Below are 41,612 nucleotides of genomic sequence, written 5' to 3'. Positions count from 1 at the left end.
GTACCCGCCCCTCTGCCCGTACCTCATATCCCCGGCATACACCAGAGACAGCAGGCAGTCACGACTCTACGACTCTACGAATTCATTCTGTGTACCTGCGCTCGGCGCAGGCGTACTTCGCCTCCGGCGTCTCGGGCGCGCACCAGTACAAGGACGACCCGGCCCGAGCCGAAGTGCAGCAGCGCGTCTCGGCGAGCGCCGTCCATCTGGCCGAGCACATGGGGGAGGTGCCGGTGCTGGTGATCCCGTGCATCCAGGCGTCCCGGCTCCCCGAAGGCAACCAGGCCGGGCTGTGGGGATCGCTGCTGCCCGCGGCGTGGAGCTACATGCTCGCCGCGCGGGCGCGCGGGCTGGGTACGGCGTGGACCACCCTGCACCTGGCCTACGAGAGCGAGGTGGCCGAGCTGCTCGGCATCCCCGGCGATGTCCGCCAAGGCGTGCTCATCCCCACGGCCTACTACACCGGCGACACCTTCAAGCCCGCCTCGCGCCTGCCGCTCGACGACGTCCTCCACCTCGACCGCTGGGGCGGCCCGGGAGCCGTGTGACGGAATCGGGGGGCTTATCGGTGACCTTAATTTATGCCTTGACATAAGTGAGAAACATAAGTTGTCTCGGTATACACCCCCCGATGTCACAGAGGAGCCCCCCGTGACAGCACCACACAGGCGCACGGTCCAGGCCGCCCTGGCCGTGTGCCTCGCCGCCGGAAGCCTCATGGCCGCCCCGCGAGCCTTCGCCGCCAACGAGCCGGTCAACATCTACCTGACCACCACCTCCGCCGGTGGCCAGACGGTGACCCGGGGCCTGCAGCAGCAGACCCCGACCGCGTTCGCGGCGAGCAGCGGCGCCGCCACCCACACGATCACCGTGAACGAGGGCACCCGCTACCAGACCTTCGAAGGCGGCGGCGCGTCCATCACCGACACCACCGCGTACCTGCTGCGTGGCGGCCCGGTCAGCGCCGCCACCCGGGACGAGGTCATGCGCAGGCTGTTCAGCCCGGCCGACGGCATCGGCCTGTCGTTCGTCCGCAACCCCATCGGCGCCTCGGACCTGTCCCGGCCGGGCAACGTGTCGCTCGACGACACCTGCTGCGACCTGAACGACTTCGGCGCCAACGGCTACGACACCAACGTGCGCCTGCTGACCCAGCAGGCCAGGCAGCTCAACCCGCAGTTGCGCATCATGGCCGTGCCGTGGAGCTCGCCCGGCTGGATGAAGGACAACGGCCGGATGGACCAGATGGGCTGGCTCAAATCGGAGTACTACCCCATGTACGCGCAGTACCTGGTGAAGTACGTCCAGTCCTACGCCGCGATCGGCGTGCCGATCGACTACATCTCCGTGCAGAACGAGCCGAACTGCTGCCAGGCCGGCAACCCGACCGCGATGAACTACCCGGGCATGAGCTGGAACCCCTCCGGGCTGGTCGAGTTCACCAAGAACCACGTCTACCCGGCGTTCCGCGCGGCCGGTATCACCAGCAAGGTGCTCATCCACGACTGGAACTACGGCGACTACGCCGGCAGCGGCGCCCCCATCCTCGGCGACGCCGGGGTGCGGAACGACCCGCTGTTCGGCGGCATCGCGTGGCACGGCTACTTCGGTGACCCGGCGGTGGGCACCCAGGTGCACAACCAGTATCCGGCGGTACGGCAGTTCAGTACCGAGCACTCGGGCGGCACCTGGATCACCGACCAGCACAACGAGGACATGGCCGACATCGTGACCTACGCCAGGAACTGGAGCGGCAGCCTGGTCAAGTGGAGTCTGGGCGTCAACCAGACCATGGGCCCGCACAACGGCGGCTGCGACACCTGCACCGGCCTGATCACCGTGCAGGAAGGCGGCTCGCGCGCCGGCCAGGTCGACTACACGATCGAGTACTACACCACCGGGCACCTGACCAAGTTCGTCCGGCCCGGGGCGCAGCGCGTCGACTCCACCGCCAACGCCACCGTGCAGAACGTCGCCTACCGCAATCCGGACGGTTCCAAGGCCCTGCTCGTCCACAACGGCGGCACGTCCGCCCAGTCGGTCAAGGTGGTGTGGGGCGGCCAGTCGTTCACCTACACCATGCCGGCCCGTACGACGGCCACCTTCACCTGGAGCGGCACCCCGACCGGCACCCCGACGGAGCCGACCGGCACGATCAGCGGGCTGGGCGGCCGGTGCCTGGACGTGACCGGCAACAGCAGCGCCGACGGCACGCCCGTGCAGATGTGGACCTGCTTCGGCGGGGCGAACCAGCAGTGGACCCGCGCCTCCGACGGCACGCTCCGCTCGCTCGGCAAGTGCCTCGACGTCAGCGGCGGCTCCACGGCCAACGGCGCCCGCGCGCAGCTCTACTCCTGCAACGGGTCGGCCGCCCAGCAGTGGAGCTACACCAGCGGCCGCGACCTGGTGAACCCGGTGTCCGGCAAGTGCCTCGACGTGGTCGACAACGCCGCCACCGACGGCGCCCGGCTGCAGATCTGGACCTGCACCGGCGGGGCCAACCAGAAGTGGACGGTCCCGGCCTGACAGCCACGGTTGGCGTCGTCCTCAGGCAGGGCGTGTACAACAGTGCGTATGTCAGAGGGTAATGCGGATCAGGCGAACCGGGAGGACTTGGCCGCCGTTGTCGCGGCCGTCCTCACCGGTTCGCGCCTGCTCGTCTCCATCGCCGTCCGCTCGCTCGGCGCGGTCGAGGACAAGGTCACGTTGCCGCAGTTCCGCATGCTCGTGGTGCTTGCCGGGCACGGGGAGACCAAGCTCGTCACCATGGCCGAGCTGCTCAACGTCAACCCCTCCACGGCCATGCGGATGGCCGACCGGCTCCTGGCCGCCGGGTTGATCGTGCGCGAGGTCAATCCGCGCGACCGCAGGGAGATCCTGATGCGCCTGACGGCCGAGGGCCAGCACATCGTGGATCAGGTCACCGCCCGCCGCGGCGAGGAGATCGCCGCGATCGTCTCGCGGATGCCGATCGAGCAGTGCCGGGCGCTGGTCACGGCGATGACGGCCTTCACCGAGGCGGGGGGTGAGCTGCCGGAGGTCGCCCTGCACCCGCTCGGCTGGCCCGGCATCTGAGAGTCGATCTTTGCCTAGAGCAAATTTTGCATCCTGCCATGAACGTTCCCGCGCGGCGCTGCGTACCTCCTTCTGAACAGTCCGAGGACCCATGAAGGGGGTGACGGCGTGCGACATCGCCGTCCCGTTCTCGCCATCGGTGGCGTCGCCGTGCTCCTGGCTCTCGGCGCGTGCGCCGGCCTCCCCGGCGCACAGCTCCCCAGCGCTCAGCTGCCCGTCGCGACGGTCGTGCCGGGCGTCAGCAGCGCGCCGCCCGCCGCCGCGGCGACGGCGGTCGACACCAGTACGTGGGCGACCAAGTGGGGCCCGTTGTCGGCGGCCGACCGGGAGCTGATCACCAAGGTCCGGCTCGCCACCCTGTGGGAGATGACCATGGCGCAGCAGGCCACCACGCGGGCGAGCACCGCACGGGTGCGGCAGATCAGCGTGGAGATCGCGGCCCAGCACCATGTCCTCGACGAGAAGGGCCTCGCTCTGGCGGCCAAGCTCAAGGTGGAGTTGCCGATCAAGCCGACCGCCCTGCAGCAGGAATGGATGGCCGACATCTCCAGCCGGTCCGGCAAGCAGTACGACTCGACGTTCGTGAAGTGGCTGCGGCTCGCGCACGGGCAGATCTTCGGCCTGATCGGCGCGGTGCGCGGCAGCACCCAGAACACCCTGGTACGGAGCTTCTCCGAGCAGGCCAACGCGGCGGTGCTCAACCATCAGCGACTGCTGGAGAGCACCGGCCTGGTCAACCCCGACGCCTTCCCGTCCCCGCCGGCCGCCTGACCGCCGGGGCCCGGTTAGGGCAGGCGGCCCACCTGGGCGAGCGCCTGCTTCAGCAGCACTCCCTGGCCGCCGGTCATCTCCTGCTGGACCAGGGGGGAGGCGGCCTCCTCCGGCGTGAACCAGACGAAGTCGAGGGCGTCCTGGCGGGGGCGGCAGTCACCGGCGACCGGGACGATGTAGGCGAGCGACACGGCGTGCTGGCGCGGGTCGTGATAGGCCGTGACCCCCGGCGTCGGGAAGTATTCAGCGATGGTGAACGGCTGCGGCGACGCGGGCACCTGAGGCAGCGCCGTGTGGCCGAGGTCCTTCTCCAGGTGCCGCAGGAGCGCGTCGCGGACTCGCTCGTGGTGCAGCACGCGCCCCGAGACCAGCGCCCGGCTGACCGCTCCGTCTGGGTCGATGCGGAGCAGCAGGCCGACGCGGGTCACCACGCCGGTCTCGTCGACTCGCACCGGCACGGCGTCGATATAGAGGATCGGCATCCGTCCCCGCATGGACTCCAGCTCCTCCGGAGCGAGCCAGCCGGGCACAGTTTCGGTCTTTTCGGTCATCTGACGATCGTACGTCCCAGCGTCCCTTGATCCATCCGGACCCTCCAAGCTTCGGTAAAGCCTATCGTCACCGGCGTCAGGTGTCCGGCAGCCCGGTAATGAACTCCGCATGAGCGATGTGTGGCGCCGGACCCCGATCGCCGCCGACGGCACGCTCGGCACCGCCGCCGAGCACCCCGGCCTGTGCGACCCGCTCTACCTCGCCCGGCGCCGCGCGTTCGCCGAGCTGGCCCGTGGTCACCAGGTGGGGGATCCGCCGCCGGTGGTGGAGTACGCCGAGAGCGAGCACGCCACCTGGCGCAGGGTCCACCGCGCGCTCGAGGACGCGCACCGGGCGCACGCGTGCCGGGCCGTGCTCGACGCGCGGGAGGAGGTCCGCGTCCCCGCCGACCGCATCCCCCAGCACGCGGAGGTCGGGGCCCGGCTGCGGCGGTTGACGGGGTTCGACCTCACGCTGGCCGGGGGAGTGGTGGAGAACAAGCGTTTTCTCGGCTCGATGGCCCGGGGGTACTTCCACGCCGTGCAGTTCGTCCGTCATCCGGCCGTGCCGCTGTACTCGCCGGAGCCGGACATCATCCACGACGTGTTCGGCCACGGCATCCACCTGGCCGCACCGGAGTTCGCCGCGATCTACCGGCTGATCGGCCAGGCCGCGATGCGGGTGGAGACCCGTGAAGCCCTGCAGATCATCAGTGATCTGTACTGGTTCACCCTGGAGTACGGGGTTCTGGAGGAGGGCGGGACCCCCAAGGCGTACGGCGCGGCACTCCTGTCGTCCTACGGCGAGCTCGGCCGGCTCGACCGCGGCCGGATCCGCGACCTGAACGCGCTCGACGCGCTGGCCACCCCCTACGAGATCTCCGGGTACCAGCCCGTGCTGTTCGCGGCCCGCTCGCTGACCCACGTCGCCGACACGCTCGCCGCCTTCCTCGCCACCTTCGACGACGACTCGGCCCTGCGACTGCGGCCGCATGGCTGAGAGGCGCCGGCCGTCTAAGGGCGGGGGCGCGCTGTGGCGTGGACCAGGGGCAGGAACACCTCATCCACGATCTCGACCAGCGTGCCGTCGGAAACGGGGTGGCGGGCGAACAGGATCTCGTGGCGCAGCAGGTTGGTCGCCACCGAGACGACGCGGGGGCTGAGCCGGGCGGAGGCGATCTCACCGCGCCGGGCGGCCCGTTCGAGCACGCCGGTCATCACCTCGCTCATGATGGCGAACGGGCCCGGATCGAGGTCGGGGGCGTCGGCCAGGAGGCCGTGGATGACGTCCTGGCCGATGTCACGCTGCCGCTCGACCATCCGGCGCAGCACGACGAGGACGTCGCCGCGCAGCTCGCCGGTGTCGGGGGGCTGGTCGGCGATGGATCCGGTGCTGTGGCGCATGGCGGCGACGACGAGCTCGGCCCGGTTGCGCCAGCGGCGGTAGAGGACCTGCTTGCCGGTGCGGGCCCGGGCGGCCACGCCTTCCATGGTCAGGCGGGCGTAGCCGACCTCGGCCAGCTCCGCCCAGGCGGCCTCGAGGATCGTCTCCTCCAGCGCCGCGCCGCGACGGCGCTGGTTGGTCTGCTGCGGCACGAGAACCTCCGTTAGAGACGTTGCGTCTCCTGTCATTCTGAGCTTATCGTACGGATTGGAGACGATGCGTCTCTAATGAACCGGGGAGACGGAACATGACCACGACCACCTCCGAACGGCTGGACCCCGCGGTGCTCAAGCTCGCCGGGATCCTCGTCCTCGGCGCGCTGGCGCCCCTGCTGGACAGCACCATCGTGAACGTCGCCCTCCACACCCTGGGCCGCGACCTGGACGCGCCGGTGTCGGCCGTCCAGTGGGTGAGCACCGGCTACCTGCTCGCGCTGGCGATGGCGATCCCGATCACCGGCTGGGCCGTGGACCGCTTCGGCGCCAGGCGGATGTGGCTGGCCGCGCAACTACTGTTCCTGGCCGGCTCCGTGCTGTGCGGCGTGGCCTGGAACCTCGGCTCGCTCATCGCCTTCCGTGTGCTGCAGGGCGTCGGCGGCGGGCTGATGCTGCCGATCCTGCAGACCCTGCTCATGCGGGCGGTGGACGGCCGGCAGCTCGGCCGGCTGATGGCCGTCGTCAGCCTGCCCGCCCTCGTCGGCCCGATCCTCGGCCCGGTCGCCGGCGGCCTGATCGCGGGCCACCTGAGCTGGCGCTGGATCTTCTACGTCAACGTCCCCATCAGCCTGCTCGCGGTGCTGCTGGCCTGGCGCGGCCTGCCCGCCGACTCCCCGCGCGACGGCCACCACCTCGACGTGACCGGCCTGCTCCTGCTCTCGCCCGCGCTGGCCGCCCTCATGTACGGACTGACGCGGGTGGGCACCGAAGGCGGGTTCGGCCACGTGGCGGTGCTCGGCCCGCTGGCGGCCGGGGCACTGCTGCTGACCGGCTTCGCCTGCCGCGCGACGCGCACCGCGGACCCGCTCATCGACCTGCGGCTGTTCCGCACGCGGGCGTTCGCCGTGTCCTCGGCGCTGCTGTTCCTGTCGGGGCTGGCGATGTTCGGGTCGATGCTGCTGCTCCCGCTGTACTACCAGCAGGACCGCGGCGCGAGCGTGGTGGCCGCGGGGCTGCTATTGGCGCCGCAGGGGCTGGGCAGCCTGCTCGCCAAGGGGCTGGGCGGCGTCACCGACCGCGTCGGCCCCCGGCCGGTCGTCCTCGCGGGCATCGCCATGACCGCGCTGGGCACCCTCCCCTTCGCCTTCGCCGGACGGCACCCCGGCGACCTGATCCTGGGCGCCGCGCTGGTCGTCCGGGGGGCCGGGCTGAGCGCGGCCAACATGGCCATCATGGTCGGCGCCTTCCGCGGCCTGGACCGGGCGCAGATCCCGCACGCCAGCAGCACCACCCGGATCATGCAGCAGCTCGGCGGCTCGTTCGGCACCGCCGTGCTCGCCGTCATCCTGCAACGTCAGCTCGCCGACCATCCGGGCGCCGCGTTCGGCCACACGTTCGCCTGGGCGCTGGCGTTCAGCGCTCTCGCCGTCGTACCGGCTCTCTGGTATCAGCGCACGTGACGGGCGTCACGGCAGTGCTTTGTCGAACAGCCACGAGCAGATCAGCGGTATGACCGACGGGTCGGCGTAGCGCCCCACATGGGCGACGAAGGCGTCAGTGGTGACGTTGCCGTGCCGGTGGGTGTCGGTCCAGGCGCGCAGGATCAGGAAGAACGCCTGGTCGCCGAGCTTCCGCCGGATCGCGTGCAGGGTCAGCGCCCCGCGCTTGTAGACGCGGTCGTCGAACAGCAGCGCCGTGCCCGGGTCCCCCAGCACGAAGTCCTGGGGGAGGATCTCCAGCCGGCGGCGCCAGCGGGTGGCCAGCTCGCCGGCCGTCGGGCCGCCCGACGCCTCCGACCACAGCCACTCGGCGTACGTGGCGAAGCCCTCGTGCAGCCAGATGTCCTGCCAGGAGGCCACAGTCAGGCTGTTGCCGAACCACTGGTGCGCCAGCTCGTGCGCGACCAGCCGCTCGTGCCCCCGCCGCCCGTCGACGTGGTTGCGCCCGAAGATCGCCATGCCCTGGGCCTCGATCGGGATGTCGAGATCGTCGTCGGCCACCACGACGGTGCCGGCGGCGAACGGATAGGGCCCGAACCGGTCGACGAACAGCGCCATCATCTGGTCCTGGCGCCCGAAGTCGTGCCGCACCCGCGTCCCGAGCCGGGGCGGGTGGGCCAGCCGCGTGCCGCCCACGTCCGTGAACTGGTAGCGCCCGATCTGCACGCTCGCCAGGTAGCTCGCCATCGGCTCCGGCTGCTCGTACACCCAGGTCGTGGTGCCAGCCGACCGGTATTTGTGGACGAGCAGGCCGTTCGCGATCACCTGGTACGGCGAGGCGGTGGTCACCGTGATCCGGTACGGCACTTTGTCGCCGGGCCGGTCGTTGCACGGGAACCAGGAGGGCGCGCCGATCGGCTGACTGGCCACGAGCGCGCCGTCGGTCAGCTCCTCCCAGCCCAGGCCGCCCCACACGCTCCGCACCGGTCTGGGACTGCCCGTGTAGCGGACCTCCACGGCGGCGGTGGCCCCGACGCGCAGCGTCCAGGGCAGACCGACGCGCAGCTTGCCGTCGCGGTGCGTGTAGCGGGCGGTGACGCCGTCGACGGTGACGCCCGAGACCCGGAACTGGCCGAAGTCCAGGTCCAGGCCGTCGAGCTGCTCGTGCGCCACCACCGACAGCAGGGCCGTGCCGTCCAGCCAGTTCGTGGACACGCGGTACTTCAGCGTCAGATCGTACTGCGAGACCCCGTACCTCACGTCGCCGTGCGAAGGGAAGTACGAGGTCATCGCCAGGCCGCGATGGGATTGCCGAACCAACGGGAACCGTCGGGAACGTCCTCACCACGCATGACCAGGGAGGCGGGACCGATCGTGGCGTCGGCGCCCACCCGTGCGGCGGGCAGGATCACGCCGTGCGGGCCGAGCGTCGCCCCGCCGGCCAGCGTGACGGTGTCCATGCTCATGACCCGGTCGTGGAACAGATGCGTCTGCAGCACGCAGCCCCGGTTGACGCTGGCGCCGTCGCCGACGCTCACCAGGTCCGCCTCGGGCAGCCAGTAGGTGTGACAGGTGACCCCATGCCCGATGCGTGCCCCGAGTGAGCGCAGCCACACGTTCAGGGGCGCGGTTCCCAGCCACGGTTCGGCGAACCAGGGCGCCGCCAGCACCTCCACGAAGTTGTCCGCGAGCTCGTTACGCCACACGAACGAGCTCCACAGCGGCCGGTTGCCGGCCGCGATCCGGCCGACCAGCGCCCACTTGGCGGCGGTCGCCACCGCCGCCGCGACCACCCCGGCGGCCAGCATCAGCACGCCGCTCAGCAGCGCGGCCACCGCGAAGCCGTACGACGCCGCGACCCACTCCATGGCCCCGGCGGTCAGGACGGCCAGCGCCACGGTGCCCATCGCGGGCACCAGGCGGCAGATCTCGACCAGCGCGCGGGCCGCCTTCAACCGCGCGGGCGGGTCGTAGGTGCGGCTCCGGTCGCCTTCCTCGGTGGTCCGGCGCAGCTCCACGGGCGGCATGCCCAGGTAGGACGAGCCGGACTTGGCCTTCTTCGGCGTCGCCGACAGCACGCCCACCAGGCCGTCCTTGGGCACCTTGCGGCCGGGCGCGGTCATCCCCGAGTTGCCGAGGAAGGCCCGCTTGCCGATCCGCGCCGAGGCGATGCGCATCCAGCCGCCGTCGAGCTCGTACGGGGCGACCATCGTGTCGTCGGCCAGGAACGCGCCGTCGCCGACCGAGGTCATGGTGGGCAGCGCGAGCACGGTCGACAGCTCCACGCCGCGGCCCACCCGCATGCCGAGCGCGCGCAGCCAGGCCGGCGTCAGCACGCTGGCGTACAGCGGGAACAGCCACACCCGGGCCGCGGACATCAGCCGGCCCGTCGCCCACGCCTGCCACGCCTGGCGGCTGTGCACCGGATAGTTGCCGGGACGCATGCGGATGCCGAGCAGCCGCACGATCACCAGCGTGACCAGCGCGAACACGGCCATCCCCACGACCGTCGCGAGCGGCACACCGATCAGCGCGCTCGTGAGCGCCTCGCCCAGCGTGCGCGCGTCTCCGGCGTACCAGCCCAGAACTGCCAGACCGGACAGGACGGCGACCACCGGCAGCAGGCTGAGCACGACGGCCGACAGGCCGTACATCACCACCCAGAACCGGGAGCGGGCGGCCCGCTCGATCGGCTGCGACCTGCGCGACTTGCCCTGCCGGGAGGCCGGTGCCCCGGCCCAGCGCTGCCCGGCCGGCACGGCGCCCTCGACCGCCGAGCCCGGCGCGACCTGGGCGTTCTTTCCGATCTTGGTGCCGGGGAGCAGCGTCGACCGGGAGCCGATCGTGGCGCCCGCGCCGATCCGGATCTCGCCGACGCGCAGCACGTCGCCGTCGTACCAGTAGCCGCTGAGGTCGACCTCCGGCTCGACCGAGGCGCCCGCGCCCAGCCTGAGCAGACCGGTCACCGGGGGAGCGGAGTGCAGGTCGGCGTCGGCGCCCACCTGGGCGCCGAGCAGCCGGGCGTACAGGCCCATCCACGGCGCGCTGGCCAGGTCGGGCACGCCGAGCCTGGCGGCCAGTTGTTCGGCGAACCACAGCCGCAGGTGCACGCCGCCGCCGCGCGGATGGCGGCCCGGCCGCACGCCGCGCAGCAGCAGCCGGGCCGACCCCGCGGCCAGGCCCATCCGTCCCGGCGGGGTCAGGAACACCAGCCAGCCCAGTGCCACCCACCACCACGAGACGGCGGGCGCCCACGGCGGCGCGATCAGGGCGCCGAGCGTCGCGAGCAGCACGATCCAGCGCATGGCGCCCGCCGTGAGCAGCGGCACCATCAGCGCGGCCTGCGCGAGCGAGGCCCGCACGGGCATCGGTTTCACCGCCCGGCGGGCCGACTTGGCCGGGCCGCGAGAGGCCAGCAGCTTGGCCAGTCCGGCCAGGGTCGGGTGCGCGTAGACGTCGCCCACGGCCACGTCCGGGTAGTCGGTGCGCAGGAGCGACACAAGCCGTGCCGCAGCCAGGCTCGTACCGCCGTCGGTGAAGAAGTCGGCCTGCGGCCCGTCCGGCGCGACGCCGACGACGTCGGTCCACCGCTCGGCCAGCCACGCCTCGACCGGGCTCAATTCACCGGTCGTCGCCTCCGACGCGCCCGGCTCGGCCAGCGGCCAGGGCAGCGCGTCGCGGTCGATCTTGCCCGAGGTACGCGTCGGGAGCGTGTCGATCAGCGTCAGCCGGGGGACCAGGGCGGCGGGCAGCGATTCCGCCAGCAGCTCGCGGGCCTGCCCGAGGTCGAACCCCTCGTCCGCCACCAGGTAGCCGACGAGCAGTTGGTGGCCGCCGCCGGCGGTCCGCACCGCGGCGGCCGCGCCCGTGACGCCCGGCAGCGCCTGCAGCGCGGCGTCCACCTCGCCGAGTTCGATCCGCCGGCCGCCCAGTTTCACCTGGTCGTCGGCCCGGCCGATGAAGTAGAGCCCCTCCGGCTCGGCGCGTACGAGGTCGCCGCTGCGGTAGGCGCGTTCCCAGCCGAGCGACGGCAGCCGCGGGTACTTCTCGGCGTCCTTGCGCGGGTCCAGGTAGCGGGCCAGGCCCACACCGCCGATGATCAGCTCTCCGGTCTCGCCCATGGCCACCGGGTCGCCGTCCGCGCCCACGACGGCCAGATCCCAGCCGTCGAGGGGCAGCCCGATGCGTACCGGCTCCGCGCCGGTGAGCCGCGCCGCGCACGCGACGACGGTCGCCTCGGTGGGGCCGTAGGTGTTCCAGAGCTCTCGTTCGGGTACGGCCAGCCGCTCCACCAGCTCGGGCGGGCACGCCTCGCCGCCGAAGATCAGCAGCCTGATGCCGTCGAGCGACTCCACCGGCCAGAGCGCCGCCAGCGTCGGCACGGTCGAGACGGCCGTGATGCCCTGCTCGGCGAGCCAGGGCCCCAGGTCCATGCCGGTACGCACCAGCGATCGAGGGGCGGGCACCAGGCAGGCGCCGTGCCGCCAGGCCAGCCACATCTCCTCGCACGAGGCGTCGAAGGCCACGGACAGCCCGGCCAGCACCCGGTCGCCGGGCCCCAGCGGGCGGTCCTGGAGGAACAGGCCCGCCTCGGCGTCGACGAACGCGGCGGCGGAACGGTGCGTCACGGCGACGCCCTTGGGCTTGCCGGTGGAACCGGAGGTGAAGATGATCCAGGCGTCGTCACCGGGCGTGGGCGGCTGTGGGCGCGGGTTCCAGTCGTCGCCGAGTGGCAGCGGCTCCGGCGACATCGTCCGCACGACCAGGTTACCGATCGGCCGGTCGGTCGCTTCGCCGGTCGTCTGGGCAGCCGGTCCGCCGGTCACGCCCGCGGAGTCGGCCGTCGGTTTGCCGGTCACGATCGCGGAGACGTTGGCTTCGGTGAAGACCAGCTCGGCGCGTTCCTCGGGGTCGTCGGCGTCGACGGGCACGTACGCGGCGCCCGCGGCGAGCACCGCGAGGATCGTGACGTACAGCTCAACGGTGCCGGACGGCACCCGCACGCCCACCCGGTCACCGCGGCCGATCCCGGCCTCCCTGAGCTCGCCCGCCACCCGCGCCACCTCGGCACGCAGCCGCCGGTAGTCGAACAGCGTGGTCCCGTCGTCGAGCGCCGGCTCGTCCGGGTGAACCCGCGCGGTCTCGTCAAGGATGTCGAGCAGGGTACGGGGTGCCGCAGCCAGCGGGCCCGCGGGGTAGACCGCGCGCGAGGCGAGCTTTAAGGGCTGTAGATCGGCCATGTACGGACTCAAACGCTGCTCCTCGAGTCGGGCGGAGCCGGTCCTGTCGCACTGAAGAGCACACGCTGCTTCCGCCGCCATCTGTGGCGATTACGCCACCCGGATAGCAACAGCCGCATATCGGGCGTCTATTCCAACCTCTCTGAAGTCACCGAGTCGCGCCAGGCCCTTCGCCGGTGGATTTCGCGGCGAAGCGGGCCAGGTGTCATATACCCCGTGTTACCGTCCCACACCTGACAGTTGCCCATCAAGCGTTGGGGGATGCGTGGAACGCAGGTTCGCCGTGCGCGAGCAGTTGACGGGTGTGGTGCGGGCGGCGCTGGGCGCTGAGCACCGGCTGGTCGATGTGCTGCGCCTTCGGGGCGGCACCAAGAAGGGTGTGTACCGGCTCGTTCTCGACGATGGTTCGACCGCCATCGCCTACATCTGGGACGCGGCCGAGAATTACTGGCCCGGTCTCCAGGTCGAGGATCACGCGGACCCGTTCTCGCCCGCTTCCGGTCTGGAGCTGTTCGAGGCCGCTCATCGGCGTCTGGACGCGGCCGGGGTCCGGGTGCCGCGGATCCATCTGGCCGACCGGGGCAGGGAGCTGTATCCGGCTGATGTCGCGGTGGTCGAGGACATGCCGGGCGGGACGCTGGAGGCATTGCTCCAGCGCGATCCGGCGGCGGCGGAGCCGGTCATGGCGCGGCTGGCCGAGATGCTCGAGGTGATGCGGGCTCACGCGGGGCCAGGTTTCGGCAAAGTGGCCCTGGTCGACGGGGGCGGAATCTCCACGGGCCGGTCGTGTGAGCAACTGGTCTTCGAACGCGCGCTCGTTGATCTCGAGGAGGGCGCTGTCCGGGACGCGCGGCTCGCGGCCGCTCGTGATCGGCTGGAGGGGGTGCTCCGGGAGCTGGCGGCGGGTGTGCGGCCGCGGTCGGCGCACGCGCTGGTCCATGGGGAGCTGGGGCCGGATCATGTCCTGGTGGACAGCGCCGGGTGGCCGGTGCTGATCGACATCGAGGGACTGATGTACTTCGACATCGAATGGGAGCACGCGTTTCTGCGGCTGCGGTTCGGCGCGGATTATGGACGGCTGAGCTGGGACGGGCTGGATGAGCGGCGGATGTCGTTCTACACGCTGGCGATGCGCCTGTCGCTGGTGGCCGGGCCGCTGCGGTTGATCGAGGGGGATTTTCCGGGGCGGGAGGCCATGCGGGGGATCGCCGAGCACAATCTGCAGCAGGCGCTGGCCTTCGTCGGCGGGTGAGGTGTCAGGCGGACCTGTCGTGGCGTTCCGGTCGCCGGTCGGGGTGGTCGCGGGGCACCAGGGTCGGGTTGACGTTGCCGAGCACGGTGTCGCGGTCGATGACGATCCTGGCCACGTCGTCGCGCGTCGGCATTTCGTACATGAGGTTGAGCAGCACTTCTTCGAGAATGGCGCGGACGGCTCTGGCGCCGGTGCGGCGGGCGAGCGCCTGGTCGGCGATGGCGGCGAGGGCTTCCTCGGTGAATGCGAGGTCGATTCCGTCGAGTTCGAAGAGCCGCTGATACTGCTTGACGACCGCGTTGCGTGGTTCGGTGAGGATCCGGATGAGCGCGGTCCGGTCCAGCGGCTGGAGGGTGGAGATCACCGGTAGCCGGCCGACGAGTTCGGGGATGAGGCCGAAGGTCAGCAGGTCGGCGGGGGTGGTGTGGGGATGGAGGTCGGTTTTCCGGGGAGTGCGGAAGCCGCTGCTGTTGTGGCCGGTGCGTCGCTCGATGATGTGGTCGAGGCCGGTGAAGGCGCCGCCCGCGATGAACAGCACGTTGGTGGTGTCGATCTGGATGACTTCCTGGTGGGGGTGTTTGCGGCCGCCTTGGGGCGCGACGCTGATGGTGGTGCCCTCCAGGATTGTGAGCAGTGCCTGCTGGACGCCTTCGCCTGAGACGTCGCGGGTGATGGACGGGTTGTCGCTCTTGCGGGTGATCTTGTCGATTTCGTCGAGGTAGATGATGCCTGTTTCGGCTTTGGCGATGTCGTCGCCGGCCGCCTGGATGAGTTTGAGGAGGATGGTCTCGACGTCTTCGCCGACGTAGCCGGCCTCTGTGAGCGCGGTGGCGTCGGCGATGGCGAAGGGCACGTCGAGCATTCTGGCCAGGGTCTGGGCGAGGTGGGTCTTGCCGCTGCCAGTGGGGCCGATGAGCAGGATGTTGGACTTGCCGAGTTCGATGTCCTCGGTGTGCCGGATGCGTTTGTAGTGGTTGTAGACGGCGACGGCGAGCGTTCTCTTGGCGGCGTCCTGGCCGATGACGTAGTGGTCGAGACGTGCGTGCATGTCTCGTGGCGTGGGCAGGTCGTGGGGCGGGGCGTGCTCGTCGGCGTCGATGAGTTCGTTGCAGAGCTCGATGCATTCGTCGCAGATGCAGATTCCGGCGGGCCCCGCGATGAGCTTGCGGACCTGCTGCTGGGTCTTCCTGCAGAACGTGCATGTCGGCTGGTCGCGGACCACTGAGGTAGCTCCTCGATGATCAGAGGGTGACGGTCAGGGAGGACAGGCGCCAGGTGCCGGGGTCGGGGGCGCGCGGCGCGGGCTCGGCGAGGGCGAGGCCGGGGTAGCGGCGGAGCAGGGCCGCGAGGGCGACTTCGGTCTGTACGCGGGCGAGGGAGGAGCCGATGCAGAAGTGCGGCCCGTGGGCGAAACCGAGGTGCCCGGGTTGTCCGGCGGGCCGGGTGATGTCGAAGCGGTCGGGGTCGGTGTAGGCGCGGGGGTCGCGGTGGGCGGCGGCGACGGAGGCGGTGACGGCCTCGCCCTTGGCTATGGGGGTGCCGCAGAGCTCGACGTCCTCGCGGGCGTAGCGGGGGATCGTCAGCAGGGCGGGGCCGCACCAGCGGATGAGCTCCTCGACGGCGCGGGGCATGAGGCCGGGGTCGGCGCGCAGTGCGGCGAGCTGGCCGGGGTGGGTGAGCAGGGCCTCGACGGCGTTGGCGATGAGGTTGGTGGGTGTCTGGCCGGCCATGACGAGGTGCCAGATGAGGGTGACGAGTTCGGTGTCACTGAGCCGGTCGCCGTTCTCCTCCTGAGCTTGGATGAGGTCGGAGATCAGGTCGTCGGCGGGTTCCGCCCTTCGGCGGGCGACGGCCGCCTTGGCGCCTTCGATGATGGCCGGGATGGCGGCGGCGAAGGCGGGACCGACGTTGGTGACGACGGTGGCGCCGTACTCGCGCCATCGGAGGCGGTCGGCCGCGGGGATGCCGACGAGCTCGCAGATGACGTCCATGGGCAGTGGCCGGGCGAAGCGCGTCATCAGGTCGACGGGGCCGTGGCCGGGCAGGTCGTCGAGGAGGGCTTCGACGATGGAGGCGATGCGCGGGGCGAAGTCGGCGGCGCGGCGGGCGGTGAAGGCGGGTGCGGCGAGCCGGCGTAGTCGCAGGTGTTCGGTGCCGTTCATCTCGGACATGGTGCGCATGTAGGGGAGGCAGTCTTCGGGGACGTCGGGGCGCATGAAGCTGTCGGTTCTGATCTCGAATCGGGGATCGGCGAGCATCGTCCTGATGTCGGCATGCCGGGTCACGACCCACATGGGGCCGAAGCCGGGGGCGCCCACGCGGGCGATGGGAGCCAGCTCGCGGGCGCGGCCGTAGGCGGTGAAGGGGTCGCGGGACACGCCGGGGTCGGTGAGGTCGATCTGCGGAACGTCGCTGGTCATGCATCCTCCTGCGATTTCGGATGTTCAGATCAGATGATCCCATCATACGAATGGTCACGGTATCTTGGTTGCCGATGCACGGCAAACGCCGGGACGAGGAGGACGATGGGCCGGCTCACCAGGGCAGAGACGCAGGAGCGCAACCGTGCCAAGGTGCTGGCCGCGGCCAAGGACGAGTTCGCCGAGCACGGTTTCCGGGACGCGAAGATCGACAGCATCGCCGAGCGGGCGGAGCTCACGCGGGGCGCCGTCTACTCCAACTTCCCCGGCAAGCGGGCGCTGTACTTCGCGATGCTGGCCGACCTGGCCGAGCGCGCCCCCGAGCCGCCGCACCCGGAGCCGGGCCTGACCGTGGCGGAGGCGCTCGGCGCGTTCGCGCGCGCGTGGGTGACGCGGCTGCCCCTGGCCACCGACGATCAGTACGGTGCCGGCCGGCTCGGGATGGATCTGATGCCGGAGGTCGGCGCGGACGAGCGGATGCGCCGGCCGTTCGCGCAGCTGATGATGTTCGACGCGATGCTGCTCGGGCTGGCTCTGGAACGGTTGCGCCCGTCCGCCGGCCGGCAGGTGCGGGTGGCGGAGATGGCGCTGACGATGCTGCACGGCGCGAGCCAGCTGGCGGCCGTGGCGCCCGGTTTCGTGGACCCGTTCAACGTGGTCAGCGCGTGTGAGCAGCTGGCGGAGCTGGATCTGGATGACCGGTGGCCGCAGCCGTCGATCGTGCCGCAGGCGCGGGTGGTCGATGAGCGGTGGGCGCCGCCGGTGGCGGTGGATCTGGTCCGAGGCGAGCCGGTGGAGTTCGCCGGCGACGGGGTGGTGGCGGTGCTCGGGCTGCACCGGTTGTCGGCGGCGGAGGAGGCGGTGCGCGCCGCCGCGCCGGCGGCCGAGGTCACGATCGTGCTGGTCACGGGGGTGGTGGACGAGCTGGCGCCGCTGGCCCGGCTGGTGATCGCCGACCTGCGTACCTGCCTGCGTCAGGCTTTCCCGGCGGCGGCGTTGCCGCGGCCGCGGGTGGTGTGCGACGAGTCGGGGGCGCTCGCGGCGGCGGCGGGCGTGCCGGCGGTCAGCGACGCCACCGAGACGGCGGTACGCGTGGCGTCCGGGCGGATCGTGACCCGGGCCGACGGGTACGGCGCCTGCCATGCCGCCGCCTCGGCCGGTTGATCGCGGCATCGCGGTCCCGGCGCCAGTCCCGGACGTTCAGGTCGCCTCTGGTGGGGACATCCGGACCGGTGGCTGTTCCACCCGGCGCAGCCCGAGCTCCCGGCGGATGTCGGCGGCCGGGCGGGCCCGCGCGCGGGCCGCGAGGTCCTCGAAGAAGACCATGTAGCCCATGCCCCTGAGCTCGGCCTCCTTGCGGATGTAGGGCTGCAGGATCCGCCAGAACTCCGGGATGCTCTCGCCGAAGAAGCTGAGGACCAGGTCTTCCGGCACCGTCCGATGGGCGATGAGCAGCCCGGCGTTGTCGAACAGGAACCCGACCTTCCGCACCGCGGCGCGGGCCGGTTCCGGCAGGCCCGTGATCCCGCCGTCCGGCGGATGGTCGGCGGCCAGCCGCTGGACGATGAAATCACGGGCCTCGAACCATTCGGTGCTGCGCGCCTCCTGGAAGGTCCCCAGCACCACGGGCAGCAGGGCGTGCCGTGACACCGCGCGGGCCTGCCGTATCGACAGCGCGACCGCCGCCACCGCCGCGATCGCGCTGGCGAGGCTCACTACGAGGGAAACGTCCATGGTCCCTTCGATACGCGTGCTTTCGCCGTTACGCCACTCCGCCCGGGCGGCGGCAAAATCGGTTGCCCTGTCCGGCGGCCGTCTGTTGTACTCCCGGCATCTGTCCGCCGACCCAGGAGCATGAAATGCGTGCAGCGTTCTTGTCCCCCTTCAAGGCAAATGCCAGCTATCTAGAGGACAGAACGCTTGATGCGAACGTTGAACTTGGGGATCTTGGCGCATGTAGACGCCGGTAAGACCAGCCTGACCGAGCGGCTGCTCTACGCCGCCGGGGTCATCGACGAGATCGGCAGCGTCGACGACGGCAGCACCCAGACCGACTCCCTCGCCCTGGAACGGCAGCGCGGCATCACGATCAAGTCCGCCGTCGTCTCCTTCGTCATCGGCGACGTCACGGTCAACCTGATCGACACGCCCGGCCACCCCGACTTCATCGCCGAGGTCGAACGCGTGCTGAGCGTGCTCGACGGCGCCGTGCTGGTCATCTCCGCGGTGGAGGGGGTGCAGGCCCAGACCCGCGTGCTGATGCGTACGCTGCAGCGGCTGCGGATCCCGACCCTGCTGTTCGTCAACAAGATCGACCGCCGTGGCGCCCAGGACGAGGCGCTGCTGCGGGCCATCGCCGAGAAGCTGACGCCCGCGATCGTGGCGATGGGCTCGGCGCGTGACCTGGGCACCCGCGATGCCGCCTTCGCACCGTTCGGGCCTGCCGACGACGCCTTCGCCGCGCGGCTGGCCGAGGTGCTGGCCGATCAGGACGACGCCTTTCTGGCCGCGTACGTCCACGACGAGACGGCCGTCTCCTACCGGCGGCTGCGCGGCGAGCTCGCGGCGCAGACCGGGCGGGCCCTGGCGCACCCGGTGTTCTTCGGCTCGGCGATCACCGGCGCGGGTGTGGACGCGCTGACCTCCGGCATCGTGGAACTGCTGCCCGCCGCGTCCCGAGGCGAGCCCGGCGACCCCGTCTCGGGCACGGTCTTCAAGGTCGAACGTGGCCCGGCGGGGGAGAAGATCGCCTATGTCCGGATGTTCTCCGGGACGGTACGCGTACGGGACCGGCTGCGGTCCGGCGGCGGGACCCGTGACAAGGAAGGCGGGACCCGTGACAAGGAAAAGGTCACCGCGCTGAGCGTGTTCGACCGGGGCGCCGACGTCCAGCGCTCCTCGGTCGCGGCCGGACAGATCGGCAAGCTGTGGGGCCTGGCCGACATCCAGATCGGCGACCCGATCGGCGAACCGCGCCAGAGCCCCGGCCGCCACCACTTCGCCCCGCCCACCCTGGAGACCGTCGTCGTCCCGGCGAGCCCCGCCGAGCTGGGCGCCCTGCGCGTCGCGCTCGCCCAGCTCGCCGAGCAGGACCCGCTGATCGACCTGCGCCAGGACGACCTCCGGCAGGAGATCTCCGTCTCGCTCTACGGCGAGGTGCAGAAAGAGGTCATCCAGGCGACGCTGGCCACCGACTTCGGCCTCAAGGTCGCCTTCCGCGAGACGACCACGATCTGCGTCGAACGGCCGATCGGCACCGGCGCGGCGGCCGAGTTCAACGGCAAGGCGCCCAACCCGTTCCTGGCCACCGTCGGGCTGCGCGTCGAGCCCGCCCCGATCGGCACCGGCGTGCGATACCGGCTGGCGGTCTCGCCGGGGGCGCTCCCGCTGGCCTTCCACAAGGCGGTCGAGGACACCGTACGGGAGACCCTGAACCAGGGCCTGTACGGATGGCAGGTCACCGACTGCACGGTCATCATGACGCACTCCGGCTATTCGCCCCGGCAGAGCCACTCCCACGCCATCTTCGACAAGAGCATGTCGAGCACCGGCGCGGACTTCCGCCACCTGACGCCGCTGGTCCTGATGAACGCGCTGAGGCAGGCCGGCACCAGCGTGCACGAGCCGATGCACCGCTTCACGCTGGAAGTCCCGGCCGACACGATCGGCACCGTGCTGCCGGAACTGGCCCGGCTGCGCGCTGTCCCCCGCACACCGGCCATGCGGGGCGCGTCCTGCCTGGTCGAGGGGGACATCCCGGCGGCGCGCGTACACGAGCTGCACCAGCAGTTGCCCGCGCTGACCCGCGGCGAAGGCGTGCTGGAGTCGGCCTTCGACCGCTACCAGCCCGTCTCCGGCGCGGTCCCGGCCCGGCCGCGCACCGACCATAACCCGCTGGACCGCAAGGAATACCTGCTGCACGTCATGCGACGGGTCTGACACGACCGATCAGACCCTGCTTGCTCCGACCCGACGGTCAACTCGCACTGGCGCTTCTCACCGCCAGCTGCCTGGCGCTCGCCGCCGTCAGGCAGGCCGCGGCCGCGAGTGCCAGTGCGAGTGACCGGCCGACCTACCCCGCCAGTAACCTGCGACAGTAATGTCCAGCCTGGTACCGAGCATGATCGTTGGATACAGCCACCGAAAGCCTGACGCTGCAACTACACCACAGGTCCCGCCTGAGTAGCAGGCTTGCGGTGCTGGTGGCTACCAGAGTCGGCCCGGAGTCCTCCAGCTCTGAGGTGAGGCCACCCGCCCGGCGTCCGCGACCGAACAGGAAGCGGCACCGGTTGTCTAGGAGGGCACCTCGCGGCGCAGATCTCGCAGGTGTACGGTCAGGGCCCGCGCGAGCGTGTATTCGAGGCGGTGGAAGGCGTCCAGTGGAACGTCCTGATTGCGGGTGAGCCGAGGCGCTCGGTCGGCGTGCAAGGTGAGGACGTCGCCCAGCACGCCGTACGGCTCGTACTCCTTGCCGGATGTGTACACGTGCGCCTCGATGCGCAGGCGCGGGCATGACGCGATCGCTTTCGGGATGCACCCGACGCACGTCGCGGGCTTGGTGACGTACAAGGACGCGGAGGGCGCTGGTCGGGGGAAGACCCACCACAGGCGCCCGCTGGACAACTCCCGCGCGGTTCCTTTGCACACTTGGCACAGGGCGTTCAGCATGCACTCTCGCTGTCGCAGGGTGTGCACCTGATCCCATAGAGGGGTGCCGTGTCCGTGGTCTTCTTGGCGAGCCCACAGGACTCCCATCAGCCAGTCGCCGGCGACGGGCGCCGGGTAAGACAGCCTGCGACCGTCCGTCGCGCCGTCGTAGCGCGCCAGGACAACCCCGAAGTCGATCTTTTCGGCGCTGCGGGGGTGATGTATGGCGCCTCGACGGTCGTCATGGCCGGTCGCCCGTCCGGAAGGGTAGCTTCCGCAGGGGCGTGATCCACGGCAGGGAGACCGGCTTGGGCCTGGCAATGGGCCGCGGGGCGGGAGTCTTGCGGGGCGGCGGCGCGGCGGCAACGCCTGGGACGGTGTCGCCGCCGCGCCTATTGAACGCCTGGAGAGCGACGCGATGGCGCTCCAGGCGGGGGTGGGGCCGAAGACCGCGAGCGGTGGTTGTGGTCCCCGGCCGGGCTCTGCCGGTTCCGGCGCTGGCAGGGCCGAGTCCGGTAGCGGGGCGTGCGGGCGAGGAGGCGGCCCAGGCGTGCTGGACGTTTCTACGATGGCTCGCCGTCATCAACGGCCCCCGACGGCTTGCCGCCATGTCTGCGCGATGGCGAGTCCAGTCCCCACGATCAGCGCTTGCCAGTCGGTCGCTGCTGAACGTGTGCGGCCAGTGGCCAGATGCGTGACGAGGAACGTGCGGTCGCCGAGTTGCTGCGCAGGCTGGGGCGTAGGGGAGGGCCATGCCTAGGACGCTAAAGACGGCCAGCCTGCATGTGAAGAAAATTGCTCAATATTTCTTCAAGATCTCTAGCTCAAAGTAGCAGTGAGATCGCTCAGAGCCTTGGTGATGATCTGCCGCGCGTCGCTGCCGTAGTGAGCCACTCCTGAGATGGCGTCGAAAACGCGCCGATAATGCTCGATCTCGTCGGGCTGGGTGAGATGCAATTCGGCGGTCACCGTCTCCGCTATGGCGAGCCGGTCATCGTAGATCCAGAAACCATGCTTCGGGCTGATCGGCAGGACTGTGCTGAAGGGTATGACCCCCACCTTCAGCGTCTGCGACAGCGACAAGGCGATCAGCCGTTCGAGCTGTCCAGCCATCACCTGCGGTGGGCACAGCAGAGTCCGCAGCGCCGCCTCCGACAGGACGAAATAGAACCGGCGACTGGAATCGTAGAGGATCTCCTGTCGGCGCATCCGTTGCCGTACGCCCTCGTCCAGGTCGTTGACACCGCCGCATAGCTCGATGTTCTCGGCCAGCCTGGCCCGCGCATAATCCGGCGTCTGCAGCAGGCCGGGAATCAGCAGCGACTCGAAGACCCGCAGTGTGCGGGTGCTCGCTTCGATCTCCTGATAGGTCTGCTGCCGCTTGCCGGTACCGGCGCGTAGGATCCGTTGCCATTCGGCGTACAGCGTCTCAAGGTTGCCGAGCAGGCTGAGTAGTTCGCTTGCGGCGTCCTCTGCGCCGCAGGCTCGCGCCCATGCGGTGATGTCCTCAGCGGTCGGGGTCTGCTTGCCGTGCTCGATCTTGGAGATCTTCGACGATGGCCAACCGAGTGACTCCGCGAGACTCTTGCCGGACAGACTGGCGCCGGTACGGAGGCCGCGGAGTCGGCGGCCTAGGGCGGTGCGTACTTGGTCGACGTCGGACACGTGCTGCTTTCTATCGGATGTAGTCGTCGTACGGAGTGGCGTGCTGCCACGCCGTCGCCTGCCACTGCAGGTGTTGCTTCAAGACGTCAGGATCTTCCACCAGTTCAGCGCCCAGCAAGGTGTCATGGTCGTCGAAATGCAACCAGGAGACGAGCCTCTCGTCGAACAGCCAGAAGTCATGCTCGGGCAGGCCGAGCGAGATGGCTTTGTCGCGAGCCATGTAGCGGATGTCCTCTCCGCCCTTGATGTTGATGCGGGCCCCGGCCAGCGCATACCGGCTGTAGTCGCCGAGCGGTTCGGTCACTACCCGAACCCGCTGAACACGTTTGCCGCCTGCGGTGGTGGCCTCGCGGATCATCTGCCACCACGGGGCGGCCAGCCGCGATGCGACGTCGTAGTCCTCGCCGGCGAGGAACCTCCTGAGGCGCTCCTGCTCATCAGGGGCGTAGTACCTGTCCCGGCCCTCCAACCGGAACGCCGAACGCTTGAACGCGGCGAACAGGGCGTTGAAGTCGGATCCCGTGACGAGCGTCATGCTCCGCCCTCGTCGAGCTTCGCGAAGCGGAGGAGCTCGGGACGCACCTCGACAGCGGTCTCGTGGTCAGGCAGGCCGCGGGCACGCAACGCGGCCAGCGCCTCCGGGTCGGTGACCTTGTCCCCCTGGACGACAATCGTGCCGCGATCGGTTTCGTACAGCGTCGGGCATGCGCCGCCGTCGGAGGTGGTGCCGAGGAAACGTAGCTTCATTTGCTTGATCCCTTCGTAATCTTTCTCGGATTTCTTAATGGTCTTCCGGGAGGAGGGCTTGGTCAAGGGCGAACGTAGAAGAGCCCCGTCCCAGTAGTTGGCTTTCCGGCATCCGGGAAACGGCATTCCGCCGCCGGTATGACGGAGGTCACCATCGGTCTCACTCGTCCTACCGAAGGAGCCGGCCGATGTCGAGCATTCCCCGCGATCAGTGGTACGTCGCCGCGTACGGGCGCGAGATCGGCCAGGAGCCGTTCGGGCGCACCGTGTGCGGTGAGCCGATCCTGTTCTGGCGCACGCGCGCCGGGACCGTCACCGCCATGTCCGACCGCTGCGTGCACCGGCGCTTCCCGCTGTCCCAGGCGCCGAGCCGGGTGGTGGACGACCAGGTGGTGTGCGGCTACCACGGGTTCACCTACGGCGCCGACGGCGGTTGCGTCGCCGTCCCCGGCCAGACGCGGGTGCCCCGGACGGCGCGGTTGACTAGCTACCCGGCCGTGGAGCAGGACTCGTTCGTCTGGGTCTGGATCGGCGACCCGGCCAAGGCCGATGCCACGAGCGTCCCGCGGGCGCCGTGGCTGGTCTCGCCCGGGTACACCACGGTGTCCGGGATGGAGCCGCTGAAGGCGCGGTTCGGGCTGCTGGTGGACAACCTGCTCGATCTCTCGCACGAGACGTACCTGCACGGCGGCTACATCGGCACCCCGGAGGTCGCCTCCACGCCGATCACCACCGAGGTGGACGAGCAGGCCGGGATCGTCTACGTCAGCCGGCACATGGACGACGCCGAGTGCCCGCCGTTCTACGCCAAGTCCACCGGGCTGACCGGGCGGATCATGCGCTGGCAGGACATCGAGTACACGCCGCCGTGCCTGTACAAGCTGCACTCGCGCATCGCGCCGCCCGGCGTGCTGCCCCGCGGCGACGGCAGCGACCCGGACGCCTTCCACGTCGAGGTCGTGTACGCCATCACGCCGGAGACCGAGCACACCACCCACGACTTCTGGGCCGTGGCCCGCGACTTCGCCCTCGACGACCAAGGCGTGTCGGACTTCCTGGCCGAGCAGAACCGTACGGTGGTGCTCCAGGACGTGGCCGCGCTCGACGTGCTGGAACAGGTGATCGCGACCGAACCCCCCGGCTACCAGGAACTGTCGATCAACATCGACACCGGCGGGCTGGCGGCGCGGCGGATGCTCGCCCGCCAGGCCGGGCAGAGCACGGGCAGCCGGGTGTGACCGGCATGGCACCCCACCGCATGCTCACCGGCCGCGAGGTGCTGAGGGTGGTGTGGCTGCCCGGCAGCGACCTGCTGGAGGGCAGTTGCCACTGCGGCGCCACGCAGGTCGCCGAGGGCCCGATCGAGGTGTGGGAGTGGCTGCTCGCCCACCCGGTCGGCCATACGGCGCAGGCCATTGAGGGAGCGGCGCGATGACCGAGCGCAAGCTGACCGCGCAAGGCACGATGGGAGCGGCGCGATGACCGAGCGCAAGCTGGTCGTGCACGCGCGCGGCCAGGCGGCCGAAGGCGTCGTCGTCCTGGACCTGCGTGACCCCGCCGGCGCCGAGTTGCCCGAGTGGACGCCCGGCGCGCATGTCGATCTCGTTCTCGGCGGCGACCTCGTACGCCAGTACTCGCTGTGCGGCGACCCGGCCGAGCGCACGACCTGGCGGATCGCCGTCCTGCGCGAGCCCGCCGGGCGGGGCGGCTCGGCGTACGTCCACGACGAACTCCACCCCGGCACGGCGGTCCTGGTCCGCGGGCCGCGCAACCACTTCCCGCTCCACCCAGCGCCCCGCTACCTGTTCATCGCCGGAGGGATCGGGATCACCCCCATCCTGCCGATGATCGCCGCCGCCGGCACGGGGTGGGAGCTCGTCTACGGAGGTCGTACGGCCGCGTCGATGGCGTTCGCCGGCGAGCTGCGCGCCCGCCACGGCGACCGGGTGACCCTGCGACCCCAGTCCGAACACGGCCTGCTCGACCTCGACGCCATCCTGGAACGCACCCCACCCGAGACCCTCGTCTACTGCTGCGGGCCGGCCCCGCTGCTGGAGGCCGTCGAGCGCCGCTGCGCGAACCGCCCCCTGCACGTCGAACGCTTCTCGCCCAAAGACCCCGGCGCTCCCGTACGAACGGCGTCGTTCGAGGTCGAGCTGGCCCTCACCGGCCGCACGCTCACCGTCCCACCGGAGCGGTCGGTGCTCGAGGTCGTGGAGGAGGCGGGTGTACAGGTTCTATCCTCATGTCGTGAGGGGACGTGCGGCACCTGCGAGACCACCGTGCTCGCCGGCACGGTCGACCATCGCGACTCGCTGCTCACCCCTGAAGAGCGGGCGGCCCACGACACCATGTTCCTGTGCGTCTCCCGCGCCGCCTGCCCGAGACTCGTCCTCGAACTCTGACACCACCGCGGGAGCCACCGATGCCGACGGCCGAACGGACCGGGCCTGTGGTGGCACGCGCGCTGCAGATCCTCGGCGCGTTCACGCCCGACCGGCGGGCGCTGACGCTCAGCGAGCTGTCCCGGTACGCCGGGCTGCCGGTCTCCACCGTGCACCGGCTGGCCGCCGACCTGGTGGCCTGGGGCGCGCTGGAGCGGGACCAGGCCGGTTGCTACCACATCGGCCTGCGCCTGTGGGAGATCGGTTCGCTCGCGCCGCGCGGCCTCGGCCTGCGTGAGGCCGCCCTGCCCTACCTCGAGGATCTGTCGCAGGTCACCCGGGAGAACGTGCAACTGGCCGTACGGGAGGGCACCGAGGTCGTGTTCGTCGAGCGGATCGCGGGCAGCAAGGCCGTCCCGGTGCTCACCCGGGTCGGCGGCCGCTTCGCGCTCACCGCGACCGGCGTCGGACTCGTCCTGCTCGCCCACGCCCCGGACGACGTGCGGGAACAGGTGCTGTCAGGGCCGATCAAACGCTATACCGAACGCACCATGACGACGCCGCACCTGGTGCGCGCCGCGCTCGCCGACACCCGCGCCCGCGGTTACGCCATCAGCGACCGGCAGGTGACCATGGACGCCGTGTCGGTGGCGGCGCCGATCCACGGCCCCGAGGGCGAGGTCGTCGCGGCGGTGTCCCTGGTCGTCCACTACGGCAGCGCCTCGCCCCACGCGCTCGCCCCGCTGGTGCGCACCAGCGCGCGCGCCATCTCCCGCGCGCTCATGACCGCACGTCCGTGACCGCACGTCCGTGACCGCACGTCCGTGACCGCACGTCCGTGACCGCACGTCCGTGACCGCACGTCCGTGACCGCACGTCCGTGACATGCGGGCCCATTGCGACCGCTTTTTTCGGCCGCATTGATGTTGGGCAAATCTTTGACTGAAGTCACTGAAGTGCCCTACCTTTGGTGGAAACGCGGTCCTTCCTTGGGGTGACATGGTGGATTTGTCGGGAAAAGTGGCTGTTGTTACCGGGGCCGGTCGCGGCCTGGGTCAGGCGTACGCACTGGCCCTGGCGCGAGCGGGCGCGGCGGTCGTCGTCAACGACGTGGACGCTGAGGCGGCCGGTCAGGTCGCCGAGGCCATCACCGCCGAGGGCGGCAGGGCCGTCGTGGCGGCGGGCGCCGTCGGGGGGACCCAGGTCGCCCAGCGGCTGGTGGACACCGCCGTCAAGGAGTTCGGCCGACTGGACGTCATGGTCACCAACGCGGGCGTCCTGCGCGACCGCGTGCTGTGGAAGATGTCCGACGAGGAGTTCGACACGGTCGTCGAGGTGCACCTGCGCGGCACGTTCACCTGCGCCCGCGCCGCGGCCGTGCGCATGCGCGAGCAGGGGCAGGGCGGTCGCCTGATCCTCATCTCCTCTCCGGCCGGCCAGCGCGGGAACTTCGGCCAGACCAACTACGCCGCCGCCAAGGCCGGGATCGTCGCGATGGCCCGTACCTGGGCGCTGGAGCTGGCCCGTTCGGAGATCACGGTCAACGCCGTCGTGCCGGTCGCGGCCACCGAGATGACCAAGACCATCCCCGCCTTCGCCCCCATCCTGGAAAAGGGAGAGCCGTACCCCGACTGGGTGCGCAAGGACGAGGGCCTCGGGACGGTCGAGGACGTGGCCGGGCTCGTCGTCTACCTCGCCTCGGACGCCTCCGCCGAGGTCACCGGGCAGGCCATCGGCGTCGGCGGCGACAAGCTGGCCCTCTGGTCGCACCCGGCCGAGAAGGCCGTGGCGTACGCGGACGGAGGGTGGAGCGCCGACGCCATCGCCGCCTCCTGGCCCGCCACGGTGGGCGCCGAGCCGGAGACGTACGGCATCCCCGCTCCCAAGGGGGCCTGAGATGGACCTCGACGAGCTCGTCGCGATCGACGTCCACACCCACGCCGAGGTGTCCAGGGACGGGCACGGCTCGCTCAGCCCGGCGCTGTTCGGCGCCTCCGCCGAGTACTTCGGCTCGCACGAGCGCCCGACGATCCCGCAGCTGGCCGCGTACTACCGGGAGCGGAAGATGGCCGCGGTGGTGTTCACCGTGGACGCCGAGCACGCCACCGGCCATCCCCGCATCTCGAACGAGGAGATCGCCGAGAGCTGCGCCGAGCATCCGGACGTGCTGATCCCGTTCGCCAGCGTCGATCCGTGGAAGGGCAGGGCGGGCGCCCGCGAGGCCCGCCGCCTGGTCGCCGAGCACGGGGTGCGCGGCTTCAAGTTCCACCCCAGCATCCAGGCCTTCGCCCCGAACGACCCGATGGCCTACCCCCTGTACGAGGTGATCGAGGAGGCGGGTGCGGTCGCCCTGTTCCACACCGGCCAGACCGGCATCGGCGCGGGCGTCCCCGGTGGGGGCGGGATCCGGCTGAAGTACTCCAACCCGATGCTGGTCGACGACGTCGCCGTGGACTTCCCGCATATGAAGATCATCCTGGCGCATCCGTCGTTCCCCTGGCAGGACGAGGCGCTCGCGGTCGCCACGCACAAGCCCTACGTTCACATCGACCTGTCCGGCTGGTCGCCGAAATACTTCCCGCCGCAGCTCGTCCGCTACGCCAACACGCTGCTCCAGGACAAGGTGCTCTTCGGCTCCGACTACCCGGTCATCACGCCGGATCGCTGGCTGGCCGACTTCGCCAAGCTAGACATCAAGCCCGAGGTCCGCCCCAAGATCCTCAAGGACAACGCCGCCCGCCTGCTCGGCCTCACCTCCAAGGAGCAGCCATGACCATCACCGTGAACGGCCTGGAGGAGCTGAAGGCGCTCGCCGGCCAGGACCTCGGCCACACCGGCTGGCTGGAGATCACCCAGGATCGGGTGAACACCTTCGCCGGCGCCACGAACGACTACCAGTGGATCCATGTGGACCCGGAGCGAGCCAAGGCCGGGCCGTTCGGGGGCCCGATCGCGCATGGTTACCTGACCCTGTCCCTGCTCATCCCGCTGTTCAACGAGCTGCTGGACATCCAGGGCGTGTCCGTGAGCATCAACTACGGCCTGAACAAGGTGCGCTTCCCCAGCCCCGTCAAGGTGGGCGCCAAGATCCGCCTGGCCGGGAAGGTCGCCGAGGTCGAGGAGGTCCCCGGGGACGGTGTCCAGATGCTCATGGACTTCACCATCGAGATCGACGGTTCGGGCAAGCCCGCCTGCGTCGCCCAGGCCGTCTACCGGCACTACGCCTGAGGAGCACCGATGCGGAATGCCGGAACAGGCGCCTGGCCCGCCCGGCGGGCCCAGATGACGCCGGACCGTACCGCCTTCGTGTTCGGCGATCGCTCGCTGACGTACGCCGAGGTCCATGAACGGGTGACCAGGCTCGCCGACCGGCTGCGGCGCGGCGGGGTGCGGGCGGGGGACCGGGTCGCCTACCTCGGCCCGAACCACACCGCGTTCGCCGAGACCATGTTCGCGACGCACGTGCTCGGCGGGATCTTCGTCCCGCTGAACTTCCGGCTCGCCCCGCCCGAGATCGACTACATGCTGGGCCACTGCGGCGCGAAGACCCTCGTCTACGCGCCGCAGTGCGCCGGCGCGGTCCGCGAGCTGCGGCAGAGCGCGGCCCTGGGCGAGATCGTCGCGCTGGACGGCGCGGCGCCGGGGGAGCGGGACTACGAGAGCTGGCTCGCGCAGGGCGATCCCACGCCCATCGACCTGCCGGTGGACCTGGCCGACATCGCGCTCATCCTCTACACCTCGGGCACCACCGGCCGTCCCAAGGGCGCCATGCTCAGCCATGCCAACCTGGTGTGGAACACCTTCAACATGCTGATCGGCGTGGACGTCACCGCCGACGAGACGACGCTGATCAGCGCCCCGCTGTTCCACGTCGCGGCGCTGAACCAGACGCTGCTGCCCACCTTCGCCAAGGGCGGCCGCTCGGTCGTCATGCCGGCGTGGGACGTGGACGGGTGCTACGACCTCATCGAGAAACACGGCGTCACGTGGATGTTCGGGGTCACCACGATGTTCGCCGCGCTCGCCCGCTCGCCCCGCTGGAGCGGCGCGGACCTGTCCTCGGTACGTACGCTGATGGCCGGGGGAGCGGCGGTGCCGCCCGCCCTGATCCGCGCCTACCAGGAGCGGGGGCTGGTGTTCTGCCAGGGGTACGGGCTGACGGAGACCTCGCCCGGGGCGACCTTCCTGGAGGCCGGCCAGAGTGAGCGCAGGGCCGGCTCGGCGGGCGTGCCCGTGTTGTTCGCCGACGTCCGGGTCGTGCGGCCCGACCTCACCGACACCCTGCCCGGCGAGCCCGGCGAGGTCCTCATCCAGGGCCCGAACGTCACCCCCGGCTACTGGGACGATCCGGCGGCCACGGCCGCGGCCTTCGTCAAGGGCGGCTGGTTCCGCTCCGGCGACCTCGCCACCCGCGACGAGGACGGCCACCTGTACATCGTCGACCGGGTCAAGGACATGTACATCTCCGGCGGCGAGAACGTCTATCCCGCAGAGGTGGAGGCGTCCCTCTTCGAGCATCCGGCGGTGGCCGAGGCGGCGGTGATCGGCGTGCCGGACGAGATATGGGGCGAGAGCGGCCACGCGTTCGTGGTGGTCCGCCCCGGGCAGGCGGTCACGGGCGAGGAGCTGTGCCGGTTCCTCCGTTCCCGGCTGGCCAAGTACAAGATCCCCGGCCAGGTCACCCTGGTCGACGACCTGCCGAGGACCGGCTCGGGCAAGATCCAGAAGCCGAGGCTGCGCGACCAGGTCAGTGCGGGGGCGGGCCGGATGGTGCCGTCCGGCGATCAGGAAACCTGGCATGACCAGGAACATCACGGTGCGGCGCGCGATCGCGCCGGGAAAGCGAGCGGGCTATGACCGACTCCGGGCTCCAGGACGTCCCGGCCGTGAGCCGACCGCACGTCGAGCCGGGCAAGCTGTTCATCGACGGCCAGTGGTGCGAGGCGAACGCCAAGGGCCGCAGGGACGTCATCGACCCGTCCACCGGGAAGGTCGTCACCACCGTCGCCGAGGCCGACGCCGCCGACGTGGACGCCGCCGTCACGGCCGGGCGCCGGGCGTTCGGCCCGTGGGCGCGGATGTCCGGCCGCGAGCGGGCCCGCGTGCTGCACCGCGTCGCCGACATCGTCAGGCGGCGGGAGGACGAGCTCGTCGCGGTCGAGAGCCTCGACGTCGGCAAGCCGGTGAGCCTGTGCCGCGCCGTCGACGTCGCCACGACCGCCGAGATCTACGAGTACTACTCGGGACTGGCGCAGACCCTCCAGGGGGCGACCCGGCAGATTCCGATCCCCTCGCACGCCTACACGAGTCGCGAGCCGCTCGGCGTGGTCGGCGCGATCACGCCCTTCAACTTCCCGCTGATCCTCAGCAGCGCGAAGATCGCCCCGGCGCTCGCCGCCGGCAACGCCGTGGTGCACAAGCCCGCCGAGGACACGCCGCTCAGCGCCCTGCTCATGGCCGAGATCCTGGCCGAGGCCGGCGTGCCCGACGGCGTGCTGAACGTGGTCACCGGCGGCGGGCAGGCCGGCGAGGCGCTGCTGCGCCATCCCGGGATCGACAAGATCGCCTTCACCGGTTCGACCGAGATCGGACGGCACGCGGCCGCCACGGCGGGGCAGGCGCTCAAGCCCGTCACGATGGAGCTCGGCGGCAACGCCGCGCAGATCGTGTTCGAGGACGCCGACCTGGACAAGGCGATCGGCTCGGTGATCAAGGGCTTCGTGTTCAACACCGGCCAGTTCTGCATGGGCGCGCCGCGCCTGCTCGTCCACCGCTCCCTGTACGACACCGTCCTGGGGATCCTGGCGGGCGCTGTCGGCGGAGTGCCGGTCGGCGACCCCTTCGACCCGGCGACCGTCGTGGGCCCCATGGCCGCCGAGCGGCATCTCGCCAAGGTCGAGCGGTACGTACGGCTCGCCCGTGACCAGGGCGGCCAGGTCGTCACCGGAGGCGAGCGCCTGGAACTCGGCGGCGGCTACTACTACCGGCCGACGATCATCGCCGGCCTGGCCGACGACTCCCGGGTCGTACAGGAGGAGATCTTCGGCCCCGTCCTGACCGTCCAGCCCTTCGACACCGAGGACGAGGCCGTGGAGCTGGCCAACGGCACGCCGTACGGGCTCGCGGCGGGCCTGCAGACCACGGACCTGGCCCGCGCCCACCGCGTGGCGGCCCGGCTGGAGGCGGGCATCGTCTGGGTGAACGACTGGGCGATGCTCGACCCGGCGATCCCTTTCGGCGGCGTCAAGCAGTCCGGGTACGGGCGCGAGTACGGGCCCGAGGCGCTGGAGTCGTACACCAAGGTCAAGTCCGTCGTCATCGCCCTGTGAAAGGTATGTCATGACCACCACCACAGCAGCGGCCGTCGTCGAATCCGCGGGCGAGGGCTTCCACCTGACCCAGGTCGAGCTGGCCGACCCGCGCCCGGACGAGGTCCTGGTCCGGATGGTCGCCGCCGGGCTCTGCCATACCGATCTGGGCGTCGCCGCCGGCGCGCTGCCGTTCCCGTTGCCCGGCGTCCTGGGCCACGAGGGCGCGGGCGTCGTCGAGGAGGTCGGCTCGGCGGTGACGCGCGTCCGTCCCGGCGACCAGGTGCTGCTCTCCTTCACCTCGTGCGGCAGATGCGCCAACTGCCGCGACGGGCACCCCGCCTACTGCGCGGCCTGGCTGCCGCTGAACCTGCTCGGCGGCGCCCGCGCCGACGGCTCGCCCACCGTGACCAGGGACGGCGCGGCACTCGGCGGGCACTTCTTCGGCCAGTCCTGCTTCGCCAGGCATGCCCTGGTGGACGAGCGCAGCCTGGTCAAGCTGCCCGCCGGCGCGCCGCTCGACCTGCTGGCGCCCCTCGGCTGCGGCGTGCAGACCGGCGCCGGGGCGGTGTGGAATGTCCTGCACCCCCGCCCCGGCGCCACCCTCGTCGTGACCGGCGCGGGTGCGGTCGGCCTGTCCGCGATCATGGCGGCCCGGCTCACCCCGGCCACCCGCGTCATCGCCGTGGACCGGGTTCCCGCCCGTCTGGAGCTGGCCGCCGAGCTCGGCGCCACCCACACCGTCGACACCACCACGGCCGACCTCGCCGAGGCCATCGGCGAGATCACCGGCGGCCGGGGCGCCGACGGCGTGGTCGAGACGACGGGCAACGTGACGGTCGCGAGCGCCGCAGTCGGCGTCCTGGCCGCCCGCGGTACCGCGGTCCTGGTCGGTGCCCCGCCGTTCGGCTCCACCGTCCCCGTGGACGTCAACTTCATGCTCCCGGGCCGCCGGGTGGTGGGCCTGACCCTGGGTGACAGCGAGACCGAGTCGCTGATCCCGGTACTCGCGGAGCTGGTGTCCGACGGCCGGCTGCCGATCGACCGGCTGATCAAGCATTACAAGTTCGAGGAGATCCAGCGGGCGGCCGGCGACATCGTCTCCGGCGCCGCCGTCAAGCCGGTCCTTCGCTTCTAGGAATCCCTGCTGCAGCGAGACGGAGTGCTTTAGGCGGATCGGTAGGGGCTAGACGCTAGATGTCGCTATTGTTAGGTTCGCGCACCCCATTGCCACCTCCGGCGCCTCTGGTAACCCCGGTCACCGGGGCCGAGGCCCGAGTGGCGGGCGGACGGGACGGCCTGGGGGAAGGCGCGCCACGGCGTTCTGTCCGTCGAATGGGGATCGGGGACAGGGTCGCTCGTCCCAGGCGTTGATCCACGAAGGACGGGATGATCATGGCCAAGCGGCGAGAGCGTCTGCGCTATTGGTTCGACAACACGATGTCGAGGGGCACTCCGGCCCTGATCGGCTGGCTCGCGCTGGTGACCGTCGTGATGGTCGCGACCTTCGGCGCGCTCGTCTATGCGTTCGCCGGCGACGACCTGCCGCACGACAGCTGGAGCGAGGCGCTCTGGGGCATGCTCATGCGGGCGATGGACGCCGGCACCGTGGCGGGCGACAACGAAGGCAGCACGCTCTTCACCGTCCTGGGGTTCACGATCACGATCGGCGGTCTGCTGATCGTCAGCAGCCTGGTCGGCGTGCTCACCACCGGCCTGGACAACAAACTGCAGGAGCTGCGCAAGGGCCGCTCCAAGATCGTGGAGTCCGGGCACACGGCGCTGATCGGCTGGTCGGACCAGATCTTCACGATCATTCCCGAGCTCGTGGAGGCCAACGCGAGCGAGTCGAAGTCCTGCGTGGCGCTCCTGGGGGACCGCGACAAGCTGGAGATGGAGGAGGAGCTGCGTTCGCGGCTGGGCGACACCGGCAAGACCCGGGTCGTCGTCCGCTCCGGCAGCGCCACCGAGCCGACCGACCTCGACCTGTTGAGCCTGGACACGGCGCGGGCGGTCATCGTGCTGTCCCCGGCCGGGGAGGATCCCGACGCGCACGTCATCAAGACGCTGCTGGCGCTCACGAACCGCAACTGGCGCCGGCGTCGCCCGCCGATCATCGTCTCCGTCGTCGACACCACCAACCTGGTGGCCGCCGAGCTCGCCGGGGGCGGTCACGCGCAGGTGGTCGACACCGACGACATCGCCTCCCGGCTCATCGTGCAGTCCTGCCGCCAGTCGGGCCTGTCGGTGGTCTGCACGGACCTGCTGGACTTCGGCGGCGACGAGATCTACCTGCGGCCCGAGCCGAAACTGACCGGCTTCCCGTACGGGGAGGCGCTGTTCGCCTACGAGACCGCCTCGCTCATCGGCCTGCGGCACGCCGACGGATCGGTGGTGCTGAACCCGCCGATGAACACCGAGCTCATGCAGGGCGACGAGATGATCGTGGTCGCCGAGGACGACTCCTCCATCCGGCTCGTGCGCAGCTTCCCGCCGATCGTCGAGGGCGCGATCACCCGACCGGTCCGCCAGCCCACGCCGCCGGAGCGGACGCTGCTGCTGGGCTGGAACAGCCGCGCCAACAGGATCGTGCGGGAGCTGGACCAGTACGTGTCGCCCGGTTCGTCCCTGCACGTGGCGGCCGCCGCCGTCGAGGAGAGCGACAGCCTGGAACGGGCGAAGGTGGGCCTGAGCAACCTGGTGGTGAACGTCAAGGAGTGCGACACCACCGACAGGACCACCCTGGAAGCGCTGGACGTGGGCACGTTCGAGCACATCATCGTCCTGGCCGACAGCAACCTCGAGCCGCAGCACGCCGACTCGCGCACGCTGGTGACGCTGCTGCACCTGCGCGACATGTCCGCCAAGTCCGGTCAGCGGTACGCGATCGTCAGCGAGATGAACGACGACCGCAACCGCCGGCTGGCCCAGGTCACCAAGGCCGACGACTTCGTGGTCAGCGACAAGCTGATCAGCCTGCTGATGACCCAGTTGTCGGAGAACCCGCACCTCGGGCAGGTGTTCCGCTACCTGTTCGACTCCGAGGGGTCGGAGATCTACCTCAAGCCGGCGACGGACTACGTCCAGCCGGGGGTGCCGGTCAGCTTCGCCACCGTGATCTACTCCGCGCGGATGCGCGGCGAGACCGCGATCGGCTACCGCGTGCTGGCCGAGGCCGGCTCCCCGCCCGCCTACGGTGTCGTGCTGAATCCCGGTAAATCCGCCCCTGTCACGTTCGGCCCGCGCGACCTGGTGATCGTCCTCGCTGAGGAGTGAAATCATCGGATGAGTCAACCGCCACGGGAGCGGTATGCCTTGACTCTGCGGTCTGTCTCGTGTTTTCGTCGGATGTCTGAAGAGATCAGTCTTGTTGGCGTAACCCCCCGTCAGCCCAACGAGAGAGCGATCGCCATGCCGCGCCGCCGCATCCCCGTCAGAGTCTTATCCGCCTGCGCCGCCCTCCTCCTCGCCCTGACCGCCTTCATCGTCGGCGCTCCGGCCGCCGGCGCGGAGGTCGAGCACCCGCGGCAGCAGTGGCTGCGCGAGTCCACCGCGGGGCTGTTCCTGCACTGGGGCATGTTCACCGCGCCCCGGCACCTCGACTGCGCCGCCTGGGAGCGGGACGTCACCGGGGGCGGCTGGAGCCCCGACTACTGGGTGGACGAGGCCCGCAAGCTGGGCGCCTCCTACATCGTGCTGGCGACCTTCCACAGCAGGCTCGGCTACGCCCGGCCGTGGCCGTCGAAGATCCCCGGCAGTTGCGCCACCCAGCGCGACCTGCTCGGCGAGCTGGTCAAGGCGGGCCAGGCCAAGGGCGTACGGGTCATCCTGTACATGACCGACGACCCGCAGTGGCACAACGAGGTGGGCGTCGAGACGCTCGACTCGGCCGCCTACTCCGCCTACAAGGGTCGTCAGGTCGACCTGACGACCAGGAACGGGTTCGGCCAGTTCAGCTACGACCTGTTCTTCGAGGTCATGGAGAACTATCCGGACCTGGCCGGGTTCTGGATCGACAACGACAACGAGTACTGGGAGCAGAACCAGCTCTACGAGCAGATCCGGCAGAAGCGCCCGTCCTGGTTGCTGAGCAACAACAACGAGGACACCCCGATCATGGACACGGTCAGCAACGAGCAGAAGACCGGCATGACGCCGTCCTACGACTACCCGCAGGCCGCCTTCACCCCGATGCCGCGCCTGACCGAGGCCGACTACAAGCTGCCGACCACCGGCGACTGGTGGTACGACGGCGGCAACCACCCCGTCGACTTCCGGCTCAGCACCGGCCGGTACGTCACCAACGCCGGCTCCTCGATGAAGTCGCTGATGGCCGAGACCCCGATGGTCAACGGCAGGTTCCCGCCGCAGCAGGAGGAGTTCAACACCTTCATGGCCGGGTGGGTGCCGCCGATCCGCTCGTCGCTGCAGGGGACCGAGGGCGGCGGCTACATGTACGGCGGCATGCAGCCGGGCTTCTGGAACGACGGCGCGCACGGCGTCGTCACCGTCGAACCCGGGGCGAAGGTCCAGTACGTGCACGTGGTGACCAGGCCCAGGACCGATCTGGTGCGACTGCGCGACAACGGCTACCGCGTGTCCGCGGTCACCGATCTGCGTACCGGCCGGCGGATGCGGTTCGCCCAGTCCGCCGGCCACCTGACGATCCTCGGCATCACCCAGTGGGACGCCTACGACACCGTGTTCAAGGTCGAGACCCAGGGCCAGGAGCACTTCTACCCCCAGGCCGGGCTCAAGGCGACCGCCTCGTCGGCCCGCGCGGGCCACCCGGCGAGCGCCCTGGTCGACGGGAGCTTCCAGGACTACTGGGACGCCGGCGCCAAGCTGCCCGTCTCGCTCACGCTCGACCTCGGCAGGCAGCGCAGGGCCGCCTACCTGGCGGTCAACCAGCGCGAGTGGTCGCCGACGTACGCCCGCGAGACGTTCGGCCGACCCGAGGACTCGGCACGGATCAAGGACTACCGGGTGTACGCGAGCGACGACGGCAAGCACTGGGGCAAGCCCGTACGTACCGGGGCGATGCGCAGCGCACGCGGCGTCCAGTTCGTCGACCTCGGCGACACCAGCGCCCGCTACCTCAAGCTGGAGGTGCTGAACACCTGGGCCGGCCCGCAGGCGCCGCGCTTCTACCAGGAGCTGCAGATCGACGAGATCAAGGTGGCGTCGGACTATCCCGTGGGCTTCGGGGCGGCGGTGCCGCTGGAGGCGGAGCGGCAGGCCAGGAGCGGTTCGGCCCGGCTGGACCTGTGCCGGGCGTGTTCCGGGCTGGCCCGGGTGGCGGGGCTCGGCGGCGGCCCGCGTAACGCGGTCACCTACCGCGAGGTCACGGTGGCGGCGGCCGGGACGTATCGGCTCGAACTCGATCACACCGCGGCCGCGGCGACGTCACTGTCGGTGAGCGTCAACGGCGGCGCGGCGGTGGAGGTGCCGGTGAGCGGCGACAACGCCGGCGTTCCCGCCGCCACGGCGCTGGCGGTGCCGCTGAACGCGGGCGCCAACACGATCACGCTGTTCAGCACGGCCCGGCAGGGCCCCGGGCTCGACCGGATCGCCGTCGCGCCGCTGCCGCCGGCCTCGGAGGTCCCGAAGACGACGATGACCGTGAACCCGTCCGGCCTGCAGTGGGCAGGCCCCGGGCAGCAGACCCTGACGGTGTCGGCGAAGCTGCGGCTCGACGTCGACGACGCGCTCGACCAGGTCAATCTGGCCCCGGTCGCGCCGGCCGGCTGGACGGTGACGGGCGGCGCGGCGACGGCGGCCACGCTGCGGCTCGGGCAGACGCTGGAGGGCTCCTGGACCCTCACCTCGCCGCCCGGCCAGGACGTCACCGCGGCGGACATCCCCATCACAGCGTCGTTCCAGGTGCTGGGCCGCCCCAACCAGGTCACCAGGCCGTTGCGGGTACGGCTGCGCCCGGCGGACCGGGTGTTCGTGCGCGAGGCCGAGGACTCGCGCAACGGGCTCGGCAGCGCGGGCATCACCAGCTGCTCGTCCTGCTCGGGCGGGCAGAAGGTACGCAACCTGGGCGGGGCGGCGGACGCGTACGTGCTGTTCGAGAACGTCACCGTCGACGCCGCCCGCGAGTACACGCTGTTCATCGACTTCACGGTCAACGGCGACCGCTCGTTCTTCGTCACCGTCAACGACGCCGCGCCGATCGAGGTGAAGGTGAGCGGCGTCGGCAACAGCACCCCGTACACGACGTCCGTGCCCGTCACCCTGCGGGCCGGCGCCAACACCATCAAGATCCACAACGACACGGCGGCCGCGCCCGACCTGGACCGGCTGTCACTCGGCTGAGGCCGGGGCCGACTCCCTACCGCCGGGCTCCCCGGTGGCAGGGGCCGGCTGCCAGGGCCAGCGGCCCTCCAGCTCGACCTGGAGCGAGACACTGAGGAACGTACGGACGGCCACGATGATGGCCAGCACCCCGAGGCTCTGGAAGGTGGGGGAGACCGCCACAGTCTTGATGATGTCGGCCCCGACCAGGAACTCCAGCCCCAGCAGGATCGACCGGCCCACCCCGCGCCGATAGGCCTGGTAGAGATCGGTCGCTCGCCGGCCGCGCGCCAGGCTCAGGCCGAACGTGGCGGTGGCGATGGCCAGGCCCACCGCGATCACGGCCACGCCCGCGATGTCCAGCACCGTGCCGATGATCTCGATGACCTCATTCACCTGCACGGTGTCCCTCCCCGACCCGCCGACCCGTCCGGATCATGGTCGCACACACCACCCGGCCTCAGCGGACGACCAACCCCGCCAGAAAGGCTCATCCTGCGAGCAGTTGGGCCGGCGGGTCACGCGAGCAGTCAGGGAACCAAAGTCACCAAGAGCGGCATCCAAAGTGCCTGGCGGAAGTAACCAGGGCTGCCACGTTCCGGCCGTCCGCCAGCAGAAACGGGCTCCCGCCGCCCGGCACGCTGGCCCTATGAACGCACCCGACAGACCAAAGGGCGGCCGCCGCGCCGCCTTGACGCTCGCGGTGATCACGCCGGTCATCGCCGAGCTCCTGCTGGGCAACCCGCCGCTCAGCAAGATCTGGCTGATGCTCCTCTGGATCCCGATCTACGGCGCGGGCACCGTGCTGATCCGCGAGCTGGTACGACGGCGCCGCGGGGGCTGGCCGTCGATCCTGCTGCTCGGACTGGCGTACGGCATCGTCGAGGAGGGACTGGTGCTGCAGGCGCTCAGTAGCCCCACCATGTACGGGGTGGCCGGATGGGCGCCCAGATTCCTCGGGTTGAACAGCGCCTACACCGAGCTCAACCTGCCCTACCACGCCGTGTTCAGCGTGGCGCTGCCGATCCTGCTCGGTGACCTGATCTTCCCGTCCCTGCGCGATCGGCCGTACCTGAAGCGGACCGGGCTGGTGGTGGCCGGGGTGGTGTTCGTGCTGGGCGGGCTGCTGCTGCGGCTGACCGTGGCGACCTCCATCGACCCCGGCTACCAGGCACCGGTCGCGGTCCTGGCGGGGTGCGTGGTCGCCGTGGCGCTGCTCGCATTCGTGGCCCTGCGCGTACTCCGCAAGGCGTCCACCGCCTCCTCATCAACGGCGCGAGGTGCGGGGGTCGGGGCAGTCCCCGCACCCTGGGTGGCGGGGGCCTTCGGGGTGTTGGCGGGCTTGGGGTATCTGGCGCTGCTGTACCCGTTCGGCGGGGCCGGTCAGCCCGCCTTCACCCACGGCGCCTGGGTGGCCGTGCCGATGCTGGGCGCGGCGGCCCTCGCCGTGCTGACCGGTTGGCTGGTACGCCGGTGGACGGCGAGCGGCGAGTGGACGGACCGGCACAGCCTCTGCCTGGCCGGCGGGGCGCTGGTGGGACACACCGCGTTCGGGGTGGTGGCCAACGCCGTCACCCTCGCCGACAAGCTGGAACTGTCCGCCCTGGGGCTGCTCACAGTGGTCCTGCTGGCGCTGCTGGGCCGCCGTACCGGCACCGGGCCGATCATGAAGCCCACCGGCCGTGGTAAGGGACCGAGAACATTTCGCGCCGGAATGATGTAGAGAACGTCGCCACGGTTCCGACCCACCTCCGAAAGCAAAGAGAACAGGAGCGAAGCATGCGTAAGATCATCTACTGGGTGCACACCTCGATCGACGGCCACATCGACGGCCCGAACGGCGAGTTCGACTGGCCCGTGATGGGCGAGGAACTGTCGGCGTACTCCGAGACGCTGAGCGACCGTTGCGACACCTTCCTGTACGGGGGCGGCGTCTGGAAAGGCATGGTGGCCTTCTGGCCGAACGCCGAGTCGATGTCGGACCACCCGCACGTCCTGAAGTTCGCACCTCTCTGGCGCGACACACCCAAGATCGTCGTCTCCAGGACGCTGAAGGAGACCGACTGGGCCACCCAGGTCATCGGCGACGACCTCGCCGAGCAGGTTACCGAGCTCAAGCGGCAGGACGGCAAGGACCTGCTGCTCACCGGCGGCCGCCCGCTGTTCGTCCCGCGCGACGAACGCCTGGGCCTGGGGCTGGCCGAATCGCGCACCTGCGATTCGCAAGTAGTCGTGATGCGGTACGACCGCGTCTAGCGGGAGCGTGGCAGGGGCTCCGCTCCTGCGACCGCCGAAATCGGGTCCGATCCTTCCCGAAAATCGACCGAGACACTCACCTGTCTATGGGATGGCACACACGATGTCGATGGTTGCAGTCGGCGTCGATGGACCGTGGCGTCCTTGATGCCGAGCCAATTCTGTGGCACGAAGCGATGATCACAGGGGCGGCCGCCGTGTTTGTCCTTGCAGGCGGCGTCCAGGCGACCTCACCGGGCCCGATAGGCTCCGGCCTTCGCCGCCGCGATGACCGCCGTGGCGGTTTGTTCGACGAGAGCGTCGTCAACGGGTTCGTGGGTGACGAGCATCCGGTAGTAGAAGGCCGCGCCGAGGGCCCGGATCACATCGACGGGGTCGGTGTCGGCGGGTAGCTCGCCGCGTCTGATGGCGTGCCGCACCGCTTCGGCGGCCTGCTCGTTGCGGGCCTGGAAGAAGTCGTGGAGAACCTCTGCCGCGCGCGGGCTGTATACCCCTGCGGCGATCAGTCCGAGCATCATCGGGCGCCCGACCGGGTTGGCGTAGAAGCGGTGGATGCCCATCGCCAGTTGGCGCATGTCCAGCTCGATCGACCCGGTGTCGTACAGCGGGACCTCGGTCATGGTCAGGTCGGCGAGCAGCTCGGCAAGCAGGCCCGCCGGGTCGCGCCAGCGCCGGTACACGGTGCTCTTGGCGACGCCGGCGATCTCGGCGACGCGCTCCATGGTCAGTGCCGGGTATCCGTGGGTTTCCAGCTCGGCGCGGGTTGCGGCCAGGACGGCGGCGCGGACGCGTTCGGTCCGCCCCCGTGGACGCACCGTGCCGGGTGCCGGGCGGTGGTCGGACAAGGAGCGACTCCTCTCTCACGCGGTACTCCGGGATGCGCCACGTCAACCCGGCCTACGACTGGATCGCCGGCATCGTCCAGACGGCGGGTGTGCTCTGGGTGGCCATGGTGTTCGTCCCTCAGTCCATGGAGGTG

37 protein-coding genes (1 of these 37 only partly in view) are annotated in these 41,612 nt (G+C 70.6%); 24 read left to right on the top strand and 13 right to left on the bottom strand.

Annotated elements, in window-relative coordinates; genetic code table 11:
• The first annotated feature begins 89 nt into the window (after nucleotides 1-89).
• From AB0F17_RS49020 to AB0F17_RS49005, 4 genes are all read left to right on the top strand, one after another.
• On the top strand, nucleotides 90-548 hold the full coding sequence (locus AB0F17_RS49020; protein ID WP_358038375.1) for a nitroreductase family protein: 459 nt from the start codon (nucleotides 90-92) through the stop codon (nucleotides 546-548).
• A 103-nt stretch (nucleotides 549-651) separates the two neighbouring features.
• Nucleotides 652-2,526, top strand: a complete 1,875-nt coding sequence (locus tag AB0F17_RS49015; RefSeq protein WP_358038372.1) for a ricin-type beta-trefoil lectin domain protein — start codon at nucleotides 652-654, stop codon at nucleotides 2,524-2,526.
• Nucleotides 2,527-2,574: 48 nt separating this feature from the next.
• Nucleotides 2,575-3,075 carry a MarR family transcriptional regulator gene (locus AB0F17_RS49010; RefSeq protein ID WP_358038369.1) on the top strand — a complete coding sequence of 167 codons (501 nt, stop codon included), beginning with the start codon at nucleotides 2,575-2,577 and terminating at the stop codon, nucleotides 3,073-3,075.
• A gap of 108 nt (nucleotides 3,076-3,183) precedes the next feature.
• Complete coding sequence (locus tag AB0F17_RS49005; protein ID WP_358038366.1) at nucleotides 3,184-3,846, top strand: DUF4142 domain-containing protein; 663 nt, start codon at nucleotides 3,184-3,186, stop codon at nucleotides 3,844-3,846.
• A gap of 14 nt (nucleotides 3,847-3,860) precedes the next feature.
• Here AB0F17_RS49005 and AB0F17_RS49000 read toward each other — a convergent pair whose 3' ends face one another.
• Entirely contained in the window at nucleotides 3,861-4,397 is a 537-nt protein-coding gene (locus tag AB0F17_RS49000) for an NUDIX hydrolase family protein (protein WP_358038363.1), read from the bottom strand.
• Between the two features lie 109 nt (nucleotides 4,398-4,506).
• Here AB0F17_RS49000 and AB0F17_RS48995 point away from each other — a divergent pair, with 109 nt between their 5' ends.
• The gene (locus AB0F17_RS48995; protein WP_358038360.1) at nucleotides 4,507-5,376 is read left to right on the top strand and encodes a phenylalanine 4-monooxygenase; all 870 of its coding nucleotides are present in this window, start codon (nucleotides 4,507-4,509) and stop codon (nucleotides 5,374-5,376) included.
• Nucleotides 5,377-5,390: 14 nt separating this feature from the next.
• Here the strand turns inward: AB0F17_RS48995 and AB0F17_RS48990 are convergent, their stop codons facing one another.
• The gene (locus AB0F17_RS48990) at nucleotides 5,391-5,972 is read right to left on the bottom strand and encodes a TetR/AcrR family transcriptional regulator (protein WP_358038357.1); all 582 of its coding nucleotides are present in this window, start codon (nucleotides 5,970-5,972) and stop codon (nucleotides 5,391-5,393) included.
• A gap of 95 nt (nucleotides 5,973-6,067) precedes the next feature.
• Between AB0F17_RS48990 and AB0F17_RS48985 the strand changes: the two genes are divergently transcribed.
• Nucleotides 6,068-7,435 carry an MDR family MFS transporter gene (locus AB0F17_RS48985; RefSeq protein ID WP_358038354.1) on the top strand — a complete coding sequence of 456 codons (1,368 nt, stop codon included), beginning with the start codon at nucleotides 6,068-6,070 and terminating at the stop codon, nucleotides 7,433-7,435.
• Nucleotides 7,436-7,441: 6 nt separating this feature from the next.
• On the opposite strand, the gene AB0F17_RS48980 is transcribed toward AB0F17_RS48985, so the two are convergent.
• Both AB0F17_RS48980 and AB0F17_RS48975 read right to left on the bottom strand, forming a co-directional pair.
• Complete coding sequence (locus tag AB0F17_RS48980; protein WP_358038352.1) at nucleotides 7,442-8,704, bottom strand: M1 family metallopeptidase; 1,263 nt, start codon at nucleotides 8,702-8,704, stop codon at nucleotides 7,442-7,444.
• The gene (locus AB0F17_RS48975) at nucleotides 8,701-12,666 is read right to left on the bottom strand and encodes a Pls/PosA family non-ribosomal peptide synthetase (protein WP_358038349.1); all 3,966 of its coding nucleotides are present in this window, start codon (nucleotides 12,664-12,666) and stop codon (nucleotides 8,701-8,703) included. Before AB0F17_RS48975 ends, AB0F17_RS48980 begins: the two co-directional genes overlap by 4 nt.
• Before the next feature lie 253 nt (nucleotides 12,667-12,919).
• Between AB0F17_RS48975 and AB0F17_RS48970 the strand changes: the two genes are divergently transcribed.
• A complete protein-coding gene (locus AB0F17_RS48970) occupies nucleotides 12,920-13,906 on the top strand; it encodes a phosphotransferase (protein ID WP_358038346.1) in 987 nt (328 codons plus the stop codon).
• 4 nt (nucleotides 13,907-13,910) lie between these two features.
• Here AB0F17_RS48970 and clpX read toward each other — a convergent pair whose 3' ends face one another.
• Both clpX and AB0F17_RS48960 read right to left on the bottom strand, forming a co-directional pair.
• A complete protein-coding gene (gene clpX, locus AB0F17_RS48965) occupies nucleotides 13,911-15,128 on the bottom strand; it encodes an ATP-dependent Clp protease ATP-binding subunit ClpX (RefSeq protein WP_358038343.1) in 1,218 nt (405 codons plus the stop codon).
• A gap of 19 nt (nucleotides 15,129-15,147) precedes the next feature.
• Nucleotides 15,148-16,326, bottom strand: coding sequence for a cytochrome P450 (locus tag AB0F17_RS48960; RefSeq protein WP_358038340.1), 1,179 nt, complete (start codon nucleotides 16,324-16,326; stop codon nucleotides 15,148-15,150).
• A gap of 105 nt (nucleotides 16,327-16,431) precedes the next feature.
• Between AB0F17_RS48960 and AB0F17_RS48955 the strand changes: the two genes are divergently transcribed.
• Nucleotides 16,432-17,490, top strand: a complete 1,059-nt coding sequence (locus AB0F17_RS48955; RefSeq protein WP_358038337.1) for a TetR/AcrR family transcriptional regulator — start codon at nucleotides 16,432-16,434, stop codon at nucleotides 17,488-17,490.
• A gap of 36 nt (nucleotides 17,491-17,526) precedes the next feature.
• On the opposite strand, the gene AB0F17_RS48950 is transcribed toward AB0F17_RS48955, so the two are convergent.
• The gene (locus AB0F17_RS48950) at nucleotides 17,527-18,060 is read right to left on the bottom strand and encodes a hypothetical protein (protein ID WP_358038334.1); all 534 of its coding nucleotides are present in this window, start codon (nucleotides 18,058-18,060) and stop codon (nucleotides 17,527-17,529) included.
• Between the two features lie 189 nt (nucleotides 18,061-18,249).
• Here AB0F17_RS48950 and AB0F17_RS48945 point away from each other — a divergent pair, with 189 nt between their 5' ends.
• Nucleotides 18,250-20,265 (top strand): translation factor GTPase family protein, encoded by a 2,016-nt coding sequence (locus AB0F17_RS48945; protein ID WP_358038331.1) that lies wholly within the window; start codon nucleotides 18,250-18,252, stop codon nucleotides 20,263-20,265.
• A 354-nt stretch (nucleotides 20,266-20,619) separates the two neighbouring features.
• On the opposite strand, the gene AB0F17_RS48940 is transcribed toward AB0F17_RS48945, so the two are convergent.
• From AB0F17_RS48940 to AB0F17_RS48925, 4 genes are all read right to left on the bottom strand, one after another.
• A complete protein-coding gene (locus tag AB0F17_RS48940) occupies nucleotides 20,620-20,994 on the bottom strand; it encodes a hypothetical protein (protein ID WP_358038328.1) in 375 nt (124 codons plus the stop codon).
• A gap of 798 nt (nucleotides 20,995-21,792) precedes the next feature.
• On the bottom strand, nucleotides 21,793-22,638 hold the full coding sequence (locus AB0F17_RS48935) for a helix-turn-helix transcriptional regulator (protein ID WP_358038325.1): 846 nt from the start codon (nucleotides 22,636-22,638) through the stop codon (nucleotides 21,793-21,795).
• A gap of 10 nt (nucleotides 22,639-22,648) precedes the next feature.
• Nucleotides 22,649-23,173, bottom strand: a complete 525-nt coding sequence (locus AB0F17_RS48930) for a DUF6879 family protein (protein ID WP_358038322.1) — start codon at nucleotides 23,171-23,173, stop codon at nucleotides 22,649-22,651.
• Complete coding sequence (locus tag AB0F17_RS48925; protein WP_358038319.1) at nucleotides 23,170-23,385, bottom strand: hypothetical protein; 216 nt, start codon at nucleotides 23,383-23,385, stop codon at nucleotides 23,170-23,172. The genes AB0F17_RS48930 and AB0F17_RS48925 overlap by 4 nt, the downstream gene beginning before the upstream one ends.
• 188 nt (nucleotides 23,386-23,573) lie before the next feature.
• Between AB0F17_RS48925 and AB0F17_RS48920 the strand changes: the two genes are divergently transcribed.
• From AB0F17_RS48920 to AB0F17_RS48865, 12 genes are all read left to right on the top strand, one after another.
• Nucleotides 23,574-24,623: an aromatic ring-hydroxylating dioxygenase subunit alpha gene (locus AB0F17_RS48920; RefSeq protein ID WP_358038316.1), complete on the top strand. Its 1,050-nt coding sequence runs from the start codon at nucleotides 23,574-23,576 to the stop codon at nucleotides 24,621-24,623.
• 5 nt (nucleotides 24,624-24,628) lie between these two features.
• Complete coding sequence (locus AB0F17_RS48915; RefSeq protein ID WP_358038313.1) at nucleotides 24,629-24,820, top strand: hypothetical protein; 192 nt, start codon at nucleotides 24,629-24,631, stop codon at nucleotides 24,818-24,820.
• A gap of 43 nt (nucleotides 24,821-24,863) precedes the next feature.
• Nucleotides 24,864-25,790, top strand: coding sequence for a PDR/VanB family oxidoreductase (locus tag AB0F17_RS48910; RefSeq protein WP_358038310.1), 927 nt, complete (start codon nucleotides 24,864-24,866; stop codon nucleotides 25,788-25,790).
• Nucleotides 25,791-25,810: 20 nt separating this feature from the next.
• Nucleotides 25,811-26,569 (top strand): IclR family transcriptional regulator, encoded by a 759-nt coding sequence (locus AB0F17_RS48905; RefSeq protein WP_358038307.1) that lies wholly within the window; start codon nucleotides 25,811-25,813, stop codon nucleotides 26,567-26,569.
• Between the two features lie 220 nt (nucleotides 26,570-26,789).
• Complete coding sequence (locus AB0F17_RS48900) at nucleotides 26,790-27,665, top strand: SDR family oxidoreductase (protein ID WP_358038304.1); 876 nt, start codon at nucleotides 26,790-26,792, stop codon at nucleotides 27,663-27,665.
• 1 nt (nucleotide 27,666) lies between these two features.
• Nucleotides 27,667-28,542 carry an amidohydrolase family protein gene (locus AB0F17_RS48895; protein WP_358038301.1) on the top strand — a complete coding sequence of 292 codons (876 nt, stop codon included), beginning with the start codon at nucleotides 27,667-27,669 and terminating at the stop codon, nucleotides 28,540-28,542.
• Complete coding sequence (locus tag AB0F17_RS48890; RefSeq protein WP_358038298.1) at nucleotides 28,539-28,997, top strand: MaoC family dehydratase; 459 nt, start codon at nucleotides 28,539-28,541, stop codon at nucleotides 28,995-28,997. Before AB0F17_RS48895 ends, AB0F17_RS48890 begins: the two co-directional genes overlap by 4 nt.
• Before the next feature lie 9 nt (nucleotides 28,998-29,006).
• Complete coding sequence (locus AB0F17_RS48885) at nucleotides 29,007-30,626, top strand: long-chain fatty acid--CoA ligase (protein WP_358038295.1); 1,620 nt, start codon at nucleotides 29,007-29,009, stop codon at nucleotides 30,624-30,626.
• Nucleotides 30,623-32,098, top strand: a complete 1,476-nt coding sequence (locus AB0F17_RS48880) for an aldehyde dehydrogenase family protein (RefSeq protein ID WP_358038292.1) — start codon at nucleotides 30,623-30,625, stop codon at nucleotides 32,096-32,098. Before AB0F17_RS48885 ends, AB0F17_RS48880 begins: the two co-directional genes overlap by 4 nt.
• A 10-nt stretch (nucleotides 32,099-32,108) precedes the next feature.
• On the top strand, nucleotides 32,109-33,215 hold the full coding sequence (locus tag AB0F17_RS48875) for an NAD(P)-dependent alcohol dehydrogenase (protein WP_358038289.1): 1,107 nt from the start codon (nucleotides 32,109-32,111) through the stop codon (nucleotides 33,213-33,215).
• A gap of 257 nt (nucleotides 33,216-33,472) precedes the next feature.
• Nucleotides 33,473-35,353, top strand: a complete 1,881-nt coding sequence (locus tag AB0F17_RS48870; RefSeq protein ID WP_358038286.1) for a potassium transporter TrkA — start codon at nucleotides 33,473-33,475, stop codon at nucleotides 35,351-35,353.
• 135 nt (nucleotides 35,354-35,488) lie between these two features.
• The gene (locus AB0F17_RS48865; protein ID WP_358038283.1) at nucleotides 35,489-38,398 is read left to right on the top strand and encodes a CBM35 domain-containing protein; all 2,910 of its coding nucleotides are present in this window, start codon (nucleotides 35,489-35,491) and stop codon (nucleotides 38,396-38,398) included.
• Here the strand turns inward: AB0F17_RS48865 and AB0F17_RS48860 are convergent.
• The gene (locus AB0F17_RS48860) at nucleotides 38,387-38,779 is read right to left on the bottom strand and encodes a DUF1622 domain-containing protein (protein ID WP_358038280.1); all 393 of its coding nucleotides are present in this window, start codon (nucleotides 38,777-38,779) and stop codon (nucleotides 38,387-38,389) included. The two genes, AB0F17_RS48865 and AB0F17_RS48860, sit on opposite strands and share 12 nt — an antisense overlap.
• Before the next feature lie 247 nt (nucleotides 38,780-39,026).
• Between AB0F17_RS48860 and AB0F17_RS48855 the strand changes: the two genes are divergently transcribed.
• Nucleotides 39,027-40,100 carry a hypothetical protein gene (locus AB0F17_RS48855; protein ID WP_358038277.1) on the top strand — a complete coding sequence of 358 codons (1,074 nt, stop codon included), beginning with the start codon at nucleotides 39,027-39,029 and terminating at the stop codon, nucleotides 40,098-40,100.
• Between the two features lie 56 nt (nucleotides 40,101-40,156).
• Complete coding sequence (locus tag AB0F17_RS48850; protein ID WP_358038275.1) at nucleotides 40,157-40,633, top strand: dihydrofolate reductase family protein; 477 nt, start codon at nucleotides 40,157-40,159, stop codon at nucleotides 40,631-40,633.
• Nucleotides 40,634-40,863: 230 nt separating this feature from the next.
• Here the strand turns inward: AB0F17_RS48850 and AB0F17_RS48845 are convergent, their stop codons facing one another.
• Nucleotides 40,864-41,478 carry a TetR/AcrR family transcriptional regulator gene (locus tag AB0F17_RS48845; RefSeq protein ID WP_358038272.1) on the bottom strand — a complete coding sequence of 205 codons (615 nt, stop codon included), beginning with the start codon at nucleotides 41,476-41,478 and terminating at the stop codon, nucleotides 40,864-40,866.
• 32 nt (nucleotides 41,479-41,510) lie between these two features.
• Here AB0F17_RS48845 and AB0F17_RS48840 point away from each other — a divergent pair, with 32 nt between their 5' ends.
• On the top strand, nucleotides 41,511-41,612 hold the 5' end (the start) of the coding sequence (locus AB0F17_RS48840) for a hypothetical protein (protein WP_358038269.1). Its footprint extends 408 nt past the window's final position; the window shows 102 of its 510 coding nt (coding positions 1-102); the start codon lies at nucleotides 41,511-41,513; its stop codon lies off the right edge, out of view.

Origin of the sequence: Nonomuraea sp. NPDC026600 (assembly GCF_040638335.1) — a bacterium.
In the GTDB taxonomy this organism is placed as follows: Bacteria; Actinomycetota; Actinomycetes; order Streptosporangiales; family Streptosporangiaceae; genus Nonomuraea.
Note: the sequence above shows the minus strand (reverse complement) of the source record. Positions and strands in the feature narration are given on the sequence as shown.

Excerpts from the sequence above, each read along its gene's own strand:
- AB0F17_RS49010 (WP_358038369.1), top strand. The coding sequence starts at position 2,575 with ATGTCAGAGGGTAATGCGGATCAGGCGAACCGGGAGGACTTGGCCGCC.
- AB0F17_RS49000 (WP_358038363.1), bottom strand. The coding sequence starts at position 4,397 with ATGACCGAAAAGACCGAAACTGTGCCCGGCTGGCTCGCTCCGGAGGAG.
- AB0F17_RS48995 (WP_358038360.1), top strand. The coding sequence starts at position 4,507 with ATGAGCGATGTGTGGCGCCGGACCCCGATCGCCGCCGACGGCACGCTC.
- AB0F17_RS48985 (WP_358038354.1), top strand. The coding sequence starts at position 6,068 with ATGACCACGACCACCTCCGAACGGCTGGACCCCGCGGTGCTCAAGCTC.
- AB0F17_RS48980 (WP_358038352.1), bottom strand. The coding sequence starts at position 8,704 with ATGACCTCGTACTTCCCTTCGCACGGCGACGTGAGGTACGGGGTCTCG.
- AB0F17_RS48960 (WP_358038340.1), bottom strand. The coding sequence starts at position 16,326 with ATGACCAGCGACGTTCCGCAGATCGACCTCACCGACCCCGGCGTGTCC.
- AB0F17_RS48955 (WP_358038337.1), top strand. The coding sequence starts at position 16,432 with ATGGGCCGGCTCACCAGGGCAGAGACGCAGGAGCGCAACCGTGCCAAG.
- AB0F17_RS48950 (WP_358038334.1), bottom strand. The coding sequence starts at position 18,060 with ATGGACGTTTCCCTCGTAGTGAGCCTCGCCAGCGCGATCGCGGCGGTG.
- AB0F17_RS48945 (WP_358038331.1), top strand. The coding sequence starts at position 18,250 with ATGCGAACGTTGAACTTGGGGATCTTGGCGCATGTAGACGCCGGTAAG.
- AB0F17_RS48940 (WP_358038328.1), bottom strand. The coding sequence starts at position 20,994 with ATGCTGAACGCCCTGTGCCAAGTGTGCAAAGGAACCGCGCGGGAGTTG.
- AB0F17_RS48930 (WP_358038322.1), bottom strand. The coding sequence starts at position 23,173 with ATGACGCTCGTCACGGGATCCGACTTCAACGCCCTGTTCGCCGCGTTC.
- AB0F17_RS48925 (WP_358038319.1), bottom strand. The coding sequence starts at position 23,385 with ATGAAGCTACGTTTCCTCGGCACCACCTCCGACGGCGGCGCATGCCCG.
- AB0F17_RS48920 (WP_358038316.1), top strand. The coding sequence starts at position 23,574 with ATGTCGAGCATTCCCCGCGATCAGTGGTACGTCGCCGCGTACGGGCGC.
- AB0F17_RS48915 (WP_358038313.1), top strand. The coding sequence starts at position 24,629 with ATGGCACCCCACCGCATGCTCACCGGCCGCGAGGTGCTGAGGGTGGTG.
- AB0F17_RS48910 (WP_358038310.1), top strand. The coding sequence starts at position 24,864 with ATGACCGAGCGCAAGCTGGTCGTGCACGCGCGCGGCCAGGCGGCCGAA.
- AB0F17_RS48905 (WP_358038307.1), top strand. The coding sequence starts at position 25,811 with ATGCCGACGGCCGAACGGACCGGGCCTGTGGTGGCACGCGCGCTGCAG.
- AB0F17_RS48895 (WP_358038301.1), top strand. The coding sequence starts at position 27,667 with ATGGACCTCGACGAGCTCGTCGCGATCGACGTCCACACCCACGCCGAG.
- AB0F17_RS48890 (WP_358038298.1), top strand. The coding sequence starts at position 28,539 with ATGACCATCACCGTGAACGGCCTGGAGGAGCTGAAGGCGCTCGCCGGC.
- AB0F17_RS48885 (WP_358038295.1), top strand. The coding sequence starts at position 29,007 with ATGCGGAATGCCGGAACAGGCGCCTGGCCCGCCCGGCGGGCCCAGATG.
- AB0F17_RS48880 (WP_358038292.1), top strand. The coding sequence starts at position 30,623 with ATGACCGACTCCGGGCTCCAGGACGTCCCGGCCGTGAGCCGACCGCAC.
- AB0F17_RS48875 (WP_358038289.1), top strand. The coding sequence starts at position 32,109 with ATGACCACCACCACAGCAGCGGCCGTCGTCGAATCCGCGGGCGAGGGC.
- AB0F17_RS48870 (WP_358038286.1), top strand. The coding sequence starts at position 33,473 with ATGGCCAAGCGGCGAGAGCGTCTGCGCTATTGGTTCGACAACACGATG.
- AB0F17_RS48865 (WP_358038283.1), top strand. The coding sequence starts at position 35,489 with ATGCCGCGCCGCCGCATCCCCGTCAGAGTCTTATCCGCCTGCGCCGCC.
- AB0F17_RS48855 (WP_358038277.1), top strand. The coding sequence starts at position 39,027 with ATGAACGCACCCGACAGACCAAAGGGCGGCCGCCGCGCCGCCTTGACG.
- AB0F17_RS48850 (WP_358038275.1), top strand. The coding sequence starts at position 40,157 with ATGCGTAAGATCATCTACTGGGTGCACACCTCGATCGACGGCCACATC.